At 38.8% G+C, this 57,439-nt stretch carries 60 protein-coding genes, 1 pseudogene and 1 riboswitch (2 of these 62 only partly in view); of the genes and pseudogenes, 10 read left to right on the top strand and 51 right to left on the bottom strand.

All coding sequences use genetic code 11. The features are described 5' to 3' along the window. From ACFX4G_RS07310 to ACFX4G_RS07140, 35 genes are all read right to left on the bottom strand, one after another. Positions 1 to 1,124 carry the 5' portion of an iron-containing alcohol dehydrogenase gene (locus tag ACFX4G_RS07310; protein WP_377573606.1) on the bottom strand. The gene continues 49 nt to the left of window position 1, outside the view, so the window shows 1,124 of its 1,173 coding nt (coding positions 1-1,124); its start codon is at positions 1,122 to 1,124; its stop codon lies beyond the left edge, outside the window. A gap of 190 nt (positions 1,125 to 1,314) precedes the next feature. Next, positions 1,315 to 1,776 carry a GNAT family N-acetyltransferase gene (locus tag ACFX4G_RS07305; protein WP_377573603.1) on the bottom strand — a complete coding sequence of 154 codons (462 nt, stop codon included), beginning with the start codon at positions 1,774 to 1,776 and terminating at the stop codon, positions 1,315 to 1,317. Between the two features lie 39 nt (positions 1,777 to 1,815). Continuing rightward, positions 1,816 to 2,073, bottom strand: coding sequence for a SunI/YnzG family protein (locus ACFX4G_RS07300; RefSeq protein WP_043982500.1), 258 nt, complete (start codon positions 2,071 to 2,073; stop codon positions 1,816 to 1,818). A 66-nt stretch (positions 2,074 to 2,139) separates the two neighbouring features. Further along, positions 2,140 to 2,886 (bottom strand): MBL fold metallo-hydrolase, encoded by a 747-nt coding sequence (locus ACFX4G_RS07295; RefSeq protein ID WP_043982499.1) that lies wholly within the window; start codon positions 2,884 to 2,886, stop codon positions 2,140 to 2,142. Between the two features lie 238 nt (positions 2,887 to 3,124). Further along, a complete protein-coding gene (locus tag ACFX4G_RS07290; RefSeq protein WP_377573600.1) occupies positions 3,125 to 4,606 on the bottom strand; it encodes an amino acid permease in 1,482 nt (493 codons plus the stop codon). A 101-nt stretch (positions 4,607 to 4,707) separates the two neighbouring features. Beyond that, positions 4,708 to 4,986 (bottom strand): YokU family protein, encoded by a 279-nt coding sequence (locus tag ACFX4G_RS07285; protein ID WP_013057076.1) that lies wholly within the window; start codon positions 4,984 to 4,986, stop codon positions 4,708 to 4,710. A gap of 2 nt (positions 4,987 to 4,988) precedes the next feature. Further along, entirely contained in the window at positions 4,989 to 6,398 is a 1,410-nt protein-coding gene (gene kamA, locus ACFX4G_RS07280; RefSeq protein WP_028408513.1) for a lysine 2,3-aminomutase, read from the bottom strand. Between the two features lie 42 nt (positions 6,399 to 6,440). After that, entirely contained in the window at positions 6,441 to 6,920 is a 480-nt protein-coding gene (locus ACFX4G_RS07275) for a GNAT family N-acetyltransferase (RefSeq protein WP_097823403.1), read from the bottom strand. Beyond that, positions 6,908 to 8,428, bottom strand: a complete 1,521-nt coding sequence (locus tag ACFX4G_RS07270) for a M81 family metallopeptidase (RefSeq protein WP_377573596.1) — start codon at positions 8,426 to 8,428, stop codon at positions 6,908 to 6,910. The genes ACFX4G_RS07275 and ACFX4G_RS07270 overlap by 13 nt, the downstream gene beginning before the upstream one ends. A 29-nt stretch (positions 8,429 to 8,457) precedes the next feature. Next, positions 8,458 to 9,918: an aldehyde dehydrogenase family protein gene (locus ACFX4G_RS07265; protein ID WP_377573593.1), complete on the bottom strand. Its 1,461-nt coding sequence runs from the start codon at positions 9,916 to 9,918 to the stop codon at positions 8,458 to 8,460. Positions 9,919 to 9,946: 28 nt separating this feature from the next. Next, positions 9,947 to 11,242 carry an aminotransferase class III-fold pyridoxal phosphate-dependent enzyme gene (locus ACFX4G_RS07260; protein WP_043982491.1) on the bottom strand — a complete coding sequence of 432 codons (1,296 nt, stop codon included), beginning with the start codon at positions 11,240 to 11,242 and terminating at the stop codon, positions 9,947 to 9,949. Continuing rightward, positions 11,226 to 12,611, bottom strand: a complete 1,386-nt coding sequence (locus ACFX4G_RS07255; protein WP_097823407.1) for an aminotransferase family protein — start codon at positions 12,609 to 12,611, stop codon at positions 11,226 to 11,228. The genes ACFX4G_RS07260 and ACFX4G_RS07255 overlap by 17 nt, the downstream gene beginning before the upstream one ends. Next, entirely contained in the window at positions 12,599 to 13,789 is a 1,191-nt protein-coding gene (locus ACFX4G_RS07250) for a thiolase family protein (RefSeq protein WP_097823408.1), read from the bottom strand. The genes ACFX4G_RS07255 and ACFX4G_RS07250 overlap by 13 nt, the downstream gene beginning before the upstream one ends. Next, positions 13,789 to 14,451, bottom strand: coding sequence for a 3-oxoacid CoA-transferase subunit B (locus tag ACFX4G_RS07245; RefSeq protein ID WP_097823409.1), 663 nt, complete (start codon positions 14,449 to 14,451; stop codon positions 13,789 to 13,791). The genes ACFX4G_RS07250 and ACFX4G_RS07245 overlap by 1 nt, the downstream gene beginning before the upstream one ends. Position 14,452: 1 nt before the next feature. After that, on the bottom strand, positions 14,453 to 15,109 hold the full coding sequence (locus ACFX4G_RS07240) for a CoA transferase subunit A (RefSeq protein ID WP_013057067.1): 657 nt from the start codon (positions 15,107 to 15,109) through the stop codon (positions 14,453 to 14,455). Between the two features lie 178 nt (positions 15,110 to 15,287). Further along, positions 15,288 to 15,617 carry a DUF3870 domain-containing protein gene (locus tag ACFX4G_RS07235; protein WP_013057066.1) on the bottom strand — a complete coding sequence of 110 codons (330 nt, stop codon included), beginning with the start codon at positions 15,615 to 15,617 and terminating at the stop codon, positions 15,288 to 15,290. A gap of 214 nt (positions 15,618 to 15,831) precedes the next feature. Continuing rightward, positions 15,832 to 16,080 carry a ferredoxin gene (locus tag ACFX4G_RS07230; protein WP_013057065.1) on the bottom strand — a complete coding sequence of 83 codons (249 nt, stop codon included), beginning with the start codon at positions 16,078 to 16,080 and terminating at the stop codon, positions 15,832 to 15,834. Between the two features lie 37 nt (positions 16,081 to 16,117). Beyond that, positions 16,118 to 17,002, bottom strand: a complete 885-nt coding sequence (pdxS, locus tag ACFX4G_RS07225) for a pyridoxal 5'-phosphate synthase lyase subunit PdxS (RefSeq protein ID WP_377573589.1) — start codon at positions 17,000 to 17,002, stop codon at positions 16,118 to 16,120. 193 nt (positions 17,003 to 17,195) lie between these two features. Next, complete coding sequence (locus ACFX4G_RS07220; RefSeq protein ID WP_377573586.1) at positions 17,196 to 18,179, bottom strand: quinone oxidoreductase family protein; 984 nt, start codon at positions 18,177 to 18,179, stop codon at positions 17,196 to 17,198. A gap of 14 nt (positions 18,180 to 18,193) precedes the next feature. Then, complete coding sequence (locus ACFX4G_RS07215) at positions 18,194 to 18,967, bottom strand: enoyl-CoA hydratase/isomerase family protein (protein WP_377573584.1); 774 nt, start codon at positions 18,965 to 18,967, stop codon at positions 18,194 to 18,196. Positions 18,968 to 18,996: 29 nt separating this feature from the next. Continuing rightward, positions 18,997 to 19,758: an SDR family NAD(P)-dependent oxidoreductase gene (locus ACFX4G_RS07210; protein ID WP_377573581.1), complete on the bottom strand. Its 762-nt coding sequence runs from the start codon at positions 19,756 to 19,758 to the stop codon at positions 18,997 to 18,999. Positions 19,759 to 19,769: 11 nt separating this feature from the next. Next, entirely contained in the window at positions 19,770 to 21,548 is a 1,779-nt protein-coding gene (locus ACFX4G_RS07205; protein WP_377573578.1) for an acyl-CoA dehydrogenase family protein, read from the bottom strand. Further along, positions 21,536 to 22,279: a 2-phosphosulfolactate phosphatase gene (locus ACFX4G_RS07200; RefSeq protein ID WP_043982480.1), complete on the bottom strand. Its 744-nt coding sequence runs from the start codon at positions 22,277 to 22,279 to the stop codon at positions 21,536 to 21,538. The genes ACFX4G_RS07205 and ACFX4G_RS07200 overlap by 13 nt, the downstream gene beginning before the upstream one ends. After that, positions 22,276 to 23,334: a phosphotransferase family protein gene (locus ACFX4G_RS07195; protein ID WP_377573575.1), complete on the bottom strand. Its 1,059-nt coding sequence runs from the start codon at positions 23,332 to 23,334 to the stop codon at positions 22,276 to 22,278. The genes ACFX4G_RS07200 and ACFX4G_RS07195 overlap by 4 nt, the downstream gene beginning before the upstream one ends. 25 nt (positions 23,335 to 23,359) lie before the next feature. Beyond that, positions 23,360 to 23,761 carry an acyl-CoA thioesterase gene (locus ACFX4G_RS07190; RefSeq protein WP_013083164.1) on the bottom strand — a complete coding sequence of 134 codons (402 nt, stop codon included), beginning with the start codon at positions 23,759 to 23,761 and terminating at the stop codon, positions 23,360 to 23,362. A 13-nt stretch (positions 23,762 to 23,774) separates the two neighbouring features. Further along, positions 23,775 to 24,557, bottom strand: coding sequence for an enoyl-CoA hydratase (locus tag ACFX4G_RS07185; protein WP_013083163.1), 783 nt, complete (start codon positions 24,555 to 24,557; stop codon positions 23,775 to 23,777). Further along, positions 24,557 to 25,438, bottom strand: a complete 882-nt coding sequence (locus tag ACFX4G_RS07180) for a 3-hydroxyacyl-CoA dehydrogenase family protein (RefSeq protein WP_097823416.1) — start codon at positions 25,436 to 25,438, stop codon at positions 24,557 to 24,559. Before ACFX4G_RS07180 ends, ACFX4G_RS07185 begins: the two co-directional genes overlap by 1 nt. 83 nt (positions 25,439 to 25,521) lie before the next feature. Continuing rightward, a complete protein-coding gene (locus ACFX4G_RS07175; protein ID WP_025751919.1) occupies positions 25,522 to 26,085 on the bottom strand; it encodes a TetR/AcrR family transcriptional regulator in 564 nt (187 codons plus the stop codon). 90 nt (positions 26,086 to 26,175) lie between these two features. Continuing rightward, positions 26,176 to 27,792 (bottom strand): long-chain-fatty-acid--CoA ligase, encoded by a 1,617-nt coding sequence (locus ACFX4G_RS07170; RefSeq protein WP_377573570.1) that lies wholly within the window; start codon positions 27,790 to 27,792, stop codon positions 26,176 to 26,178. Between the two features lie 19 nt (positions 27,793 to 27,811). After that, on the bottom strand, positions 27,812 to 28,585 hold the full coding sequence (locus tag ACFX4G_RS07165) for an SDR family oxidoreductase (protein WP_377573567.1): 774 nt from the start codon (positions 28,583 to 28,585) through the stop codon (positions 27,812 to 27,814). Further along, positions 28,563 to 29,807, bottom strand: coding sequence for an acyl-CoA dehydrogenase (locus tag ACFX4G_RS07160; protein ID WP_377573564.1), 1,245 nt, complete (start codon positions 29,805 to 29,807; stop codon positions 28,563 to 28,565). The genes ACFX4G_RS07165 and ACFX4G_RS07160 overlap by 23 nt, the downstream gene beginning before the upstream one ends. A 151-nt stretch (positions 29,808 to 29,958) precedes the next feature. Further along, positions 29,959 to 30,222, bottom strand: coding sequence for a DUF1292 domain-containing protein (locus ACFX4G_RS07155; protein ID WP_013057050.1), 264 nt, complete (start codon positions 30,220 to 30,222; stop codon positions 29,959 to 29,961). Positions 30,223 to 30,308: 86 nt separating this feature from the next. Then, positions 30,309 to 32,033, bottom strand: a complete 1,725-nt coding sequence (locus ACFX4G_RS07150) for a PAS domain-containing sensor histidine kinase (RefSeq protein ID WP_097823419.1) — start codon at positions 32,031 to 32,033, stop codon at positions 30,309 to 30,311. 161 nt (positions 32,034 to 32,194) lie between these two features. Further along, the gene (locus ACFX4G_RS07145) at positions 32,195 to 32,509 is read right to left on the bottom strand and encodes a YckD family protein (RefSeq protein ID WP_377573559.1); all 315 of its coding nucleotides are present in this window, start codon (positions 32,507 to 32,509) and stop codon (positions 32,195 to 32,197) included. Positions 32,510 to 32,582: 73 nt separating this feature from the next. Further along, on the bottom strand, positions 32,583 to 33,701 hold the full coding sequence (locus ACFX4G_RS07140) for an NAD(P)/FAD-dependent oxidoreductase (protein WP_097823420.1): 1,119 nt from the start codon (positions 33,699 to 33,701) through the stop codon (positions 32,583 to 32,585). 335 nt (positions 33,702 to 34,036) lie between these two features. On the opposite strand from ACFX4G_RS07140, the gene ACFX4G_RS07135 reads away from it, so the two are divergent. The 6 genes from ACFX4G_RS07135 to ACFX4G_RS07110 all read left to right on the top strand — a co-directional run bounded on the left by ACFX4G_RS07135 (position 34,037) and on the right by ACFX4G_RS07110 (position 39,244). Further along, positions 34,037 to 34,549 carry a CBO0543 family protein gene (locus tag ACFX4G_RS07135; protein ID WP_043982468.1) on the top strand — a complete coding sequence of 171 codons (513 nt, stop codon included), beginning with the start codon at positions 34,037 to 34,039 and terminating at the stop codon, positions 34,547 to 34,549. A gap of 66 nt (positions 34,550 to 34,615) precedes the next feature. Further along, a riboswitch (Lysine riboswitch) is annotated at positions 34,616 to 34,798 on the top strand. Between the two features lie 145 nt (positions 34,799 to 34,943). Next, the gene (gene lysA, locus ACFX4G_RS07130; protein ID WP_377573555.1) at positions 34,944 to 36,272 is read left to right on the top strand and encodes a diaminopimelate decarboxylase; all 1,329 of its coding nucleotides are present in this window, start codon (positions 34,944 to 34,946) and stop codon (positions 36,270 to 36,272) included. 52 nt (positions 36,273 to 36,324) lie between these two features. Next, positions 36,325 to 37,587: a dicarboxylate/amino acid:cation symporter gene (locus ACFX4G_RS07125; protein ID WP_377573552.1), complete on the top strand. Its 1,263-nt coding sequence runs from the start codon at positions 36,325 to 36,327 to the stop codon at positions 37,585 to 37,587. Positions 37,588 to 37,725: 138 nt separating this feature from the next. Further along, entirely contained in the window at positions 37,726 to 37,860 is a 135-nt protein-coding gene (locus ACFX4G_RS07120; protein WP_013057043.1) for a hypothetical protein, read from the top strand. 150 nt (positions 37,861 to 38,010) lie between these two features. Continuing rightward, positions 38,011 to 38,196, top strand: a complete 186-nt coding sequence (locus tag ACFX4G_RS07115) for a hypothetical protein (protein ID WP_377573549.1) — start codon at positions 38,011 to 38,013, stop codon at positions 38,194 to 38,196. Positions 38,197 to 38,332: 136 nt separating this feature from the next. Further along, the gene (locus ACFX4G_RS07110) at positions 38,333 to 39,244 is read left to right on the top strand and encodes a LysR family transcriptional regulator (RefSeq protein ID WP_097823422.1); all 912 of its coding nucleotides are present in this window, start codon (positions 38,333 to 38,335) and stop codon (positions 39,242 to 39,244) included. A gap of 187 nt (positions 39,245 to 39,431) precedes the next feature. Here the strand turns inward: ACFX4G_RS07110 and ACFX4G_RS07105 are convergent, their stop codons facing one another. The 8 genes from ACFX4G_RS07105 to ACFX4G_RS07070 form a co-directional block, all read right to left on the bottom strand. Beyond that, the gene (locus ACFX4G_RS07105; RefSeq protein WP_097823424.1) at positions 39,432 to 40,118 is read right to left on the bottom strand and encodes an O-methyltransferase; all 687 of its coding nucleotides are present in this window, start codon (positions 40,116 to 40,118) and stop codon (positions 39,432 to 39,434) included. Between the two features lie 178 nt (positions 40,119 to 40,296). Beyond that, positions 40,297 to 41,016, bottom strand: a complete 720-nt coding sequence (locus ACFX4G_RS07100; protein WP_043982459.1) for a pentapeptide repeat-containing protein — start codon at positions 41,014 to 41,016, stop codon at positions 40,297 to 40,299. A gap of 18 nt (positions 41,017 to 41,034) precedes the next feature. Continuing rightward, positions 41,035 to 41,364 (bottom strand): PadR family transcriptional regulator, encoded by a 330-nt coding sequence (locus ACFX4G_RS07095; protein WP_377573544.1) that lies wholly within the window; start codon positions 41,362 to 41,364, stop codon positions 41,035 to 41,037. Positions 41,365 to 41,520: 156 nt separating this feature from the next. Beyond that, positions 41,521 to 42,099, bottom strand: coding sequence for a GNAT family N-acetyltransferase (locus tag ACFX4G_RS07090; protein WP_377573541.1), 579 nt, complete (start codon positions 42,097 to 42,099; stop codon positions 41,521 to 41,523). Between the two features lie 181 nt (positions 42,100 to 42,280). Then, positions 42,281 to 42,754 (bottom strand): hypothetical protein, encoded by a 474-nt coding sequence (locus tag ACFX4G_RS07085; protein ID WP_013083145.1) that lies wholly within the window; start codon positions 42,752 to 42,754, stop codon positions 42,281 to 42,283. Positions 42,755 to 42,998: 244 nt separating this feature from the next. Continuing rightward, positions 42,999 to 44,459, bottom strand: coding sequence for an aminoacyl-histidine dipeptidase (locus ACFX4G_RS07080; RefSeq protein ID WP_377573538.1), 1,461 nt, complete (start codon positions 44,457 to 44,459; stop codon positions 42,999 to 43,001). 194 nt (positions 44,460 to 44,653) lie between these two features. After that, positions 44,654 to 45,430, bottom strand: a complete 777-nt coding sequence (locus ACFX4G_RS07075; RefSeq protein ID WP_013057034.1) for a 3-hydroxybutyrate dehydrogenase — start codon at positions 45,428 to 45,430, stop codon at positions 44,654 to 44,656. A gap of 19 nt (positions 45,431 to 45,449) precedes the next feature. Further along, positions 45,450 to 46,730 carry a GntP family permease gene (locus ACFX4G_RS07070; protein ID WP_377573535.1) on the bottom strand — a complete coding sequence of 427 codons (1,281 nt, stop codon included), beginning with the start codon at positions 46,728 to 46,730 and terminating at the stop codon, positions 45,450 to 45,452. A gap of 337 nt (positions 46,731 to 47,067) precedes the next feature. On the opposite strand from ACFX4G_RS07070, the gene ACFX4G_RS07065 reads away from it, so the two are divergent. Beyond that, on the top strand, positions 47,068 to 47,667 hold the full coding sequence (locus tag ACFX4G_RS07065; protein ID WP_014460120.1) for a DedA family protein: 600 nt from the start codon (positions 47,068 to 47,070) through the stop codon (positions 47,665 to 47,667). 36 nt (positions 47,668 to 47,703) lie between these two features. Here the strand turns inward: ACFX4G_RS07065 and ACFX4G_RS07060 are convergent, their stop codons facing one another. The 3 genes from ACFX4G_RS07060 to ACFX4G_RS07050 form a co-directional block, all read right to left on the bottom strand. Then, complete coding sequence (locus ACFX4G_RS07060) at positions 47,704 to 49,011, bottom strand: CitMHS family transporter (protein WP_377573532.1); 1,308 nt, start codon at positions 49,009 to 49,011, stop codon at positions 47,704 to 47,706. A 197-nt stretch (positions 49,012 to 49,208) separates the two neighbouring features. Further along, complete coding sequence (locus ACFX4G_RS07055; protein WP_377573529.1) at positions 49,209 to 49,916, bottom strand: response regulator; 708 nt, start codon at positions 49,914 to 49,916, stop codon at positions 49,209 to 49,211. Continuing rightward, a complete protein-coding gene (locus ACFX4G_RS07050) occupies positions 49,913 to 51,409 on the bottom strand; it encodes an ATP-binding protein (RefSeq protein WP_377573525.1) in 1,497 nt (498 codons plus the stop codon). The genes ACFX4G_RS07055 and ACFX4G_RS07050 overlap by 4 nt, the downstream gene beginning before the upstream one ends. 306 nt (positions 51,410 to 51,715) lie before the next feature. On the opposite strand from ACFX4G_RS07050, the gene ACFX4G_RS07045 reads away from it, so the two are divergent. The 3 genes from ACFX4G_RS07045 to ACFX4G_RS07035 all read left to right on the top strand — a co-directional run bounded on the left by ACFX4G_RS07045 (position 51,716) and on the right by ACFX4G_RS07035 (position 53,771). Further along, a complete protein-coding gene (locus ACFX4G_RS07045) occupies positions 51,716 to 52,486 on the top strand; it encodes an SDR family NAD(P)-dependent oxidoreductase (protein WP_097823431.1) in 771 nt (256 codons plus the stop codon). Positions 52,487 to 52,657: 171 nt separating this feature from the next. Next, a complete protein-coding gene (gene sspL, locus ACFX4G_RS07040) occupies positions 52,658 to 52,798 on the top strand; it encodes a small, acid-soluble spore protein L (protein ID WP_013057030.1) in 141 nt (46 codons plus the stop codon). 301 nt (positions 52,799 to 53,099) lie between these two features. Further along, entirely contained in the window at positions 53,100 to 53,771 is a 672-nt protein-coding gene (locus ACFX4G_RS07035; RefSeq protein ID WP_043982446.1) for an NAD(P)H-dependent oxidoreductase, read from the top strand. A gap of 29 nt (positions 53,772 to 53,800) precedes the next feature. Here ACFX4G_RS07035 and ACFX4G_RS07030 read toward each other — a convergent pair whose 3' ends face one another. The 5 genes and pseudogenes from ACFX4G_RS07030 to ACFX4G_RS07010 all read right to left on the bottom strand — a co-directional run. Then, positions 53,801 to 54,088, bottom strand: a complete 288-nt coding sequence (locus ACFX4G_RS07030; protein WP_043982444.1) for a hypothetical protein — start codon at positions 54,086 to 54,088, stop codon at positions 53,801 to 53,803. Positions 54,089 to 54,211: 123 nt separating this feature from the next. Then, entirely contained in the window at positions 54,212 to 54,430 is a 219-nt protein-coding gene (locus ACFX4G_RS07025) for a spore germination protein (protein WP_025752385.1), read from the bottom strand. Between the two features lie 164 nt (positions 54,431 to 54,594). Beyond that, a complete protein-coding gene (gene fsa / locus ACFX4G_RS07020) occupies positions 54,595 to 55,263 on the bottom strand; it encodes a fructose-6-phosphate aldolase (protein WP_377573520.1) in 669 nt (222 codons plus the stop codon). Positions 55,264 to 55,539: 276 nt separating this feature from the next. After that, the gene (locus tag ACFX4G_RS07015; protein ID WP_025752383.1) at positions 55,540 to 56,280 is read right to left on the bottom strand and encodes a metallophosphoesterase family protein; all 741 of its coding nucleotides are present in this window, start codon (positions 56,278 to 56,280) and stop codon (positions 55,540 to 55,542) included. 307 nt (positions 56,281 to 56,587) lie between these two features. Continuing rightward, positions 56,588 to 57,439 (bottom strand): annotated as a pseudogene (locus ACFX4G_RS07010) (M4 family metallopeptidase); its annotated part runs 747 nt beyond the window's last position; the annotation flags it as partial.

Raw genomic sequence — 57,439 nt, 5'->3', positions numbered from 1 at the left:
TTAAAGTTACCGAAACCTCCGTACGCCATTTCACGAGCAGCAATTCCAGCAATTTCGTCTAGTCTCTCTTCTCCGATATCGTAATCTGCTAAGCGAGAAGGTGCACCAAGGCTTGACCAAAAAGCGCTTAACTTATCGATTCCTTCTAATGCAATTTCTTTGTCGCTTTTACCTGCAGTTTCAATATCGAACATGCTTGTCATTACACGCTTCATACGAGTTACATCTTGATCTACAACGTGTCGCATCCAATTTGGGAATAGGATTGCTAAACCGCCTGCATGAGGAATGTCATATACCGCTGATACCGCGTGTTCAATTGTATGTGAAGCCCAATCGCCAAAGTAGCCCATTTGAAGTGTTCCGTTTAGCGCGATTGTTCCGGAATATAAAATCGTTTCGCGGTGCTCGTAGCTTTGCAGATCTTCTAGTAATTTTGGTGCTGTTTCAATTACTGTTTGTAATACAGAATAGCACATACGATCTTGTAAAGGCGTGTTTTTCACGTTATGGAAATATTGTTCAAACACATGACTCATCATGTCTACCATGCCGTAGATAGTTTGATCTCTAGGAACAGACATCGTGTTCACAGGATCTAATATAGAAAATACAGGATGCGTAACGGCGCTTCCCCAAACGTATTTTTCATTTGTTTCCCAATTCGTAATAACAGAATCAGGATTCATTTCAGAACCTGTTGCTGCCAATGTTAATACCGTTCCGAACGGCAGTGCTTTTGTAGCCGTTACTTTTTTGTTAATAATATCCCAGACGTCTCCTTCATACTCAGCTCCGGCAGCGATTGCTTTTGTGCAGTCAATAACGCTTCCTCCGCCGACTGCTAACATGAAGTCAATGTTTTCATTTCGGCAAATTTCAATTCCTTTTCGTACCGTAGATAGTCGAGGATTTGGCTCTACGCCCGCTAACTCATTTATGTTTACGTTTAACTCTTTTAACAGCGTAAGAACTTGATCGTATAAACCGTTTTTCTTAATGCTTCCTCCGCCGTAAACAAGCAAAATATTTTTTCCGTATTTCGGGAGCTCTTCTGATAATGCTTGAAGCTGATCTTTTCCGAAGATTAATTTTGTGGGATTATGATAAATGAAATTTTCCATACTATCTGTATACCTCCTAGTTGAATATAAAGTGAGTTGTCGCATTACGCGAACAAGAATGTAAGTATAAATGTAAAACAAAAATTTTTCAAGAGTTAAGTTCTCATATCGCGTACTTTATTTTATTGAGTAATTAAAATGAAGAAAATGGCTTCTTAGATATAAAAAAGAGAGCAAGTAAATGCTCTCTTTAAAGTTCTTTATAAGCCATTTTTCTATACGTAACAAATCCTTCTTTTTCGTAAAAGCTTTCGGCAATCGTATTATCATTCCAATAATCTAACTCAATTGTATTGATGTCGTTTGTACGAGCAATGCTATAAATTTCTTTCATTAAACTTGAACCAAACCCTTTGTTTTTGTAGGGTTCTGCGATGTTTATTTGATGAACATAAATTGACTTGTAAGTCTTTTTAAACACTGTCTCTGAATAATGCTTTATTTCCAGCCAAGCGAATCCCACATGCTGACCTTCGTCTTCTCCTAAAAGGAAGATAGATCTATCGTCTTTCATCACTTTCTTAAAAAATTCATGTATCTTCTGAAAATCATATGTTTGAAAGCGCTCGGGGTATAATTCTACATGCAGTTGATGAACAGACTGATTAAGCTTGGCAATTTTACCAGTATCGAAAGTACGGCTAATCTTCAATTTTTTCTCTCCTATATATCTCGTATTTAGTAATGATCGTTATGAATTTATTTCGTTTAATATAGCCGGTGCGTTTGAGGTAAATAACAGATAGTTTTTATTGGTCGTTTTTATAAAGATGCGGTCAGTCGTTCCGTACGGAGGGCCAATTCGAATGGCGTTTACTTCTTTGCCTCCGTACGTGTCATCTTCCGTTACTTCAAGAATGTCTTCTAACGGAATCGTAAAGTGTGAAAGCTGCCATTTTATAATGAGATTATCATTTATTTTTCGGACACTGATAGTTGGTGTAAACATTTTATACATCCCCTTTGGTTTCTATTTCCCCTTCCTTCTTCTAGCAAAAAACAAGTTCATTTCCCCTTAACTTTCTCCCTGTGCAATGTGTTCTTTTATCCTTAAAATTGCTTCTTTCGGACAGCCTTGAAAATAACCTCCATGGTAACAAATAACATGCTCAATGTCGTAGTGTAAGAATTTTTCGAGTGATTGAACTGCTTGGTCCATATTTAAGGTCGTTTGTTTAACAGGTCCCATTAATCGTCCATTTGCCAACACTAAAGCATCTCCAGCAACCAGTGTTTTTGATTTTCTTAAATAAAAACTTACATGCCCAGGCGTATGTCCAGGGGTAAAAATCGGTTCAATGCCTTCACAGTATGGGAGCATTTGACTCCCTTTTAATACTATATCTACGTCAACTTTTGGAGGGTTTTTATAAAAAGATTTTATTTCATCAGGTATAGCTGCTAGTTCTTCGTTACTCATTCGACTCGCATTCGTTTTAATAAGTGGAAGTTTCCCTTCAATATACGGCTTATCAAATTCATGAGCATATACGATGATATTTTCATTTGATTTTTTTCGTATATCAGTCGCACATCCTATGTGATCTAGATCTTGATGCGTTAGAAGAATTACTTTTAGCTGTTCAATAGATATATTCAATTCACTCAAGGCCTCTTTCAGTTGATCGGTTTGCCCAGGCATTCCTGTATCAATTAGAATAGCTTCATCGTTATTCCAAACTAACGTAGGATTTAATATTATATTTTGGTCAAAAGCTCTGGCAGTCAACTGTAGCATTTCAACACCTGCAGAAATTCTCATTACAAACCCCTTTTCTTATTAAAGTACAAAGATTTTCAACCTCCATAATCGCTTAGCATGCAGTGGTATTCTTGAATTTTATCAATAAACAAAATAAAAACCAGACTGGAAAAAAATCACTTTTTATGCTATGATATCTATAAAATAAAACTTATTATGATAGATTTTTATAAATAAAAAGGTGAACCTTGTTGTCCAAGGTTCACCTTTTTTACTTATCGTTAGCCGTATAGCTTTTTTATTTCTTATCGTCTCTTCGGATACATTCATGCAAAGGTACAACCTTGGTTTTCTTTGCTATTTTATATCCCCACCACGTCGCTAAAAAGAGAGGCAGACCGATGTATGAGACCGTCAAGCCGTACCAATCAATTTTGTCGGAAAGTACCGCTTGATAATTCTGTCCTAGAATAACGATGAGGCACATTCCAAATGCAAGAACAGGACCTAGAGGAAACCATTTTGCTTTATACGCCAGTTCATTTATATCCCGTCCTGAAGCAACATATGCTTTTCGGAAACGATAGTGGCTGATGGCAATACCAATCCACGCAATAAATCCGCTCATGCCTGAAGCGTTTAAAAGCCACATATACATTTGATCGCCAAAAATTGATGTTAAAAAGGCAAGACCGCCAATGATAGTGGTTAAAACAAGCGCGTTTACTGGAATTCCTCGACGATTAATTTTTCGAAGCGCTTTAGGCGCTTGCCCTTCATTTGCCATGGACCACAACATTCGCGTAGAAGCATATAAGCCAGAAGTTCCGGCTGATAAAACCGAGGTAAGAATAACAGCATTCATCACTGAAGCAGCTGCAGCAATTCCTGCTTTTTCAAAAACAAGCGTAAATGGACTAACAGCAATGTTATCCACATCTCCTCCTAGAAGAGATGGACTTGTGTAAGGAATGATGAGCCCAATTACAGCAATGGCTGCAATATAAAATAGAAGGATGCGCCAAAAGACTTGGCGAATGGCTTTTGGTATATTTTTTTGAGGGTTTTCACTTTCCCCAGCCGCAATGCCGACTAGCTCTGTACCTTGAAAAGAAAATCCCGCGATAAAGAAAATGCTTAGTACGGACAGAAATCCGCCGTTGACCGGCGCTTCTTCTAATGTAAAGTTTTTAAAACCGATATATTCACCGCCGAAAATGCCAAATATGGTCAGAAGGCCCACTCCGATAAACACAATGATGGTTACTACTTTTACGAGAGCAAACCAATATTCAGATTCTCCATAGCTTTTTACAGATAGGAAATTAAGTGAAAAAATTAAGCCTAAAAACAAAGCACTCCAGATAATACTTGGCACATCAGGGAACCAAAACTTCATAATAATAGCAGAAGCAGCTATTTCTACAGCGAGCGTAACAGCCCAGTTAAACCAATAGTTCCAGCCGAGCGCAAAGCCAAGAGCTGGGTCTACATAATGACTGGCGTACGTTGAAAAAGAACCTGATACCGGCATAAACGTGGCCATTTCTCCAAGACTAGTCATGAGAAAGTAAACCATAATTCCAATGGCCCCGTAAGCAATCAGCGCTCCTCCAGGTCCAGCAGTTTGGATGGATGATCCGGTAGCTAGAAATAAGCCTGTTCCGATTGACCCTCCAATGGCAATCATGGTCATATGGCGTGCTTTTAAATGGCGTTTTATATGCTTATCGTCCTGCTTTTTTTCTTCTTCATTACGATTTATATCGACCGCTTCCATACTTATCCCACCTTTATAAATGAACTATGCGCACATGTTTAACGTAAAGCGTATAAGAATATCCATCTCCCACAAAAAGCAGGAGATGGACCCTTCATTGCTTACTTTGAAAAATCAAAGTAGTTTCGTTTTAATAGACGAGGCAGGCTCATAAGCTGTTCGTACGTTACACTTTTTTCTAAGGCAGAGGTGTTGATTAAAAACAGTTGATCTTCAATGTGTCCAACCGTTTCATCTGTTTGATACGTAATGCCGCATTCTGAACATGTAATGGAAGGCGTCTCTTTAATTTCTATAGCTTTTGTGCCGTCAGGAAGCTCCCAATAAACTGTTGCATCCGTCTCTTTCGCTTCATAGGATTCGCACCATTGACATTTCAATATTATTCCTCCTTCGCTCCCGCCGTTTCGTATTTTTTCATTTGCGTTTCAAATTTTTTCTCTTTTAATTGATCGCGCTTTTCACGCTTGTCTTTTAAAGAGCTATGCTCTGGATTTTGGTCATACGTTTTCCGGCGGTCAAGACGGTTTAGACCTTCCGGTGTTAAGTTGAACTTTGTATCATCAATAATCGAAAGAACACCGTTGCTTTCAAATTTTTCAAATACTTCAGGATATACTTTTTTATAAAATTCTTCTGCGCTTCCACTTTGGTAATTTTGCGGCTCCGGATAAGATGTAATAACACCTTCAAAGTTTCGAAGCACCACTTTATTGGAGCTTTGAGAAATAATATAGTTTGGTTGCAGCGGAATTTTACCGCCTCCTCCAGGAGCATCCACGATAAACGTAGGAACTGCATAGCCGGACGTATGGCCGCGAAGTCCTTCCATAATTTCTAGCCCTTTACTGATCGGCGCACGGAAATGGCCGATTCCTTCTGATAAATCACATTGATAAATGTAATAAGGACGCACGCGAATTTTTACTAAATCATGCATAAGCTGCTTCATGATTGGCACGCTGTCGTTAATTCCGGCTAAAATAACCGCTTGGTTTCCAACTGGAACTCCTGCGTTCGAAAGCATTTCACAAGCACGCTTTGATTCTTCTGTAATTTCAATTGATGTGTTAAAATGCGTATTTAGCCAAACCGGATGATATTTCTTCAAGATATTGCACAGGTTTTCTGTAATGCGCTGCGGGAACACCACCGGTGCTCTTGTACCGATACGAATAATTTCTACGTGCGGAATATCGCGCAAATTTTTCAAAATATATTCTAAAATATTGTCATTGATTAATAGGCCGTCTCCTCCGGAAATTAATACATCACGGATTTGAGGGTTGGCTGCAATGTAATTAATAGCTGTATCCAGCTGTTTTTTTGGAACGCCCATGCCAATTTGTCCTGAAAAACGTCTTCTTGTACAGTAGCGGCAGTACATAGAGCATTGATTTGTAACTAAAAACAGCACGCGGTCGGGATAACGGTGCGTTAAGCCAGGAACCGGTGAATCTTCATCTTCGTGAAGCGGATCTTCTAAATCATACCTTGTTTTATGCAGTTCTTCTGAAATAGGAACGGACTGCATTCTGATTGGACATTTCGGATCGTTCTCATCCATTAACCATGCGTAATAAGGAGTGATATTTAACGGAATCGTTTTGGTTGCAATTTTAACGCCTTCTTCTTCTTGAGGTGTTAAATTGATCACTTTCTTTAAATCTTCCAATGTTTTAATCGTGTTTGTCAGCTGCCATACCCAGTCGTTCCACTGCTCGTCCGTTACATCTTTCCAAAGCTCGATTTCTTTCCAGTGTCTGCTTGCTTTATATAATGTATTTTTCATTTTATATTCCCTCCAAAGTTCATTTTTTGAATAGATGTTCTACTAAGAAATTGACCGCACCATATAATAGCGATCTTCTCCTTCGCCAAACTCTCCTGCTCGCGTTTCTTTAATGGTAAAGCCCATTTTTTTATACAGCTTCACAGCCCCTTCATTTTTTACATTTACAGTCAAACAAACGCTTTCGAAATTATCTTTTTGTAGAACCGAAAATATTTCTTCTAAAAACAGCTGTCCAATTCCGCTTCCTTGTTTATCAGAGCGGACGTAGAAACCAAAGATATAAGCTTTTGTGATATCTTTGTAATCTCGAAGCAGCTCGCAAATGGCAATTGGCCTTGCGTCATTTTCCTGGAAATATTGAATGAGCTTGCCGTAGCGGGCTAAAGGTACAAGCGTCTGTTCATCAACGGCTCCCATGCCCGGAAACGCATCTTTTTCCAGTTCAATCATCATCTTTTGCTGTTCAGGATTTAACGATTCTGGCACTTCGATATAGTACTGCTCTTTTAATGCATCCATTTTTCTTTCCTCCTTTTTTCACTTTCATATTTGACATCTTGCAGCGGCCAAATTGGTTTTGAAATGTGCTGATAATTAAAGGTCGTTAAGCGATTTGATGCTACGCCCGGAGCATCCACATAGATGATAGATCCTACAAGCGGTTCAAAAGCGGCTCTGAAATGATTTTTAGCTTTTAAACCAATGATTTTTTTCGTCGCTGGCTCGATACCGATATGGCGAAAAAGTTCAGGATCGTTTGCTGATACCGGCCTTCCAATCAACAAAATATCCAATTCTCCTACTCGAATATGAGCTGCACCTTTTACATTTACTTTCAAATGCTGATTAAACGGTCCCGAATTGTAAAATTCACCTTCTGATAAGCCAATGACCTTTGCTTCAACTTCAACGGGCTTTCCGAACTCAGGAGAAACTTTTCCTCCTAAGGAAAGAGAGACGTAATTCCCAACTCCTGCTTGCACGCATTGTTTAATAGATTCAGGGTCATAAAGACCTCCAAATAGTGTCCCCGGCATATCTAGCTTCAGCATGTATTCCAAAAGCTCTGTTGTATCGCCGCTTCCGCAGCTTAAAGGATTGTCCGCTATATCAGCGAGCACAATTGGCTGTTCGTTTGATCGTTTTAACGCTGTTTGCAGACCTTCTTCAACGGTAGGCAAATCCATGATAAAATCTTCTTTTATACTCCAAAACTGAGAAGCTAGTCTCTTTGCTGTTTTTTCTGCCGTTTCAGGATTCAAAGCTGTTACGAGCACGCTTGCTCCGGCAATTGGAATATCAGAATACGGAAAGCCCCCAAAAATGGAAACATTGTATACGTCTGCTTCTTGCTCGGCTTGCTTAGCAAGATCAATCATTTTTTTCATCGGCCCTTCTGCGGTTCGCATATTAATCGACGGCAAAAGCATAGGCAATTTTTTTAAAGATGCATAATAGATAGCGCTTTCTTTTACTTGTGTTAAAAGCGCTCGCGCAGCGTTCACTCCTTGTTCGTACATATCAACATGAGGATATGTTTTAAAACCAAAATGAAGCGGCGTGTACGTAAGCATATCTTCACTGATATTTGCGTGCATATCGAGCGTAGTAGCAATGGGAACGTTGCTTCCTATGCAGCTTCTTATCTGACTTAACAAATGAGCTTCAGGATCGAAAAGATGCTCTACTACCATTGCGCCGTGCAAAGCGATTAACAAACCATCTAGCGGCCCCGCATGAGTAAGTGAGTGCAACATTTGCTTTTCAATTATGTGATAAGCTTCAGAAGATACAATCCCAGATGGAACCGCAGCTGCACAAACAAGGGGAACGATTTCTATTTGCTTCTCTTGCTTTAATACATCTAAAAATCCCCCTACTTCTGTTTTGGTTCCTGAGTATGCTTTATATATTTCCGTTCCAACAAAATAGCCTTCTTGTACAAAGTGTTCTATTTCTGTTTTTAATGGACTAAAGCTGTGAGATTCATGATAAAAAAAGGCAATGCCAATGCGATATGAAGACATGTGCTCCTCCTTTTCGCTAAGGTGCGAGATTAATAGTTGGTGTAGACAGACTTCCATTCTGTCATCACATCAAATGCATGATGAGAAACTTCCCTGTGACCATTTCCAGACATTTTCATTCCTCCGAACGCTACCCCCATTTCAGCATTAGATGTTCCGTTATTGATATAGACTAATCCGCTAACAGCGTCTTTTGCCGCTCGGCTTGCATAGTGCAAGCTGCTTGTATAAATGGAAGTGGAAAGTCCATACATCGTTCCATTGTTGACGCTCATTGCTTCTTCATAGCCATCTACTTCAATAAAAGCAAGCACGGGGCCAAAAATCTCCTCTTGAGCAATTGTGTGGTTCGAACTGACGTTATCAATAATTGTAGGCATGTAATAACAAGTCCCTAACTCTTCTGATAAAACACGACCTCCAAGCGCAATATTTCCGCCTTCTTCCACCGCTTTTTGCACGTAATTTTCTACTAAACGGCACTGCTGTTCATTTACAAGCGGACCTATTACAACCCCTTCATCAAGACCATTTCCAATTTTCATTTCTTTTGTAAGAGCTATTACTTTTTTCAAAAGCTCTTCTTTTACTGAACGCTCCACAATCACTCTGCTAGCTGCGGTACAGCGCTGCCCTGTGGTCGTAAATGCTGATTTAACAATTCCTTCTGCTGCTTTATCCAAATCGGCATCCTTTAACACAATAACAGCGTTTTTTCCTCCTAGCTCTAAAGAAATTCGTTTTAAGGTTTTGCTGCTCATTTCTGCTAACTGCTGACCAACTTCCGTAGAACCTGTAAATGAGATGATTTTCACTTCAGAGTGCGTAGCAAGCTTTTGTCCAACGATTCTACCCGATCCTGTAAGCAAGTTAATTGTTCCTTTTGGAAGCCCCGCAGCGTGCAATACTTCCATAAAAATCTTCGCTGAAAGTGCCACTTCTGAAGCCGGCTTCCAGACAACGGTATTGCCAGCGATTAAAGCGGCAAACATTTTATAAGAAGCGAGAGAAACAGGAAAGTTCCAAGGTGTAATACATGCCACAACTCCAAGCGGTTCGCGAACCATTTTTATATCTCGGTCAGGAAAGCCAGCGGGCACTATTTCGCCAAACAAACGTCTTCCTTCTCCTGCCATATACTGAGCTGTTGCAATGACGACACCAACTTCCCCTATAGATTCTATCAGCGGTTTTCCCATCTCTTTTGTCATCACTTGAGCGAGCTCTTCTTTTCTGTCTTCAAAAAGCTCAGCTGCTTTTGTTAAAAATGCTGCACGTTCAGGAATAGATGTATTTTTCCAGTGGCTGTAGGCTGTACTAGCCGCTTTCACTGCATCATCAACTTGACTAGCCGTAGCGGCTGCGCACGTTCCAACGAGCTCTTGTGTTGCAGGGTTTATACTTTCAAAATAGGTTTGCTCCTCTTCACTTACCCACTCGCCGTTAATATATAAATTTCCTTGTAACAGTTCGGTTTTAGTCTGACTCATATTGTTACCCTCCTTTTCATTTAAAAAGCTAGTTAATTGAAACTGCTTCTGTGATGGCTTCTTCTAGTAAAGACAGCCCTTGATCCAGCACGTCTTTATCAATATTTAGCGGCAGCATTAAACGAATGGTTTGCCCTTTGACTCCACAGTTCATAATTAGCAGTCTTTTTTCCAGCGCTTTTGATTTAATAACAGGGACATAAGCAGCTGCTGTTTCAACATGAAATTCAATACCAATCATCATACCAATTCCTCTAACCTCTTTAATAGCTGGTAAATGTCCGATAGAATGCTGAAGGCGTTTAACAATATCAGCGCCTACTTTTTCACTGCGCTCTACAAGCTTTTCTTCTTCAATTATTGAAATATTAGCTAAAGCCGCTGCGCACGATACTGGATTTCCGCCAAAAGTAGAACCATGTCCAGCTGTTGGCCATTTCTCATGCAGTTCTCGGCTTGCTACAATGGCTCCTAAAGGCATACCGCCGGAAAGAGCTTTTGCTAAAACTAAAATATCTGGTGTGACTCCAGCATGTTCTGCGGCAAACATTTTTCCAGTGCGCCCAAATCCCGTTTGCACTTCATCAAAAACAAGCAGAATGCCATAATCATTCGCTATGTCTCTTAGTGCGCGTAAAAAGCTAGAAGGAGCAGGGTAATAGCCTCCTTCGCCCATGACTGGCTCAATTACAATCGCTGCTACGCGTGAAGGATCCACTCGCAGTTCAAACAGCTTTTGCAGTTGATTTAAGCAATATGCTTCTGCATCTTCCTCGTCAACATTAGGAAGCTGACTTGGATACGGATAAGGAACGTGATACACTTCTCCTAAAATCGGCTCGTAGTAGCTGCGATATTTTGAGCTTGAAGCCGTAATAGCTGTAGCTCCTAGTGTACGGCCGTGAAAAGAACCTTCAAAAGCAATGATCGCTGGTCTGCCAGTGGCCGCTTTTGCTAATTTGAGCGCACCATCAATGGCTTCTGCGCCTGAATTTGAAAAAAACACGGTGTCTAAGTTTCCAGGCGTAATGTGCGCAAGTTTTTCTGCCAAATTCACTGCTGTTTCGTAATAGCCGTAGTTTAAGCCTAGGTGAAGCAGCTGATCTGCTTGTTTTTTTATCGCTTCTACCATCTTTTCATGCGTATGACCCACTGCATTGACAGCTACTCCTGATACAAAATCAATATATTCATTGCCATCGGCTGTCCAAAATTTCGCACCGTGCGCTTTTTCAATAACAAGCTCTGTTACTCTTGTCATCACCGGTGATAAATGTTTTTTTCCTTTGATTTGAAGCTCTTCTGTTTTATTTTGCACTTTCATATGACTCATCCTTTCTTATGTGCTGATAAAAAATAGAAAACGCATGATCTAGCAATCTCACTATTTCATCAACTTCTGATTTCGTTATATTTAAAGGAGGACTGATAATGATATGTTCTCCTTTATGTCCGTCTATAGATCCGGATCCTGGATAAAAGACGCCTCCAAGCTCCATACAAATTTCATTGAGCTTTTCGCTGGCTGCTTCACGTGGCTCGAAAAATATCTGTTGATTGGCGTCTTTCATTAGTTCTAATCCAATTAAAAGTCCGCGGCCGCGAATATCTGAAATATAAGGATGCTTGCGCTGCAGCGCTACTAAACATTCCATTAAATACGCGCCTTGAGTTTCAACGTTTTGAAGGATATTCATTTCTTCATACATATCCAAAGCAGCAAGGCCTGCCGCTATTGAAACAGGATGTCCACTGTACGTATAGCCATGAAGAAATTTCCCGCTGCTATTTTCTAACAGACCTTGAATCAGACGGTCATGGACAATCATTCCTCCTAAAGGAGCGTACCCAGCTGAAACTCCTTTACCAAACGTTAGGATATCCGGTTCGATTCCGAATTGTTCCACTGCAAAATCAGTTCCCGTTCTCCCGAAGCCTGTCATCACTTCATCAACAATCAAAAGAATGTCATAACGGCTGCAAAGCTCACGTACTTTTTTGAAATAGTCAAGCGGAGGTACAACAGCTCCTTGCTGACTTCCTACGATGGGCTCTGCGATAAAAGCTGAAATATTTTCTGGGCCAAGCTCTAAAATGGTGCGTTCAATATCGGTGATACAGCTCCAGTTTTGATTTGCCATGCAGTCTTCTTGATTGCGATTATACGGACAGCGATGACAATACGGCGAATAGACGTGCGCAAAATGTAAAAGGTTGGGTGTATAAGGATATCGTCTTTTTACATCTCCTCCAGCTGATAGTGCCCCTATCGTGTTTCCGTGGTAAGACTGCCACCTTCCGATTACGATGTGTTTTTGCATCTTTCCGGCATCTCTGTGATATTGCCTTGCTAATTTTAATGCACTTTCATTTGCTTCTGATCCTCCTGATGTAAAATAGACTTTGTTTAAGTGAAGCGGCGCCATTTTACCAATTTTTTCTGCAAGTTTATGCAAAACATTCGTTTCAAAACGTAATGTATGAACAAACGCCGCTTTTTTTGCCTGCTCCGCCATCGCCTCGGCTATTTGCGCAATGCCATGCCCTAAGTTTGCCGCCACGGCGCCGGAGCAGCCGTCTACATACTTTTTTCCTTGTTCATCTATTAAGTAGCTTCCTTCACCATGCGTAATCATTGGATACTTTTTTGTTAAATCTCTATGAAAAACATAATCTCTTTTTATTTCGTCCATCTTTCCACCACCATCGCCATTCCTAATCCTCCTGCAACGCAAATAGTAGCCAGGCCGTATCGTCTTTTTTGCTTGTGGAGTTCATGACACAGAGTTGTTATAATTCTTGCCCCGGAGCAGCCTAAAGGGTGTCCAAGCGCAATCGCTCCTCCGTTTACATTCACTTTTTCTGATGTGATGTCCCATTCTCTTAAGCAAGCAATACTTTGAGCGGCAAATGCTTCGTTTAATTCAATCAAGTCCATATCAGCTAAGCTTAAACCGACTTTATTTAAAGCAATTTGCGAAGCAGAAACGGGGCCAATTCCCATTTCCTTTGGAGAGACGCCCGCTGCGGCAAACGACACAATCTTTGCCATAGGCGTTAATCCAAGCTGCTCAGCTTTTTCTTCCGACATCAACAGCATCATTGAAGCGCCATCGTTTCTGCCGGATGAATTGCCGGCTGTCACCGTTCCATTCTTTTGAAAAACAGGCTTAAGCGCACCAAGCTTTTCTTTGCTAGTAAGACGAGGAAATTCATCTGTTGCAAAATGCCTCATACCTTTTTTTCCTTCTTTTACAGGTACCGGGATAATTTCTTCTTCAAACAAATCCAGTTCTATAGCCCGCCTAGCTTTTTCCTGACTATAAAAAGCAAACTCATCTTGTTCCGTGCGGCTAATACTATATTTTTCAGCGAGCCACTCGGCCGTCTGTCCCATCGTAAACGTTCCGTATAACGTTTCAGGCTGTGATTTTGGCTGACTTTCTGTATTAGAGTCATAGAGTGTTAAATCACCAACGTGAAAACCAAAACGAGTGCCTACCGTATAGTGCGGTGCTTGAGACATGCTTTCAACTCCTCCGGCTAATACCACTTCGGCTTGACCTGATAAAATGGACATAGCTCCATTCATTACAGCCTGCATGCCTGAACCGCACTGGCGGTGCACGGTATAAGCTGGAATACGTTCAGAGAATTGAGCTTTCAGCCCGGCTACTCTCGCTATATTAGGAGCATGAGCGCTTTGTTTCGTCTGTCCGACAATGATTTCATCAACAATCTCTGAAGTATATCCCGCTGAAGACAAATTGTTTTTCATCACAAGAGAGACTAGTTCTTCTGGAAGCGTATCTGCAAGCGAACCGCCAAACTTTCCAATAGGGGTTCGAAATGCATTTACAATCACTGCCATTATGCTGTCACCTCATTGTTTTTATTAAATAATTTAGAAACGCGAAAAGAAGCCTGCGTTTTTTGTTGTACTGTCTCTAAAGAAACACCGGGAGCTGTTTCAAGAAGTTCAAGACCATGGTTCGTTACCGAAAAGACAGCTAATTCTGTAATAATCATATCGACTCGTCGCTCTGAAGTAAGAGGATAAGTTAACTCCTCAACTAGCTTTGACTCTCCTTGGCTGTTCGTATGAAGAGTCGTAACAATAACTTTTTTTGAGCCTTCTAATAAATCCATTGCTCCTCCTACGCCAAGAACACTTTTCCCAGGAACAGCCCAGTTCGCAATTCGGCCTGCTTCATCTACTTGAAGCACTCCAAGAATCGATACATTCACATGGCCTCCCCGTATCATGGCAAAGGAATCAGCGCTGTTAAAAAATGAGGCACCTTCCAAAACTGTGACGGGCAGCTTTCCAGCATTCACAAGTTCTGGATCTATATAATCTTCTTCAGGAGTAGGGCCAACGCCGAGAATCCCGTTTTCTGAATGTAAAAACACATGAACATCGGGTGAGATATAATTAGCAACTAAAGTAGGAATGCCTATTCCTAGGTTCACTACATCTCCGTGACAAAGCTCTTTTGCAGCACGCGCGGCAATATATTGTTTGACGTTCATCTTAATTTTCTCCTTTCACTACGATATAAGTAACGTATAAATGAGGAGTTACAATTTCTTCAGGAGAAATCTGCCCAACTTCAACAACTTCTTCTACTTCTGCAATCACGATATCAGCAGCCGTTGCCATCATTGGATTAAAGTTTCTCGCTGATTTGCTGTAAATAAGATTTCCGAGTCGATCTGCTTTTTTAGCTTTTATTAGAGCTACATCTGCGTGCAGCGATTCTTGCAAAACATATTTCTTTCCTTTTAATACTCGTTCTTCTTTTCCTTCCGCAAGCTGAGTCCCTACGCTCACAGGCGTATAAAATCCTCCGATGCCTGCTCCTCCTGCCCTAATAGCCTCGGACATTGTTCCTTGCGGGATGAGCTCCACTTGGAGTTCTTGTTGTTGATAAGCGTGTACAACTTCAGGGTTGGAAGTAAAATAAGAACCTATGGCTTTTTTTACTTGTTTTTTTTGAACCAATACACCTAATCCTTTTCCAGGTTCACCGAGGTTATTACTAATAATCTCTAAATCTTTAAGGTTTGATTTGGCGATCGCTTCAATCAGACTAAGCGGGCTTCCAACAAGACCAAATCCACCTACCATAATGCGTGCGCCATCTGTTATTTTTTCTATTGCTTCTTCGCGCGTGATGATTTTGTTCATTTTGTTTCCTCCTTTTCTTTTTATATTTCACAGCGCTTTACACGAAAAAAACCAAGCAGGACACAATGACTCCCCAAAGAAACAAGGATGTCCCCACTCTTTGTAAAGTGTGTGTGTCTGCTTGGTTTTAATAAGACCATGAAAAGAGGTTGTCTTCTCACTTTATTCTAACCAAACGCTATGTAATTTTTTGATTCACATTATCCCAGTAACGTTGGATTGCAGCCTGAAGCGCTACGATAATCGCCTGTTGAGATGGAGCAAAATAATAATTTTGAATACGTTCAATAAGAGGTTCAATTCCATCTGCAAGGCAGTAACCAATAAGCAGCTTCCGGAAAAAATTTTGCGTCAGCTCCGTAATAAACGTAAACTCAGCATTTACAATTTTATGCTCTGTCAGATCCACTTCTAGTACAATTCCCGCATGCTTATACATTTCATACATGGAAGTTCCCTGTGGAGCTTTTGCATATCCTGTCACAATGACTGTATTCAGTATTTGCATGCCCCTTAATCTCCTTTTAAAAACTATTTAATTACTCCGCACTTTTACACTAATAATTCTGAAAGATCAAATGAGATTAACTCATATGCTTTTAGCTATGTAAGTGCTTTCATTTTTAAAAAGATATGTTCTTACACAACTAATATTTCGCCTTTTCTAGACAAAATCCTTCTTTTCTTTTAAAAAAACTTTCTATTTTTTTATTTATTCGGCTTTATTGAAATTTATTCGAGTCTCCATCAAACTTTTCATCTGCTATACGGATGGACTCTGTTGGACAGCCTTCAAACGCATCTATTAAATCGTCTTCCAGCTCTTGGGGCACTTCAACCGTGCCTTGATTATCATCAAGTATAACGAACGCAATTCCTTCATCATCATAATCATAAATATCAGGTGCCGCAGCTCCACATGCGCCGCACGCAATACACGTTTCTTTATCGACTATCGTATATTTCCCCATGATCATTCTCCTAACTAAGTTTAAAAGTTATTACTCATTACCAGCCGCGTTCTTGCATACGATTTTCTGGTAATAATGATGAAATTTCAATTCCTTTCATTGCACTTCCTAATCCTTTTGATAAGCTTGCAATCAGTTCATAGTCTTGATAATGAGTAGTTGCTTCCACGATTGCTCGCGCAAATTTTTCAGGGTTGTCTGATTTGAAAATTCCTGATCCAACGAACACACCGTCTGCTCCAAGCTGCATCATTAACGCTGCATCCGCGGGTGTTGCTACGCCGCCTGCTGCAAAGTTTACAACCGGTAAACGGTCTTCATGTTTAATTTGTAGTAATAGCTCATAAGGCGCACCTAATAGTTTTGCTTCTGTCATTAACTCGTCTTCATCCATGCCTACAACTTTACGTACTTGAGCGTTTACTTGGCGCATATGACGCACTGCTTCGACGATGTTTCCTGTTCCTGGTTCGCCTTTTGTACGAAGCATCGAAGCACCTTCACCAATTCGTCTTGCTGCTTCCCCTAAATCACGGCATCCGCATACAAATGGAACCGTAAATGTACTTTTGTTAAGGTGATATTCCTCATCAGCTGGAGTGAGTACTTCACTTTCGTCAATGTAGTCTACACCCATTGCTTCTAGCACGCGTGCTTCAACAATATGGCCAATACGAGCTTTCGCCATAACTGGAATGGATACAGCGTTCATCACTTCTTCAACAATTGTTGGATCCGCCATACGAGACACGCCGCCTGCTGCACGGATATCAGCTGGAACACGCTCTAATGCCATAACGGCAACAGCGCCTGCTGCCTCTGCAATTTTTGCCTGTTCTGCATTGATCACGTCCATGATAACGCCGCCTTTTTGCATTTCTGCCATTCCCCGCTTCACGCGGTCCGTTCCATTTCTCACCATATTCAATTCCTCCTTTATATGTTCAAACACTTATTATGCAACTTCCATGCCAGTGTTAAAATATAGAAGAAATTAGTAAAAAACATTAATTTTTATGCCAAATTATTAAGCAGTTTTTAAAAAATTGGCAGGTGAAAGCCAATTTTTTAAACCAAAACAGCTCCCATCCCTATTAGAGACGGAAGCTGTTTTGTTAAGGAACTAACACTAATTTTCCGGTCGTTTTTCTTCCTTGAAGCAGACGATGTACATCTGCCGCTTCATCAAGTGAAAATGTGCCGCCCAGCATTAATTTTAACTGACCGGCATTTACGTAGTTTAATAGCTCATGCAGGCTTTGCTGATAAAGTGTTGGTTTTGCCATCATTTGAGGTAAGAAAAAGCCTAGAACCGATTGGTTTTTTTCCATCAGGCGGGCGGGGTTAAATTTTACAGGTTTTCCGCTAGCCATTCCGTAAAAAACGAGGCGCCCAAATGGTGCAAGACATTGAAGAGATTCATAGAATATATGCCCTCCTACCATTTCTAAAATAATATCGACTCCTTTTCCTTCTGTCACTTCTAAAATTTGTTTTTCCCAGCCTGTTTCTGTATAGTTAATTGCTTCGTCAGCTCCGAGATTTTTTGCAAGCTCAAGCTTTTCTTTGGAGCTCGCTGTAGCAATAACTTTTCCAGCTCCAAAAATTTTGGCAAGCTGAACAGCTAAGGTTCCAACACCGCCTGCTGCCGCATGAACGATGACGGTTTCTCCTTTTTCAAGGCGACCCATTGTTTTTAAAATATGATAAGCTGTGAGTCCTTGAAGAGGCAAAGCAACCGCTTGTGTTAAATCCACATTCTCCGGCAACGGAATAAGGCCTCTTGAATCTGCCAGCGTGTACTCAGCGTATCCTGTTGCTCGGTTAGATCCCAGCAGCGTCACGACTTTTGTACCTACTTTTATCCCTTTTACATCCTCGCCTACTTCAACCACTTCTCCCGCAACTTCAGAGCCAGGGATAAAAGGCAGCGGTGTTTCGACTACGTATGCTCCTTCACGCCGTGCAGCGTCGGCGTAATTAACGCCGATTGCCGCAACTTTAATGAGCACATCTTTCTTTTTTGGTACAGGGCGTGCAATATCGATAACTTGAAGAACATCAGGTCCTCCGTACTGCGTAAATTGAATGGCTTTCATCTTATATCCCCCTCTTATTTCCCATGAAATAGTGGCTTTCTTTTTTCTTTAAACGCAGATATTCCTTCTTGATGATCTCTTGTTTCTACCATAAGCACTTGCGTTAGCCTTTCTTGTTCAAGGACTTGTTCTAATGTTAAATGAAAGGAGTCGTTGACAATTTTTTTCATTTTCCCATACGCTTTGGTTGGTCCTTGTGATAAGCGACTTGCAAAGGATGTGACCTCATCTTTCAGCTGATTTAACGGTACTACACGGTTTAAAAAACCAGCTTTGTAAGCCGTGTCGGCATCCATAGGCTCTCCTAAAAATAATAGTTCCTTCGCTCTATGGGGACCAACGACCTTTGTAAGAAAGTAAAGGCCTCCTCCGTCTGAAATCAATCCAACTTGAGAAAAGCTTAATACGAATCGACTTTCTTCTGACGCAATGATAAAGTCAGAAGCGAGAGCTAAATTAAAAGCCGCTCCTGCTGCAAATCCATGAACTGCTGAAATAATTGGCTTCTCTAGATTTTGCATCGCTAAAATACATTCATTTAAACGGCCGATATGTTCATAAACATCAGATCCGGATGCTTGGCCCATCGTTTTTACATCGCCTCCGGCAGAAAACGAGCGCCCTGCTCCATTTAATATAACTACTTTAATAGACTCATCGCTTTGCGCCTGTTTTATTTCAGATGTTAACTTTTCAATCATTTCCTCACTGAATGCATTTAAACGATCCGGCCGATTTAACGTTAAAGATAAAATAGTCCCCTGCTTTTCTACTACTAAATCACTCATACTTCCGATTCCCTCCTCTTTACTTTGCATTAAACGATAAGCCACCCGCCATCTACTAATAAATCACTTCCTGTCATATAAGAGGCCTCTTTAGACGCTGCAAAAGCAATAACGTTTGCAATTTCATCTGGTTTACCTACACGTTTTAAAGCCGTATTGTTTTCGATTGCCTTAGTGAAGTGCTCATTTTCAAGTCCAGGCTGCGTTAAAGGTGTTTCTACGAATCCAGGAGACACAGAGTTTACTCTGACTCCGTGAGGTGCTAACTCAAACGCCATTGCTTTTGTAAAGTTAATTAAAGCAGCTTTAGCAGCGCTGTAGTGAGGAATTTGTGCCCCGGCTTTATGTCCTGAAAGAGAAGCGATGTTAACAATAGATCGATTTCCTCCTATTTCTTCAGTTAAAAAAGGAATCAAATGTTTTGTGACAAGAAATACGCTTGTTAAGTTGACGTCCTGCACGTGTTTCCACTGTTCAAGCGTTGTTTCTTTGATTGTTGAATTAACTGATCCGCCTGCGTTATTAATTAATAAATGAATTTGCCCGTACTTTTCTTTTATGAACTTAGCGAGCTCTTTGACATCTTCTTCTTTTGTTACATCAGCTGAGAAAATATCCGTGCATTTTCGTTCACAGAGTCTCTCAATAGACGATGCAGCCTGTACTAGCTTTTCTTTCGTTCGCCCGACAAGAATGACGCGAGCTCCTTCTTTCGCCATTCTCTGAGCGGTCGCTTCTCCAATGCCGCTTCCAGCTCCTGTAATAACAGCTATTTGCCCTTCAAAACGCATAATATTCCTCCTTATACAACATATCGCCCGCTGTCGATAAATTCACGGGTGATGTCTCGATTGCGCGTGAACTCTCCTTCACTTTGCAAATCATTCATCCATTTTCCAAGAATTGTGCGGTACTGTCGGTGTTTTTCACCCGTTAACATCCCGTTTATTAATTGTCGAGCCTGCTTTTCAATTTCAAAGAGCGTTTCACTAACAACTGTTGCTGACAGCTTGCTTTTTAACTTTTCTTTTTCTTCTCCATTTTTGTTCACGGCTTTTTCCGCGCGCAGCACAGATGACTCCATAGCGAATAGTCCAATAGCAATTTCTGCGAGCTTCATCAGCGTTTCTTGTTCTTGTGCTAGATTGGCTTTAAACGTTTGGAATGCTGTTCCTAACAAAGCAAGAAATAAATGTCTTGTGGTAATAACCGCCTGCTTTTCTCTTGCTAGAAGTTCATTTGAAGATATTTCCCACTGACCGCTCATCAATTCACTAACAGCATCTTCTACTTGTTTGCTCAGCTCTATTTCTCCTTTGTCTGCTTTTTTTAGAAGCTGAGTTGGAAGCAAAAGGCGATTGATTTCATTTGTACCTTCAAAAATACGATTGATGCGTGAGTCACGATATACTTGTTCTATTTTATATTCTTGAATAAACCCCGCGCCGCCATGAAGCTGCAGCGATTCATCGGCAATTAAATCAAGAGTTTCCGACCCGTACACTTTACAAACTGAACATTCCATTGCAAATTCAGCCAGCTGTTTAGCTACTAACTTATGATTTTCACTTTCATATAAGCCACCAAGCGCCTCTTCTAGTAAACCGGCTGTACGGTACTGAATAGATTCAGATGCAAAAATACGAGCCGCCATTTTTGCTATTTTTTCTTTTGAAGCATTAAATTCCGCAATAGCTGTTTTAAACTGCTTTCGTTCTTTTGTATAAGCTAAAGCAAGTTCAAACGCATATTTCGCTGCGCCCATACATGCAGAACCTAAGTTAAAACGTCCGAGGTTTAAGACGTTCAACGCAATCAAGTGACCTTTTCCTACTTGTCCAAGTACGTTTTCTACGGGTACTAAACAATCTTCATAAATAACTGGACGAGTAGACGATCCTTTGATTCCCATTTTCTTTTCTTCTGGCCCGAGAGACAGTCCTTCAAAACCTTTTTCTACAATAAAAGCGGTAAAATGTTCACCTTCTACTTTTGCATACGTGATGAACGTATCTGAAAAGGCTGCGTTGGTAATGTACTGCTTCGTTCCATTTAATACATAATGCGTTTTTTCAGGATTTAATACGGCTTTTGTTTGGGCTGCAAGAGCATCAGAACCTGCTTCTGGCTCTGTCAAACAGTAGGCCCCAATATATTCGCCGCTTGCCAATTTAGGCAAGTATTTTTCTTTTTGCTTCTTGGTGCCAAAATACGTAATAGGAAGTGTCGCAATGCATGTATGATTAGAATGAGCGACTCCATATCCGCTTGCCCGGCCAATGATTTCACCTACAAGTCCTTTGCTTACTTTATCAAGACCTAGTCCTCCATATTCTTCTGGAATACTGTGAGCAAGAAGTCCAAGCTCGCCTGCTTTATGCATCAGTTCTACTACTTTATTAAAATCCTGCTGCTCAATGTCATTATGGTAAGGGTCTACTTCTTTTTCAATAAACTGCTTTGCTGTCTGAGCAACCATACGGTGCTCATCCGTTAAGTCTTCGGGTGTATAAACGTGATGCGTAGATGTTTTTTTCAGTAAAAATGATCCGCCTTTTGCTTCTGTTTTCATTTCAGACATATCGTTTCCTCCCCATTTACTAGCTTTTTTTTCACTACCTTAGGAACTACGGGATAGACGTTTTTCCGGCTTACAAAGCCAATTTCGTCTAGAAATCCATACTGAGTGAGCATTTCTCCTATGGCTGAGCACTTCAATATTTCAACAGGTGAATGCTCATAAGCCTCATACAAAAGCAGTGCGGCTTTTGCAGCATCCGTCAAATGAAATGTTTTTAGTTGCAGCAGACAGCTTACAAAATACCCCGCTCCATACAAATCTTCTAGACAGAAGCGATCGGATGAACCTGAACAAACCAATAAAACAGTTTCATCTTGACCTTGCTGACAAACAGCACTGGCAACCGCTTCTCCGTTTAAAAGCGAAGCTGTATATACATGGTTTGCTTTTTCAGCGTTATGAATGGCTACGGTTCCGTTAGTCGTGGACAAAATAACCGTTTTATTTTGAACATGCTCCTTTAACGTGCTGGGATTCGGATCAAAAAAGCCTTCAATCGTTTTCCCTCTATATTCGCCTACAAGCGCAATATCATCAGGCTTGTACGTTTTTGCTTTTTCACGCGCTTCTTCTTCGTTTTTTACTGGAATAACTTCTATTGCTCCTTGCTGTAAAGCAGCCGCAATTGTTGACGTAGCCAATAAGACGTCAAATATAACAACCGTTTTTCCTTCTAGCTTTTTGGCAAGAAGCTCTTCTTTTTTGAGTATTACGTGAATTTTTCCTTTCATATATGTCCTCGTTCTGTGTGCAGAGCATGAATAATTAGTGTTTTTACATAATCTCCAAATTGTGAAAACCGTTTATCATTTGTTTGGCCTTTTTTATAACGGTAATAAATTTGCTGACAAATGACAGCAAGCTTGAAGTACGCAAATTTTAGGTAAAAGTCAATGTGTGAAACATCCCGTCCGCTTTTTTTAGCGTATGCTTCTACAAAATCTCGACGGGAATAAAAGCTTTTTTGCACAGTAACAGGTGGATTTCCGAGTCCTCTTTTCAAAAGTTCAGGATCGCTGTCTTCCATCCAGTAGCTCAGCGCCACTCCCAAATCAGCAAGCGGGTCTCCAACGGTTGTCATTTCCCAGTCAAATAATCCTACAATTTTATTTCCATCCGGTGAAAATAACGTATTGTTAAGCTTGTAATCATAGTGAATAATGGTCGAATGCTGTGTAGTCGGGATGTATGTGGTCAACCATTTTTTTAGAGCTTCTACTTCCGGTATGTCACTTGTTTTTGATTTTTCATAACGATGAATCCAGCCGTGTACCTGACGTTCTAAAAATCCTTCGGGCTTGCTGATTTTTTCAAGAAGCGTGCCTTTATAAGGAATATCATGAAGTTTAACAAGGACATCCACCATTTGTTCTGAAATACAACGGCAAAGTTCGTCAGTTCCTTTCATGTCTTCTGGAAACGCTGTGTCGATGAGAACACCGTGCTTTCTCTCCATTAAAAAAAAGGATTTCCCAACCACCGTCTCATCTTCACAAAACACATACGGTCTAGGAGCGAGAGGGAAAGACTTCGATAAAACAGATAAAATCTTGTATTCTCTTTTCATGTCATGCGCTTTTGGCGCAACTGGCCCAAAGGGAGGGCGTCTCAACACCGCCTCCCACTCTCCGACTGAAAGAGCGTAGGTTAAATTGGACGCACCTGATCCAAATTGCTTGATTAAAAGAGGCTCTTTAGGTAAATCAGGAATCGAAACACGGAGAAACTGATGCAGTTTTTCCGTGTTTAATTCCTCTCCTTTTCGTACAGGAATGATTTGTGACATTCTTTTACCACCTGCTTTTTTATAGTTAAACAGCTACTTTATAATTCATCAAAAACTGCTTAATGTCCGCTGGAATAGACACGCTTTTTTGTGCATCAAAATCAAAGTACACGATGACAGCTTCTCCTTTAGCAATCAGGGATCCCGTCTTGCTGTCGGTAATTTCATGACCAATTGTAAAGCTTTTATTGCCGACATTAGATACAAAGGTTTTAATCATTAGCACTTGATTAAAATAACCTTGCGCAACAAAATCACATTTAGTAGACGCTAAAATATACTCCCACTTTTTTGTATGCATGGATGCTCCCATTTCTTCAAAAAAAGCAATACGGGCCTCTTCTAAATAAATGAAATAGCTCGTATTGTTAATGTGACCGAGTGCGTCTGTTTCGCAAAAGCGCACTTTGACCTGTGTTTCATACATGATCTCTCCTCCTTTACTTATGTGAAAAAACAGCGGGACGCTTTTCAATAAATGCTGATACTCCTTCTTTAATATCTTCTGTTTGAAAGACTTCTTCAAACAGCTCTGCCTCAAGTTCAAGACCTTCAGATAATGTACGATTCATTCCTTCGTTTACCGCTGTCTTAATTCGAGAAAGTGACGGAAGAGAGTGACGGTTAAATTTCTTAGCCAGCTCTTTTGCTTTTTCGAGCCCTTTTCCTTTAGGCGTTATATGATTGGCAAAGCCTGCATGAAGCGCTTCTTCTGCAGAAACAGGACTGCCGGCAAACATCCACTCTTTAGCTTTAGAAACGCCGATTACGCGTGGAAGACGCTGAGTTCCGCCGCCTCCAGGAAACAATCCGAGCTTCACTTCCGGAAGACCTATTTGAGCATGTTCTTCGGCAATGCGTATATCAGCGGTTAGTGAAAGTTCGCATCCTCCTCCAAACGTTAAACCATTTAACACGACAATTGTTGGTTTTTCAATGTTTTCAAGTTTTTGCAAAACACGATGGGTTTTCATAAACTCTTCTTTAATGCCGCTTTGCCCCATTAACTGAGGAAACTCTTTAATATCAGCTCCAGCCATAAACGCCCGGTCGCCCGCTCCTGTTAAAATGATTGTAATGACATCAGGATCTTTACTAAGCTCTTCATACGTTTCTTCAAGCTGCTGCACAACAGTCTGGCTCATTACATTTAAAGGCGGGTTATCAATGGTTACAATTGCCGTTTTCTCCTCTTTTTCAACACGTACAAATTTTTTCATCATTACTTCACTCCTTGTGTGTGGTATGTGTAAAAACCTTTTCCTGTTTTACGTCCAAGCTCGCCTTTTTGAACTTTTTCTTCAATACACGCAGCTGGCTTGTCCTCTGGATCCCCCGTTTCGCTATAGCGCTGCTGCATCACAAAATATCCGACGTCAATTCCCGAGAGATCCATCAATTCAAAAGGACCGATCGGGTGATTGAGCGCTTTTTTGCAAATCGTATCAATGTCTTCAAAATCTGCGTATCCATTTTCATAAAGGAAAACGGCTTCTTTTTGCAACGCTCCTAAAATTCGATTAGCAATAAAACCTGAGATTTCTTTTTTCAGAAGGACTGCTGTGCGATTAATTTGCTTGCAAACGTCCATTGTCGTTTGAGCTGTTTTTTCACTTGTCTTTTCACTCATCACAACTTCTACGCAGTCCATTACAAGGGGAGGGAAAAAGAAATGCATGTTAACGATTTGCTCTGGACGGTTTGTTGCACTTGCAATAAGCGAGTTAACAATTGTTGAACTATTCGATGCTAAAATGGCGTGACTTGGTGCGTACTCATCTATTTCTTTAAAGACACTTTGTTTTACATCTAACTTTTCTACCACAGCTTCAATTACAAAATCAGCATTTGAAACCGCTTCCTTTAATGTGTTTGTAAAAGACAATCTTCGGAATGCGGCTTCCTTAGCCTCAGAAGAGATTTTTCCTTTATGAACCCACTTGCCTATAATTGCTTCCAGCTTGTCTTTTGCATCAATGAGTGATTGTTCATTCATATCTTGAATAATTGTTTCATATCCTCCGAGTGCACAAAGCATACCGATTTGATGTCCCATTTGTCCTGCTCCAATAACAGCAATACGCTGTATATCTTTACTATTCATGTTATAGCCTCCTTTTAATATAAAAGGAGAGAAAGAGCTTGTACTTTCCCGCCTTTTACGAGCACTGTCTAGCCCAGCAGCTACTATGACTCAATACCTTTCATCAGCATCTTATAAAAAATAGCCGCAACTTCTCGATCTGTCTTTTCACCATCTGGCTGAAACCAAAAATAGCTCCAATTTGTCATTCCTAATATGCCTAGCGTCACGATATCTGAAGGCAAATCTGAACGGAACTGCCCTGCTTCCATGCCTTTTTCAATAATTTCCTGTACGTTTTCTTTAAAACGATCGCGCTTTGGAATGATTTGTTCTAAGTGTTCTTCACTCAAATGACGCATCTCTCGAAAAAACACTTTAGCTCGAAGACCTTCTTTCTCAATATCATGAACAAGTTTAAAAATAATGCTGTGAAGCTTTTCCGGATAAGATGTTGTCTTATCTGCAAGAATCGTCTCTTGGTTTTCTATTAATCTTTCAATATATTGAAGGTGAATATCCATTAAAAGCTCTTGTTTGCTTTTAAAATAATAATAAAACGTTCCTTTTGTGACGTTTAATTCATTTACAATATCTTGAATCGACGTTTCTTTGAAACCTTTTTGAGCAAAAAGCTGAATGCTTCGTTCCATCATCAAATCTTTCATCGTCAAACCCTCTCTGTCTTTTCTCATTTTCACAAATTATACCATGGCTTAGAGGGAGCTTTTGAAAAAGTTTGTTTATGTTCAGCTTATTTACGTCGTTTCTTTCACCACTTCTTCTCGTAGTGCCCGTCGCAAAATTTTTCCTACATTGGTCTTAGGAAGCTCAGCGCGAAACTCAAAGATTCGCGGGATTTTGTAAGCTGCAAGGTGCTGTCGACAATAAGAAGTGAGCTCTTCTTCGGAAAGAGATTTCCCTTCTTTCACTACCAAAATCGCTTTAATGGTTTCTCCTCTGTAAGGATGCGGCACACCAATTACAACGGCTTCTTTAATGTGGCTGTGTTCGTATAAAACTTCTTCAATATCTCGAGGGTACACATTAAAACCACTCGCAATAATCATATCTTTTTTGCGATCAACAATGGATAAATACCCGTCTTCATCTATCTGTCCAATATCTCCTGTGTACAGCCAGCCGTTTCTAAGCGCGTGAGCCGTCTCTTCAGGTTGATTCCAATAGCCCTTCATAACTTGAGGGCCTTTAATTACTATTTCTCCAAGCTCTCCTCTTGGCAGTTCTTTTGTTCCTGTAGCCACATCAACAATTTTATAAGCAGTTTGCGGAACGCCAAGTCCGACTGTACCTGGCTTTCTCTCACAAAACGGCAGGTTGCAGTGCGTCACAGGAGATGCTTCTGATAACCCGTACCCTTCTAACACTTTAGCGCCCGTTTTTCGTTCGAACTCTTTCATCAGCTCAACAGGCATCGGCGCACTGCCGCTGTTGCAGATGCGAATACTTTCGATGTTGTATTCTTCTGCCTGAGGATGATTGGTAATAGCAACATACATAGTTGGCACACCGGGAAAAATACTAGGCTGCTCTTTTTTTATTGTATTTAGTACTTCTTCCAAATCAAACCGCGGCAATAGCAATATTTCATTTCCGCAAAGAATTGATAAATGCATACAGGAAGTCATGCCAAATACGTGAAACAATGGAATAACGGTTAAGCATTTTTCTTTTCCTAATTCAATATCATGCTTAAATATTTCGTATGATTGAACTGCGTTTGTGTAAATGTTTGTATGTGTAAGCATCGCACCTTTAGATGGTCCGGTCGTTCCTCCCGTATACTGAAGAACAGCAATATCGTGTGATGGATGGATAACCGGCTGGTTAAATTCATATTTTATGGTTAAAAAATCTAGGAAGGAAAGGTCTGGTGATGCAGGAACAAAAGGTTTTTGCAAGCTGACGGTTATCGCTTCTTCTATATCAACGCGGTTTCTTATTTCTTGAAGTCTCGTATAAAAATCATCGAGTATAATGATTTTTTTTGCCCCGGAATCGTTTAAAATATGCTCTAGCTCTTGTTCGACAAGCATAGGATTGACCTGAGTAACAATGCCGCCCGCTGCTACAATGCCAAAATAGCTTATTATATATTGCGGACAGTTTGGCAGCATAATCGCTACACGATCTCCTTTTTTAACCCTTTTTTTCTGCAGTGCTCCTGCAAATACCCGAACTGAGTGATACAGCTCCTGGTACGTTAACGTATGCTGATACATGCGCGTTGCTGTGTGAGCAGGATAACGTTCGGCTGTTTCTTTCAGCATATCAAATAGTGAAATATCTTCGATGTGAATGTCATGAGTGTAGGCTTCTGGATAAGGTGTAAACCATTTTTTAACGTCTTCCATCAAGTTACTCCTTTCTTATTCACATAGCATGAACTCCACCGTCTACTGTCAGAACATCTCCCGTAATATAATTAGACGCTGCAGAAGCAAGAAAAACAGCTGCCCCTTTCAAATCAGCTTCGGAGCCAAAGCGTTTTAAAGGAGTTTGACTTAGAAAATAATCTTTGCCTTGTTCCATAATCGCACCTGACATTTTAGTAGGGAAAAATCCAGGCGCAATCGCATTAACTTGAATATTATGCTGTCCCCATTTGACGGCTAAATCTTTCGTAAACGTAATGACCGCTCCTTTACTCGTGTTGTACCCGATTGTATCCATGTACTGAGGATCTGTTCCTCCAAGACCGGCAATTGAAGCAATGTTAATAATCTTGCCAGCTTTTTGTTTAATCATTTCTTTTCCAGCTTCTTGGGCCATTAAAAACGTTCCTGTAACATTAATATTCATCACTTTTTGCCATGCTTCAAGAGGCATTTCTTCAACCGGAGCACCCCACGTAGCTCCGCTGTTATTAATTAAGATATCAATACGTCCAAATGTTTCAATTGTTTGGTGCACGACATTTTTAATATCTTCAGGCTGACTGATGTCGCAAGTTAAGGCGAGCGTTTTTACATCGAGGCGGGCCAATCGATCGGCCACTTGTTGACATGCTTCTTTTTTTCTCGAACATACAACAATATTTGCCCCTGCCTCTGCAAGCCCTTCTGCCATTTGTTCTCCTAATCCTCTGCCTCCGCCGGTAATAATAGCTGTTTTCCCAGTTAAATCAAACAAGTCCTTTATGTGCATAGGTTGCCTCCTTTTCTTGATAGGGTTTTAGCTCAAGTCTTGCAAGCTGTGCTTTGTGCACTTCGTCTGGACCATCAGCGAGGCGAAGAGTGCGAGCATTTGCCCAAAGTGCCGCAAGCGGCGTGTCTTCTGAAACACCTGCTGCTCCAAATGCTTGAATAGCGCGATCAATGACTTTTAAAGCCATAGCAGGAGCCATTACTTTAATCATAGCAATTTCTTTCCGCGCTTTTTTATTTCCAACTGTGTCCATCATATAAGCAGCTTTTAATGTTAATAAGCGAGCTTGCTCAATTTCAATACGCGATTCTGCCACCCATTCTTGAATAACCCCTTGCTGAGAAAGCAACTTATTAAACGTAGAACGGTTTTGAATACGCTTACATAACTCTTCAAGCGCTCTTTCCGCTGCTCCTATTAAACGCATGCAGTGATGAATACGTCCAGGCCCCAATCTGCCTTGAGCAATAGCAAACCCTTTTCCTTCGCCTAAAAGCATATTAGACGCTGGCACACGCACATTGTCATAATGAATTTCAGCATGTCCATGAGGAGCGTGATCGTATCCAAAGACTGGCAGCATTCGTTCAATTTTAACTCCTGGCGTATTTAAAGGAACTAGAATCATAGACTGCTGTTCATATTTAGATGCGTTAAAATCGCTTTTTCCCATGACAATAGCAATTTTGCAGCGAGGATCTCCCGCACCTGAAGACCACCATTTTCTTCCGTTGATCACATATTCATCGCCTTCTCTTACAATACTGCACTGAATGTTTGTGGCATCAGAAGAACCTACATCCGGTTCTGTCATAGAAAAGCAGGAGCGAATGTCTCCATTTAACAGCGGCTTTAGCCATTTTTCTTTTTGTTCGGACGTTCCGTATCGAACCAGCACTTCCATATTGCCGGTGTCAGGAGCTCCGCAGTTAAAAGCTTCTGGTCCAATAATAGAACGGCCCATAATTTCGCAAAGAGGGGCATATTCGACATTTGTTAGACCCGCTCCGTATTCGCTTTCTGGCAAAAATAAGTTCCATAATCCAGCTTGCTTTGCTTTTTCTTTTAACTCTTCCATGATCGGAGGAACAGCTGACCATCTAGATGGCTGTTCATTCAGCTGTTGTTCGTATAGCCGTTCATTTGGGTAAACATGCTCTTCCATAAAAGAGCTCAATTCTTCTTGCAGCTTCACTACTTTGTCAGAGTAAGAAAAATACACGGTAGTCCCTCGCTTTCATTTACTTACTAACCGGTTGGTATGTTACATATTCATCATAAATGAAGGGAAATAATTCAGCAAGGTATTTTTAGAAAAATTCTAAATATTATATTATTTAAAAATAAAAAAAGAGAGGTTTTAACCTCTCTTTTTACGCGGATGTCATTTCCTCAAATACGGCTGATACCTTTTCAAATTCATCGTCATCTTCAATTGAAGACCATTCACCATCATCTTCAATTTTCAAAAAGAAAACATCAATTTCTTCTTCTGTTTCAATTAAAACTTCTTCAACAAACGCAACAGCAATATAATCGTGCCCTTCAATCGTCATTTTTCCAAGCACTTCAATATCTTGCTCTTGATCATTTTCGTCTAAAATTGTAAAAATCTCTCCCGTTTCAATGCGTTCCATCTTATTCCCTCCTATTTTAACCTCATTATTCGTTCACTAACATGTATTCCCCTTTAGAAAAGGTTTCATGCTTATAAAAGTAGAATCTATTTTTTAAAAGGCAAAAGAATGTCTACGGTAGTTCCTTTTCCAAGTTCACTTACAAAGTTAATTTCTCCTCTATGTTCTCGAATGATCTTATAGCACACCATCAGTCCAAGCCCCGTTCCTTTCTCTTTGGTACTATAAAAAGGTTTTCCTAAATGCTGCATTCTTTCCTGCGTGATGCCTGGCCCCTCGTCGCTAAACCGGATAACAAGGTTCTCCTGATTAAATCTTTTTAGTTGAATCGTTACGGTTCCTCCACTTGGCATAGATTCGACTGCATTTTTAAATATATTGCTAAACACCTGTTTCAACTGATTTTCTTCGCATAATACGAGAGGAAGATGAAGATCAATTTCTTTTTTTACGTGAATTTTCTCTGTAATCCCCTGCACCTCAGCTAGCTTTAAAGTATTCTCTAAAATATCTTGGACATGTTTGTCTTTGTAGGTTTTCGCCTGAGGCTTTGCAAGACTCAAGAACTCATCGGTAATCAATTCAATTCTATCTAACTCATGATTTATCATTTCTACATAGTAAGGCTGACCGCTCGTTTCTCTTAATAACTGCATAAATCCTTTTACCGCCGTCAGAGGGTTTCGAATTTCGTGAGCTATACCAGCCGCTAACTGTCCGACTAAGGAAAGCTGAGCGGATTCACCCAGCAATTTTTCAGTTTTTTTACGTTCTGTAATATCACGAAACAAAACTTGAATGGCCTGCTTTCCCATATAGGGAATAGGAAAGGCAATGGTTTCGGCATCAATCGTATGACCGTCTTTATGAATAAACTTTTCTTCCTGTAGGTCTACAGATTTATTTTCTGTTTTCATTCGATAAATTCGCTGTTTTACCACATCATAGTAATCAGGGTGAACAAACTGATAAACACAAGCTCCTAATACGTCTTGAGGACTTTTGTATCCTAGCGCTTTGGCTCCTGAAGGGTTGATGTAATCAATTTTCCCTTCACTATGAACGATAATCGCTTCCGGCGATAACTCAATCAAGCTTCGGTAACGTTCTTCGCTTTCTTTTAAAGCCGTTTCAGCCTGCTTGCGTGATGTTATATCTCGATAGACAAAAGCAATGCATAGCGGCCAATCATTCATATTTTCAACGCGGAAGAGTGTGACGCTTACATTAATTAAATGACCGTCTTTATGCTGTCTGACCGTCTCAAATTCCGTTTTCGATTCACCTGATTGAATGGTCTTATGAAGTTCGCACACTGGCTCCTTTAAAAACGAAGGTATAATCGGAAGAGGCTTTTGATGAATTTCTTCAAACGTCCAGCCAAATGTATTCTCAAACGCAGGGTTCACTTGAAGCGTTTTCCCTTCTAAGTCAACGACAGCAACAGCATCTGCGTTATGATAAATAAAAGGCTGAACCTGTTCTTTTTTCTCCTGATAACTAGTTATATTCACGCAATGTCCCATAATTTCAGGCTTTTCTGTGTAAGATAAAGGGGTTAAGTTTACTACATAGCGTTTATCATTTATTTGAAGCTCGTACATAAGCTTTTTCTTTTTGTTTAGTGCTTCGAAAAAATGCTCATACGAGACCCATTCTTCTAGAGGTATTTTTTGGTCATGAACGCTTTCACCTTGATACATACTGTAAACAAGATGGTCATCTTTTTGTTTGTAAGCAAATATGATTCCTAGCGCCTCAGCTGAATGATTTTCTGCATGTAATCGGACTATTTTTTTATTTTTGTTCATCGTTCATATTTACCTACCCCTCACTAACATCTTTCCTACTCGTTCTCATTCTCTTAATTTTACATGAGGATTTTAGAATTTACTAGATAAAGAAGCGGATATTTTCCATTCATTCACATAAAAAAAACGCCTGTAAAGGCGCTTTTTTATGTGAATAGGAATTACTTTGAATGATGCATTTTATGACAGTGTCGCTTTGGCACAAAACCATTTTGCTCCATATGCTGATAGCGATTTTCCATATGTGAAGAAATGTTTTGACTCTCCGTTTTGCTTAGCACGCCGTACTCCACATATTTTGAAAGTATTTCTTTCTTTTTTGCTAGCATTTCTTTGTACAGCACGGACAGTTCCTGCTTTTGCTCAGACGTCAACTGCACGTCTTTTATTTCTGGCTGAGGATTGTTTTCCGCTAATACAGGCGTCGCGCTCATAAATAAAAAAGCTGCTGCTGCACTTATCATAATCTTTCGCAAACAATCTACTTCCTTTCATCATATAGTAGTTATAGTTTGCGAACTTCTATTTGTTTTCATTCATTCTGTTTGCTTAAGACTCGATAGCTCCTCCTACATCATAGTCGCTAAGATCAATTTCCATTTCCATTTCAAGTGCTAATTTAGCAAGCTCTGAACCAAGATAAGGACCCGACGTTAAGCCTGAAGCTCCGAGACCATTCGCTACTAGTATTCCTTCGTAAGCCGGAAGAGCTCCAATGACTGGCAAGAATCCTGGAGTAAATGGTCGAAACCCTACCCTTGTTTCTAAGACTGTGCTTTCTGTTAAGCCGGGAGCAATTGATAAGGCCTTTGAAAAAATCTCATGCATCCCCCCAGCAGTTACTCTCAAATCATAGCCCTTGTCGTTTTCATGTGTTGCTCCAATGACAATTTGACCTTGTTCAAATGAAAGAATATATTGGTCGCTTGGAGGCATCACAACGGGCCAGTCTTTTGTATCTACATCAGGGAGATGCAAGTGGACAATTTGCGCTTTTTGAAAGCTTGCTAAAAATTTCACTCCAAGAGGCTCTAGTAATTGATTTGCCCACGCTCCTGCCGTTACGATTGTTGTACTTGCTAGAAGGGTTTGTCCATTTACGGAAACGCCCGTTACTTGATTATTTTCATAAAGTAGTTCTGCGTTTCCTTCTATTATTTTTGCACCGTTTTTCTTCGCTGCATTCACAAGTGCGTTTCGAAGAGCTCTTCCGTTAACGCGAGCGGCTCCACTAATATGAACTGAACTGTATTCTTCCGAAAGAACCGGAAACAAAGCCTGTGTTTCTTTAGCGGATAAACGTGTAATCTCGCCTATTTCAGGAGCTTCTTCCCGACGCTTATATGCTCTTTCTTCCATTTTTTTAAGCTTTTGCTCATCAGTATGTAAGCTAATTGCTCCTACTCGCTTATATCCCGTATCCGTTTCTCCATCTTCTTCTAATTGCTGAATTAATGTTTGATAGTACTTAGCGCCGCCTTTTGCTAAGCGGTACCATGCTTTATTTCGACGCTGCGAAAGCCATGGACAAACAATTCCTGCTGCTGCATCAGTAGCTTGACCTGCATCCTTGCGATCTATCAATGTCACATCTGCTCCTGCTTTTGCTAAATGATATGCTGTAGAAGCTCCAAGTACCCCAGCTCCAACTACGATGTATGTTTTCATACCAAAACACCCTTTTCTTTCTTCTAATATTCTCATGCTATATGTACGCAACTTTAGCATAGCAAAAAAAGAAGTCACATACTAGGCGAAGCTATCTTGAGCTTATTTTTGAGTCTTGCTGACTTTGACATATAGCTCCTTTCATTGTAAACAAAAGCGCAATAAGTTCTTTTACGGGAATTATGGTGAGATGAAGCAAACCACAAATAGTGATCACCCATATTTAACACTGCGCTTACCGCTTTTTTATTATAGTTTCTGAATAAAAAAAGGAAAGAATAAAACCACTATAATATGTAAATAAAAAGAAATAACCATTATTTTAAGGAGAGCGTATGCAATCTTCATTTGTATTATTTTTCATCATTCTTGGTTTACTATTTGGCAAGTGGCGAAGGTATCAAGAATACTATCCTACTTTGCTGTTTTGGGTCACAGGGAATTTGCTTTATGAAGTGCTGCTGTTTCATCACCGCGTATGGGTATTTCACCCTGTAGGTATTGATCACCTTTTTCTACCCGATCACCTAATGGTTTCCCTTGGAATAACTTTAATTATTTATCCGTTTGTTATACCGGTTTTTTTAGGAAGGCTGCCGTTGCATGTAAGCGGCAGGCTGTGGTGGATTCTTTTGTGGGCGCTTTTATTTACTGTGATTGAGTTCATTGCTTATGTTAATCACAGTATCACTCATCATTATGGATGGTCGCTGCTGTGTTCTTTTCTCTTCAACATTGCCACGTTCTCACTTTTAGTCATTCATCAGAAGACAGCACTGGTCGCTTGGATTCTATCTGGAAGCTTCATAGCTTTCTTATTTATTTTTTTTGATATTCCTATGCCTTAACTTTTCATTGACTAGACGGAGGAAAAGGAAATATAATAGGAATTACATTTAAATATAATTTTCCTCTCTGAGAATAGAGGTGCATGAAATCAAGAGTCACTTATTGGAGACTAATGGAGTCTGTGAAGATAAGTAAAAGGGATTTCGTGCCGAAGTATATAAACATCCATTGTGTTCATATACTGGTTCAGTATTGAATAAATGCTGAGCTGTCACAAACCATTTGGTTTGTGGAGAGCTATTGAAGAGATGTTGATGCCTAGAATGTAATAATACTTTATTATTATGAAACCAAGACGCGTGAACATCACTTCACGGGTCTTTTTTGTGTTTTTCTACTGACCATCAAAGTTCAAAGTTATAGTTGAATGATTTAAATGGAGGGATACGGATTATGTACTTACATGGAACGAGTAAAATTAACAGCAGCAATCATTTAGAAATTGGGCAGTGCGATACGGTCGAACTGAAAAAACAATACGGCACTCCCCTATACATCTACGATCAAGAATTAATTGAAACGAAATGCAAGGCCTTCCATTCAGCCTTTCGAAGAAGCGGATTTTCATATCAAATCGCCTATGCAGGGAAAGCATTTCTTTGTATGGAAATGGCTAGCCTTTTAACGAAGCTTGATATGTCACTAGATGTGGTCTCAGGAGGCGAATTATTTACAGCGCTTGAAGCTGGATATCCAGCTGAACGCATTCATTTTCACGGCAATAATAAAACGATTGAAGAAATGGAAATGGCTCTTGATGCGAATATTGGCTGTTTTGTTGTTGATAACTTTACCGAACTTGAAGTTTTGCATGCCTTAGCAGCTGAGCGCAAACAGAAAGCATCTATTCTTCTGCGTGTTACTCCAGGAATTGAAGCCCATACACATGAATATATTATGACCGGACAGGAAGACTCCAAGTTTGGATTTGGTCTTTCCAATGACCAAGCCATGAAAGCGGTAAGTTCTACGTTAGAAAAGCCTTACTACGATCTTTTAGGCATTCATTGTCATATTGGTTCGCAAATTTTTGAAGTAGATGGTTTTTCTCGCGCCATTGATATTTTAACTGATTTCTTATTCAGCATTCGTGATAAAATGGAATTTGAAGTAAAAGTTTTAAACGTAGGTGGTGGTTTTGGTATTCGTTATACCGAAAGCGACTCTCCTCTTCCAGTTGAGTATTATGTAGATGCACTGACAGAAAAGCTAAGCCGCACGTTAACTGAACAGAATTATACCCTTCCAGAAGTCTGGATTGAGCCTGGAAGAAGCATCGTAGGAGAAGCAGGTACAACGCTTTATACAATTGGATCAACGAAGGAGATTCCAGGTGTACGAAAATACGTAGGAATTGACGGCGGTATGACCGATAATATCCGTCCTGCTCTTTACGATGCAAAACATGAAGCTGTCTTGGCTAATAGAGTGACGGATAAAAAAGATGAAACAGTATCAATTGCGGGTAAATGCTGTGAATCAGGAGATATGCTTATTTGGGATATTGATTTACCGCGCGTTAATCAAGGAGATTTATTAGCAGTGTCCTCTACAGGTGCCTACAACTATTCAATGGCTAGCAATTACAACCGTATTCCGCGCCCTGCTGTTGTATTTGTAAAAAATGGAGAAGCTCGTCTTGCTGTAGAGCGAGAAACATACGAAGATTTGGTGCGTAAAGATGTAAAGCCAGTCGTTACTACGTATGCAATGAGCAAATAATAGCTGTTCTTGCGTAGTAAAAAAGCTATTATTGTTTGGAGGAAATCTAACTATGGTTTTAAGTGTATTTAAAACGTACAGATCATCGCTTATTCTGCTTCTCGCTATTTTACTTGGCGGGATAGCAGGATATGCTATTGGCCCCGATGTGGCAGTCGTGAAGCCTTTTGGTGATTTGTTTCTCAATTTAATGTTCATGATTATCGTTCCCCTTGTCTTTTTTAGTGTGGCTTCGGCGATCGCAAACATGAACGAAATGAAGCGTCTTGGTAAAATTATGCTAGGAATTGCCGTTGTGTTTGTCGCCACTGCTGCTGTTTCAGCCGTTTTAGGCTTTTTAGGCGCATCACTTTACAATCCGCTACATAATGTAGATACTTCTGCCATTAAAGAATTGATGGGTGACAGTGAAAATACAGCTGAAAAAATGACGCTTTTAACTCAGCTTGTTAGTACATTTACTGTACCTGATTTTGTTCAGTTATTTTCGAAAGATCACATTTTACAATTAATTGTCTTTGCCGTTATTTTCGGTATTGCTACAACGATGGCTGGCGAAAAAGGACAGCCTATGGCGAAATTTCTGACTTCGGGTCAAGAAGTATCGATGAAGGTTGTTAAAATTGTGATGTACTATGCCCCAATTGGTTTAGGATGCTATTTCGCTACTGTAGTAGGAGAACTTGGACCAAAGATCTTACAAGGGTACGCTAGAGCATTTATTCTTTATTTATTAATTGCAATCGTTTACTATTTCGGTTTCTTTACGCTATATGCATGGATTGCTGGCGGTAAAGCAGGAATTAAGCTGTTTTGGAAAAATGCAGCTGCTCCTTCTATCACCGCTATTGCTACCTGTTCTTCTGCTGCATCTATTCCAGTCAATTTAGATGCAACAAAGAAAATGGGTGTGCCGCTGGATATTGCTGAAACAGTGATTCCACTAGGAGCAAACACGCATAAAGATGGTTCTGTTATCGGTGGTATTCTAAAGATTGTTTTCTTATTCAGTTTGTTTGGCAAAGATATGACGTCTGCTACGAGTATTTTGAGCATTTTAGGCGTAGCCTTTTTAGTTGGAGCCGTAATGGGAGCAATCCCTGGAGGCGGTATGATTGGCGAAATGTTAATCATTACAATTTACGGATTTTCGCCAGAAGTTCTGCCCATTATTGCGGTCATTTCCACAATTATTGACGCCCCTGCTACGCTTTTAAACAGTACGGGAAATACAGTAACAGCGATGCTTGTTACAAGGTTTACAGAAGGAAAAGACTGGATTAACAAAATTATCACCACCGATAAAGTCGCTTAGTAAAAAAGCAAAGGGAACAGTCTTAGTGACTCTCCCTTTGCTTTTTTCGTGTGCAGTAATATCGATAGCGGTGTATAAAGTCTGTACATACGCACATTCTAAAGGTATGTTTCTTAACCGGACTGGAGGTGTCGTCTAATGAGTAACGCTGCAGGAGGTTCAAAGAAAAATCAACCGAATGATGCGAATCACGTAAGCGCAGAAACAAAAGCTCATCAAAAACGTCTTACTGAGCAAAACAAACAAGAGCATCAAGCTGAAGAACGAAAATAAAATGACGTTAAAGAGCGCAGCGCCTGCGTTCTTTAACGTCATTTTATTTTTAGAGAGAACTTCATAACCCTGCTCGTTATGGGGCTATCGTACAACCTCCTTTCGAACTTTTACATATTCTATTAATAGGTTTGTAAAAGGAGGAATAACATGGTGTTTTCTTGGCTAGAGATTACAGCCGCAGCCTTTGGATTTTCAGTTATTTTGATAAGTTTTGCATTTTTACCTGAACGCACATACAAAAGTCTTTATATCCCTCATCAGCTAGTAGCAAAATCTATTTTTCTCTATAAAAAGATTATTCGTTTTATAAATCAATTTCGACAGAAACTTTAGCTCATTTCCTTTCCCTGTTTTTATTCATTGGATATATCCTCCCCCTTTTTAGTCAGCGCATTTACAGTAAATAATTTAGTGGTTAAAATAAAGAGTAAAGAAAAAGGATAAGCAGTTTGCAGAAATGGAGTTTCACATGGAAATCAGAGACTTAGAATACTTTATAGAGGTAGCGAATCATAAAAATTTTACAAAGGCAGCGCTGCAAGTTCACTTATCACAAACGGCTTTAAGTAAAGCCGTCAAAAAAGTAGAAAATGAACTAGGATTTGAGCTTCTTGATCGTTCAACAAGAGAATTAAAGCTAACCGATGCAGGAGAAGTCGTGTATCATCAGGCAACTAAAGCTCTGTCGGTGTTAAAAGACATGCCTCACTTGTTGGGAGATTTAATGAACTTGCAAACAGGGCAAATCAAGATGGGAGTCCCTCCGCTCATCGGGACCTTGTTTTTCCCGAAGATTGCAAAAGCATTTAATGAACAATACCCTAAAGTATCTCTAGAGCTTATTGAATTTGGAGCAAAAAAAATTGAGGCACTTGTGGAAGAGGCTGGTGTAGATATGGGGATTGTTATGCTTCCTCTTACAAGCGGTCATGATGAGCATTTTCACGTATACCCGTTCGTTAAGGAGAGATTTCTTTTATACGCACATAGAAACCATCCTTTAGCAAAACGTTCTTCCGTCTGGATGAAAGAATTGGAGCATGAAAAATTCATTATGTTCAGTGAAGAATTTACGCTGCACGACCGGTTAATTCAAGATGCTTTAAAATCAGGCTTTGTGCCTTCTATAGCGTATAAAAGTTCTCAATGGGATTTAATTATTGAATTAACAGCGGCAGAACTAGGTATTGCTATTTTACCCGAATCGCTTTATGCCAAAGTGAAAGATCCCAATATTACTACCGTACCTATTGCAGATCCTGAAATGATGTGGGAACTTGGAATTATTCTGTTAAAAGAACGCTACAGTTCATTCGCTGTACGAGAATTGATTAATTTTTTAACCGAAAAACAAATGACAGATAAATTGGGGCTCCTTTAAAAAAGAGTCTGGAACAAAAGTATGTTAGTTGAAGGACAATCCGAACGAGTTTGGTCGAGAATCCAGCTCGTTCGGATTTTTTTAGGATGATGATGAACGCAGGTTTCATGTATGTATTTGCTTCTAGCTGTTGATTGGATAGATTTAGTTATGTCTCCGTTTCTTTTTAGGTGTAATACAAGTTTTATCATTCAACAACCCCTACAATGAATCCATCATAGCCTTTGCTTCCAACAGTTTGTATAGCCGTGGCGCTTATTCGTTTTTCTTGAGCCAGAGCATTCATAAATTGGCGAATTCCCTTTACATTTTCATCTTCACTTTCTGAGTTCACCACATGCCCTTGACGAACAACATTATCACAAATAATCGTACTTCCTCTTTTCGATAATTCTAGAGCCCACTTTAAGTAATTTGGGTTATTCGGTTTGTCAGCATCAATAAAGATAAGATCAAACGGCTCTGTTCCCTTATCCTTTAATACAGCTAATGTATCAAGCCCGGGGCCGACAATGACTTCTACTAAGTGGCTTACTCCCGCTCTTTTTAAATTAGCTCTTGCTACTTCTGCATGCTGAGCGCTTAATTCGAGCGTAATCAGCTGTCCGTCTTTCGGAAGAGCTCTGGCTAGCCAAATCGTGCTGTACCCTCCAAGAGTACCAATTTCCAAAATGCGTTTAGCTCCTTTTAATGAAGCTAACAAATGCAGAAACTTTCCTTGATTAGGCGATACGTCGATGGCAGGTAATCCAGCCTCTTGATTTGCCTTCAATACCTCATCAAGAACAGGGTCAGGTTGTATAAGCTTATCATTCATATAAAGATCCACTTCATTCCAAATTTCATATATAGACATTTCCATACTCCTCCACATAAGTGATAAAAGCTTTATTATTCAAAGATACGAATATGTTTTTCTCATATCCACCTTGTTGCCGTAATCGTTCGTATTATGAATGTGTTCTAGCTTTCTAATAAACTATCCTGCTCGCTCTTAAAAAGAATTGTTATATGTCCATAAAAAAAGACCTTCAGAGAGGTCTTTTTTATCTTTAAATAATCGTAACTTTACTAAGATCTATTTTGGCACTTTTTAAAAAGTTATATGTCAATTTATCCATTTTTGCACCTTCAAAATCAGATTTCTTTAAATCTGATCCTCGGAACTGTACATTTAGCAAAGTTGCGTGGCGAAATGAGGCTTTTTTTAATGATGTTCCTTCAAAGATTGTTCCGTTAAATGTTTCTTCGTCAAATACAATGTCTGTTAAATTACATTGCTTAAAGTACGTGTTGTCATAGATACAGTCTTTAAAACTGGCCTGTTTAAAATTTGCCCATTTAAATTGTACGCCTGTTAAATTAACGTGATGAAATATTGCTTTCGTTAAATTGCTGCTTTTAAACATGCTGTCCGTAAGATCTGCGTAGCTAAAATCAGATTCATTCAAATTACTGGCATTAAATTTCCCTTTATACACCGATACAGAACGAAAATCAGATTTTGTAAGCTCGGTCTTTGAAAAATCCATAGGGACGGTTTGCTTTAATTCCTTTGTTTCTACATTCATTGATTGAATCAGTTCTGTGATATCACCGATAGAATTGATTGTCATATAATAAGCCTGTTCTTCATTATGCCCGTCTTTTTTGTAATCTGTAAATTTTTCCTGCAAGTTCTGTGATAGTTCTTCTTCTAGATCTTGAACATTTTCTACATCCTGATAAGGAGCCAAAATGTTATGCACATGATTTTTTATTTTTTCGTTCATTTATAACATCATCCTTTCTCACAACAATAAATCAATAATTTTTTTCGCTTGCTCCCAATTTTCTTTATTTTGTTTATATACGCTTTTTCCTTGTTCTGTAATTTTATAATATTTTCTGCGACCGCCTTGTACAGCATCTCCCCAGTAAGAAAGAATATGGCCGTCTTTTTCAAGGCGCTTCAAGCTTGAATACATTGTGGCTTCTTTTAATTCATACTGCTCTTTAGAGTAGGTATAAATAAGCTTACTAATTTTATACCCATACTTATCACCGCTGAGAAGTAATTTTAAAATCATTGTATCTGTATGTCCCCGAAGTAAATCTGAAGACATTTTTGCATATACCAAAGTATCACCTCTTTATGTATAATTTAAATCATATTACTATGACAGTCAAGGTATTATATTTAATAAAATACACTAATATATAATTGAACATATGTAAACAGCTTAACAGGAGAAAATAGCCGGTAGAAACGTACCGGCTATTTTCTAGGAGACATCTTATTCTTCGTTATAGCTGAGCTTAAATACTATCGGCGTACTTTCTGCTGATATTTTCCAAACCATGTGGTGATACCCCTTGCTCCAGTAATCTTTTACTAAATAATCAGGGATTCCAAATATGTTTTTCCATACTTCCTGAGCATTTTTGTATCCGCTGTCCAAACAAATTTTTTTAATTTCTCTGCTTTGAAGTGTAAGCAGCATAGTATGTAAAAGCAGTGTTCCTACACCTTTTCTTTGGTACTTTGGATGAACAAAAACTGTGCCGATTTCAATCCATCCTTGCAGCTCTCCTTTTGTACACGTCGTAATTAATTCACTAGCAGGACCATATTCAATACAGCCAATAATCTTATTGGTGCACGTATCTATTCCGAGCCAAAAGAATCGATGTTTTCCACCGCTATCAAGGTCACTTTTTAAATATTGTTCTTTACTTTCAATTTCTATTTGTATATTGTTCACCATTTCAGATAGACCCTCTTTATGAAAGGTATCTGTGATTACTTCATTAAAAAGCTCGTGGAGTTCTGCGCGGTCTTCTATTTTTGGTCTTCTTATTTCAATATGATGCAATGTTCATTCCTCCTTGTTATTTCACGGCAGAATATGAAGCTTTACCATTATTATTTATTATTTATCAATCTATGTTGATAATCCTTTTCTCTTTCTACTGTTTTTCCAATAAAAAAGCACGAGAAACTTTGAGTTCTCGTACTTTTTTATAATACGGATTCTGCTTTTCTATTGGGAACTGTTAATACTGATTCACAAAGCTCTGGATTTTACATACGAATTCAGAGAGATTCTCTTTTATCTCTTTATCCTCTGTTTTCTCTACTTGCTCCTGTATGGCATCAATCATTAAACGTGCTCTTTTAGGATCTATAGAGGCCGGTTGGCTGCTGTTGTTTGATAGACTTTTCAAAATTTGATTAGTCATTTTGTTTTTATCGTGAATATAAAATAATATTTGAGGAACTTGATTAATTAACAAATTTACGTATCTGCGAAACTCCTCTATCTCATATAATTCTCTTGAATTACCTTTAAAGCCATCAACGGAAAGCATAAGACTCTGGTAGCCTTTATCACTGCGTTGATTAAGTGCTTTAATCACTTTCAAAAACCGATCGAACTTTAGATAACGTATTTCGTCTTTCCTTAATTCTAAAAATTCAATTTCTCCTTTTTCCAAAAAGGGATCTTTGATAAGACTATTGTCATTCATATACATTCTCTCCCTACTAATTTATTAGTTGCAGAGCTTGTTTTGAATTCATTTGTCTATCGTTTTAGTAATTGTTTACCTCTTTTAGGCCCGTTTTAAAACCTTTATTTGTAAAACGCTTACATAAATGTTCTCAATTGCCTGACGTGTTGACGGAATTCTGCTTATTATCTGCTAAATGACGAATGAAAAAGAGCTCCTTTACAGAAGCTCTTTTTTTAAAATTATAGGGATGCTGATAACTTTATATCTTATTTGCTTCTTTTAATACCGCTAATAAGTATTCCCATGTCTTAATAGTAGACGGAATGCTCAGGTGTTCATCAGGTGTATGAACGTCGTACATATCGGGACCGAGCGAAATGGCGTCTAATCCAGAGATTTTTCCCAGGAAAATACCGCATTCAATTCCAGCATGGATGGCGATGATCTCCGCCTCTTCCCCATACTTTTCTTTGTAAACCGTTTTACATAATTCACGAATTTTTGAATCTGCATTGTACGCCCATTCAGGGTAATTGCCTTTTGTTTCAACTCTTCCTCCGACTACTTGAGCAAGTATGTGCACTTGACTTACTATTTTTTCTTTTAAGCTTTTTACTGAGCTGCGGATTTCATTTTGAAAAACAATCTCAGACTCTGTCGTCGTAATCACACCTAAGTTGGTAGAAGATTCTACTAATCCTTCGATATTCATACTCATGCTTTGAACGCCGTTTGGTGTTAGCATAATAGCTTGTACAATTCGTTCTGTCGTTTCTTTTGTAAAACATTTCTCATCGGAAGAAGATTTGTTTATTTTTACATATACGCTCGGATCAGCCGCTTGTAATTCATTTTTTACTATTTCGTTCCACTCACGAATCTTATTCTCTAACTTTCCTACCTCAGAAGGCTCAACTGATAGAATTGCTTCTGATTCACGGGGAATCGCATTTGATTTTAATCCTCCACTAATGCTGCTTAAAGAATAGGGAAGTTCATGTTGTAAATCATATAAAACTCTTCCTAGCAGTTTATTAGCATTTCCTCTTTCTTTATCAATTTCCATTCCAGAATGTCCGCCGCGCAGTCCACCAATGCTTAAGCTATATGTTTCTGAGTTATCGGAAGGCGATTCCCAGTCTACGGGAATACAAAGCACGTTTTTTACCCCGCCTGCGCTGCTGACAAGCAGCTTTCCGTCCTCTTCTGTATCAAGGTTAATAAAGATTTTCCCTTCAAAATGAGCTGGATTTACAGCAATGGCTCCGCCCATAGTTGTTTCTTCTTCAGTAGTAATGACTACTTCAAGAGACGGGTGAGCTATATCATGAGCATCTAGTAAAGCCAGTGCATATGCAACGGCAATCCCGTTGTCAGCTCCTAGCGTAGTACCATTTGCATAAAGCATATCTTCCACAATTCGCAGTTGAAGCGGATCTTTTTCGAAATCATGCACAGTTCCTTTATTTAACTCGCATACCATGTCCATATGTCCTTGCAAAATGATGGCTGGAGCATCTTCATATCCTTTAGCTGCCGGCTTTTTAATAATTACATTTAAAGCCTCGTCTTGTATAACTTCAAGGCTTCTTTCTTTTGCAAAAGAAACTAAATAGTCACTAATTTTCTTTTCATTTCCAGATTCTCTAGGAATAGCTGAAATTTCGTTAAAAAAATAAAAAACCGGATGTTTAATTAATTCATTTACTGTTTGCACCATATGTATCATCCTTTCTGAACTGCAGGCTTTTTTATCATACTATTTATCTTTACAGGAGAAATAGTATAAGGCTTATTTTATGTATAGCCTAGTTATATTTTAACGTTGATTAGCTCGATAGAATAGGTATAACATAAAAAAGCATAAAGGAGCTCATTAGACTCCTTTATGCTTTTAATGACTTATTCTATTTTTTATTGAGCTGTATATCCGCCGTCCATTACTACCGCTTGACCAGTTACACCTTTTGCTTTATCACTCGCTAAGAAAATAGCGTAGTCAGCAATTTCGCTCACGTCTAGTAATCTTTTTTGAGGGACTAAAGGATAAATAACTTCTTCAAGCACGCTCTCTAATGGTACATTTCTTGTTTTAGCTAAACCATCTAACTGACCTCTCACTAGTGGTGTATCCACATAGCCAGGACAAAGTGCATTCACCGTAATACCGTGTGCTGCGCCTTCAAGAGCAGCTACTTTTGTTAGCCCAATTACACCGTGTTTAGCACTGTTATAAGCTGCTTTGCCCGCAAAACCGATTAAACCGTTGATAGAAGAAACGTTAATAATACGTCCGAACCCTTGTTTTTTCATAATCGGAAACGCGTGCTTAATCGCCATAAATGGAGCTGTTAGCATAATTTTAATCATTAACTCATATTTTTCGGTTGGAAACTCTTCGATTGGAGAAACATGCTGCAAGCCAGCGTTATTAATGAACGTATGAACCGCTCCAAAATGTGCGTTTGCTGTTTCAATTAAATGTTTGATTTCTTCTTCTTTTGTTACATCGGCTTTGACACCAAGCGCTTCAAATCCAGCTTCACGAAGATTTTGTGCAGCAGCTTCTACAGCAGCTTGATCAATGTCGGATAATACAATTTTCCCGCCGTTTTCTGCGAATCGTTTACCTATTTCAAACCCAATTCCTCTTGCTGCTCCTGTGATTACAATTACTTGATTTTCAACCATGTGTATTCTCCTCCTGTTTTTAAATAATACCGGCTGCCGCTAATGCGACTCCTGCAAATAAAGCGATTGTCGGGATGATAAATGCAACAACAAATACGTCTTTATACGTTTCTTTATGCCGAAGACCAGTTACGGCTAATAGCGTTAACAACGCACCGTTATGCGGTAAAATAGATGAACCTGACGCAACGCTTGCAATACGGTGAAGAGCATCGGCACTTAAATTCGTCGTTTGAGACAAGTTATACCACGTATCTCCTAATGCTTGAAGCGCAATACCCATACCGCCGGATGCTGAACCCGTTATCATCGCTAGCACTTGAACGCTTAATGCTTCTGAAACGAGTGGATTGCTCGAAATGTTTAGCAACACATGCGTGACATCTTTAAACTCTGGAACTGCTGTAATAACCGAGCCAAAACCTACTGCTGCACTCGTGTTAATAACAGCCATCACGGATCCTTTTGCTCCTTCATTTATAGAAGAAATAAACGTTTTATAGTGTTTAAAATTAATAAGTAAAATAGAAAAAATACCAATTAATAATGAAACGATAGGCTCCCATTTTAAAACGTTTAACGTCACGACAACGACAATCAGCGGTAAAATAGCTAATATTACATTCATCGAGTCCTGCTCTTCACTCGCTGCGACTGATGATTCATTAAGCTCGGTAAATCCTTGATTTTTAGCTTTTAATTTTTTATCACGATAAGCTAACCATAAATATCCTCCCACTGCCATAATAAGACCTGAGACAATTCCAATAATCGAACCGGACATTGCATTCGTTTTAAATGTAGCAGTCGGAATCAGATTTTGGATTTGAGGCGTACCTGGAATCGCTGTCATTGTAAACGTAAATGCTCCGAGTGCAATGGTTGCTGGCAGTAAATTTCGCGATACGTTAGCTTCTCGAAATAGCGCGATTGCTAAAGGATAAATCGCAAAGACAACAACGAATAGACTCACTCCGCCGTATGTCAAAATGGCTGAAGCAATTAGCACCCCTAAAATGGCTCTTTTACTTCCAAATAATTTAGCAATACGCTGCGCCAACGATTTGGCTGCGCCTGTATCTTCCATTAGCTTTCCAAAGACGGCTCCTAATAAAAAGATGGGGAACCATTTTGCGGCGAAATCTACAAACCCTCCCATATACACATCTGTATAAGTAGGCAGTACTTTTAAACCGCTAAAATAAGCAACGAACGTAGCAACAACAGGTGCCACCCAGATAATAGACCATCCTAGATAAGCAAAAAACATCAACAATAACAATCCTACAATAATAACCACACGGTAACCTCCTTTCCTTTTAATATCTATACATAATGGATTGTTTCACAACACAACAAGTTTACACCCGCTATTTTTATAAGTAAAATGAATAAAAGGAATCAAAACTATGAATAAAAGTCGTAGTTTATTTAAAAATTCACCCTCAATTATTTTTTTCCTATAGTTTCACTTCTGAGTAGAAGCTATAAAATACACTTCCTTCCTTTTTCCTTGTACAAGCTAATTTTTTTCTGTCACATCCCGCTTTCTTCCTTTATTTTCTTTTCTTTTATAAGTTTTTCCGAACATATAGATGGGTATTTGAATGTTATGACACAGAAAAAGAGGCGATCTTATGCTACATTTCATAACAGACTTACTGAAACAATTTGGAATTTGGGGACTTTTAAGCGGACTGGCCATTGAGGCTTCCTCCCTGCCGTTTCCTGGTTCTCTTCTCACCCTTACCTACGGATACTTATTAAACATGCACATAGTGAAATTATTATTAATCGCTCTTGCAGGAAGCGCCGTTTATACAGCTTTTAGCTTTATACCGTATGGGATAGGCTATAAATTAGAGGATAAGGTAAAGAAAAAATTATCAAAAAAGAAAAAAGCATTTGAGAAATCACAAAAATGGTTTAAAAAATGCGGATTATGGAGTATTGCGATTGCTCGTCCTTTAGGGCTCGGAAACTACATTTCCTATCTTTCAGGGCTATCTAAAGTGAAACCTATGCCGTTTGCTCTGCTCACATTTCTTGGTATCTTTCCTTTGAATATTGCCATGCTTTGGTTAGGGCAAATCGGAAACTTTAAGTCCATTCAATCTTTTATTTCAGATGCACAAACCTATATTTTAATTGCAGCGGTAGTGGCTGTATGCGGATTTTTAATTTATAAGTTCTATTTTAAAAAAAGCAGCTGCAGCGAACAGTCTAGTTCAACGTAAGAGTATAAAAAAAGACCCTTCGGGGTCTTTTTTTTATCAAATAGAAATAACGCCTAAAATTAATGCAGCTATTGTCATCACTGCCGTAGTTCCTAGCGCCCACTTAATTAAAAAGCGTTGCAAATCACTAAATTCAATTCCTACCATTCCAATTAATAAGTGAGCTGCTGCTACCAAGGGACTTATCACGTGAACAGGTTGTCCTAAGATAGCAGCTCTTCCAATTTCAACTGCGCTAATGCCATAACTTTCGGCAGCTTGAGCAATAATTGGCAATACGCCAAAATAAAAGGCATTATTAGACATAAAAAATGTAAAAGGAGCACTTAAAAATGCTACTACAACTGGCAAAAAAGGACCCATTGCATCTGGGATTATTCCTACAAGTGTATTTGCCATAGCATCAATCATCTTTGTTCCAGACATAATTCCTGTAAAAATACCTGCTGCAATAACAATTGAAACGACGGCTACCGCATTATTTGCATGAGATGAAATTCGCTGCTGTTGATCTTTGATGTTTGGATAATTTATTAATAATGCAATAGCAAACGCTACCATGAACAAAAGCATTAGCGACATAAAGTCCATAATTAAGCACACCATAAGACTAACGGTAAGGAGAAAATTAAACCATACTAACTTAGGACGTCGATAGTCTAAATGTTGCGCTGTTCCCTCTAATTCATCTGCATGTGCGATTTCATTTGCAAAATGTTTAATATTGATAACTCCTAACCTTTTTCTTTCCCTTCTTCCAAGGACAACAGAAACAAATAGCACCCATAGAAGTCCAAAACCCATTACAGGTATTAAAGGCAAAAACAACTGAGACGAATCTAAATTTAATGAACTCATAGCCATAGCAGAAGCACCTCCCCACGGAGTCATATTCATAACTCCCATAGATAGCATCGCAACTCCTGCTAAGATAAGCAGATTCATTTCTAGGCGTTTATATAATGGAAGCAAAGAAGAGACCGTTATCATATAGGTAGTAGTTCCATCGCCATCTAAAGCAACCATCATTGAAAGCACAGCAGTTCCGACGACGATTTTTAGAGGATCTCCTTTTACAATCTTTAAAATGAAGGAAACGAGAGGGTCAAACAATCCTGAATCAATCATTAATCCAAAATATAAAATAGCAAATAAAATCATAATAGCTGTAGGAGCAATATCTTTTACACCCTCTAGCATCATAGGTCCCATTCCGCTAGCAAAACCGCCTATTAAACCAAATATAATTGGAATAATGATAAGAGCAACCATTGGGGTAAGTCGCTTTGACATAATTAAATACATGAATACTGCAACCATTAAAAATCCTAATAAAGAAAGCATCGATATTCTTCCTCCTTCTTGATAACGTTTTCACTTTTGTTTGCTACACGTTATTAAAAAGGTATCACTTGTTAAAGCAGGTTCATAGATAACCACCATAAGTTTAATATCTTTTATAAAAGTAATTCTTTTCATTTTTTTCATGCATCATTTCTACATAAAAACGAGATAGCGGTTCTTTGTCCGCTATCTCGTTTTTATGCAAAATTAGTTACTCGGTATTTTCGCTCAGGCCTCCCTACACTTCCATACACTATTTCCACCTGCATTTCTTTACAAGATACTAAATACTCTAAATACCTTCTCATTGTTGAATAACTGATACCTACTAGTTGAGCAAACTCATCTACATTCAAGCTCTGCTGAACTTCGCGAACTTTATCTCTTACTAAACGAAGAGTATGTTTATCAATCCCCTTAGGAAGTTCTTTTACTGCAGCTGCTGATTGAGTGTGGCGGTTATGACGCGTTCTAAATAAATGGTCTATTTTATCTTGGTTAATCATTTTATTTTCGGTTAATTCTATTCTCGTAGACTGATAATGTTTTAAAGTAGATAAAAATTTATCAATAATTACAGGTTTCACCAAATAACCAAATGCTCCTCCTCTTATTGCTTCCCCTACTGTTTCAACATCATTGGCTGCCGTTATTAAAATAATATCGATTCCTCGATACTTCTTTCTGATTTCCCACAGCAGCTCCACTCCGTTGATATCTGGTAAAAAGACGTCTAATAAAATTAATTGCGGCGTAAATATTGTTAATAGTTCTAAAGCCTGTTCTCCAGATCCTGCTGTCGCAACAACAGTGAAATGCTCTAGTTTCTTAGTAAACTGTTCATAAATTTGTGCAGCTGTAGAATCATCTTCTATAATCATGACATTAATTTGATTTTCAGTCATATCGATTCTTCCTTTTCATTATTTAATAGCTTTGGGATAACTAATGTGAATCTTGCTCCTTGTAACATACTTTTGCTTATGTATAGTTCACCTTTAAGTAGCTCTACAGATCTTTTAACAATAGTCAATCCAATTCCGTGATTTTCACCTTTTTTCGTTGTGTAACCATCTATAAAAATCATATTTTCTACTTCTTTTGATATCCCTGGCCCATTATCTTCAACTTCAAAAATCAGGTCATTTCCTACATCTGTAAAAGATACCACCACGTTCCCTTTATGTTCTCGCACAGCCTCGAGCGCATTATCGATTAAATTCCCCAAGATAGAAACAACGTTTTTTGCGTCTTCGATATCTAAAGTACTTGTTAAGTTACTATCTTGGTCAATTTCTAAAGTAACGTCTAATTCTTTCGAACGATTGATCTTTCCAAGTAAGCATGCCGCAATCAAAGGATCCTTTACAGAAGACATTAAAAAAGAAATAATATCTTGGCGTTCCTTTACCTCTGATGAAATCATTTGCATGACATGCTCATACTTCTTTAACTTTAACAATCCATAAATCACGTTCAGCTTATTTAAAAATTCATGATTTTGAGCACGTAAATTATCAGAAAACATTTTAATTTTAGAAATTTCTTCTGTCAATTCTTCAATTTGAGATAAAGTTCTTATAGTAAGGACGATACCCTGCACTTCTTTTTTTCTTACAATAGGAGATAAATCTAAAATATACTGCTGACCATCTAATACAAGGGACTGGTTAGAATACACCCGCTGCTTTTCTATCGCTTGATCAATTAGCTGTCCTAAACGGGAGTTCTTTATCTCTCCTCCTATTTGAAGATGACCAAATAGTTCTCTGGCCCTTCTGTTCATCGACGTTACATATTTTTCAACATTTACAGTAACAGTAGCATCTTGAATAGATTCAAGGGTAGCCTCTTTTTCTTTAAAAAGAAAGGAAATCTCCTCCGGTTCCAGTCCAAATATTAGTCTTTTTACCCGCCTTGCAATGAAAAAAGCTCCAAATGCTCCAATAAGAAAAGGAATACAGGACAATTTAATGATTTTTATTCTATAATCATTAATCTGTTTTTCTATATTGCTTACGAGAAACCCTACTGACGAAACGCCTATTACGTTTCCTCGGCTATCCCATATGGGGGTCTTGGCTTTAATTGCAAATCCTGAAATTCCTTTTCCTTTATAAATAATGGATTGATGCTCCTTTAAAGAAGCTTCGTTGCTTGTTTTGGTATGTTTTCCAATATAACTACTATTGGGATGAGAATAGCGGATTCCTTTATCATTAGCAATGGTGACGTAATCTGCCCCAGTGGTTTTTCTTATTTTTTCTGCAACAGGTTGGATGTGCTCAGAAGGATTTTTATTCTTAAAAGCTTTTACAATCATTTCGTCTTCAGAAGCTAATTTTGCTACTGTCATAGCTTGCTTACCTACATATTTTTCAACAATTTCATCTATCATTGCAGAAAATAAAATGCATACAAGGACGGTACTCACAAGAATAACTACCGTAATAAGCAATGTAATTTGGGCAAGTAAACTAGGTCTTCTATTCACATTAAGAGAACGCATACATTCCTCCTTTTAATGAAATGAAATTTCGGCTGTTGTTTCAAGTGTAGCATAAAAGAAAAAAAGTTTAGCACCCAACTTCAAATGTTTATAAATAGACGTCTAAAGGGAAAAATAAATCGAATAAACGCTTGACTTAAAGTATACTTTAACAATTATAATCAATTGGAAAACATCGAAAATGGAGGAATCAACATGAAATATACAGTAATCACTGGCGCAAGTTCAGGAATTGGATATGAAACAGCTTTAGCTTTTGCAGCACGTGGAAAAAATCTTATATTGGCTGCACGTAGAGAGGACAAGCTAGAAGAGTTAAAAAGAAAAATTGAAGAACTGAACCAAGATGTAAATGTTATTGTCCAGTCGGTTGATTTATCCGTGGCAGAAAATGCTCATACGTTTTATGAGTCACTCAAAGAGTATGAATTAGAAACTTGGATTAACAATGCTGGATTCGGAAACTTTGCTTCTGTCGGTGAACAAAAATTAACTAAAATTGAAACAATGCTTCATTTAAATATCGAAGCCTTAACCATTCTTTCTTCTCTATTTGTAAGAGATTATGAAAACGTTGAAGGTACACAGCTTATTAATGTCTCTTCTGGAGGCGGCTACACCATTGTGGCTGATGCGGTAACTTATTGCGCAACAAAATTCTACGTAAGTGCATTTACAGAAGGTCTTTCTCAAGAATTAAAAGGAAGAGGAGCAAAAATGCAGGCTAAAGTTCTAGCTCCGGCGGCTACTGAAACAGAATTTGCACAGCGTTCGATGGATATGAGTGATTTTGAATACGAAGGACGAGTACCTAAGTTTCATACGTCAAAAGAAATGGCTGCTTTTATGCTGGACCTTTATGATAGCAATAAAACGGTAGGACTTGTAGATGGAGTAACTTACGAATTTCACTTAAAAGATCCTATCTATCCATATGCAGACAGAGCAACAAGCTCAGATTCTTAAACAAAAAACACCCTTCCAAAGGTGTTTTTTTATGTCCGTTTAAATGAGTAACTATCTTGTTTATGTAATGAAGATGCTTAAAGATAATCTTTTCCTATTTATCTTTCCACGCTTTACTTCCTAATTTTTGTGTTGCTTTTTGTACATACTAACCGAACGGAGGTGACAAAAATGGGTACAAAAAAATCTGCTAACCGCGGTCAAGTAGCTCCTGGAGTTAACCCTCAAGGACACGGAAAAGATGTTGAATTTTCAACAGAACCGAAAAGTGAACTTGAAAACAAAGCGAAAAAGTCAAATACAAAAATTTAATTAACAAGGAGAAGATCACTCTTCTCCTCTCTTCCTCTTAATTACTTTTTCGAAAACGAAACTCCCCAGATTGTTGACTCCTTTCTGCTTCTTATGAAACTGCATCAATAGTATAAAAAAGTATACTATACAACAAAAATGTGCGTACTTGTTAGAATGATTTATATGAATTATGATAAATCTGCAAACGGATTTTATGACAAATTGTATGTTAACTGGCTGTTAATTGTAAGCTATACAGGGTATAGATTACTCTGAACAGTTCATCACTAAATATTTTTCACAGAAAGGTTGTTTACACATGAACCATACAGATAAAAAACAAGAAATTTTAGACGCATTTAACTTTCGTCATGCTACAAAAGAGTTTGATCCAACGAAGAAAATTTCCGATGAAGATTTCCAATTCATTTTAGAAACAGGGCGCTTATCTCCAAGCTCAGTAGGTTATGAGCCATGGAAGTTTTTAGTCGTTGAAAATAAAGATTTAAAAGAAAAATTAAAAGCTGTTTCTTGGGGAGCACAAGGTCAAATTCCTACAGCAAGTCATTTTGTTATTATTCTTTCTCGTACAGACGCAAGATATGACTCTGAATATGTGTTGAATCTTCAAAAAAACGTAAAAGAAATGCCGGATGATGTATTAGAGACATTAATGCCTCGTTATAAAGATTTCCAAGAAAATGATTTTCATTTGTTCGAAAGCAAGCGAGCACTATTTGATTGGGCTAGCAAACAATCTTATATTGCACTAGCTAATATGATGACATCAGCTGCTCAAATTGGTATTGATTCTTGTCCGATTGAAGGATTTAACTATGACCAAGTACACGAAATTCTAAAAGAAGAAGGATTACTAGAAGACGGTAAGTTTGATATTTCCGTTATGGTTGCGTTCGGCTACCGAATTCATGAACCTAAACGCGGAAAAACGAGAAGAAGTATGGATCAAGTTGTACAGTGGGTAAAATAAGAAACGAAAAACGAAGGGGTGACATTGCGTCACTCCTTCGTTTTTATATTTTTATATGCTGTTATAAAGGCAGAAGGATCGGTTTGTATGGTATAAGCGAACATCCCTTGATTTGTATGTAAGTATAAAAAGCCGCTGTCTTTTGAAACGCATTTGTAAGAGATGTCAAATACGTCATTAATGTGAAAGCAATCGTTTTGTGTTTCAATACTATCAGCGTATAAACACATGTCTTTTGAATGCTGAATTGTCACCTTTTGTGTTCGTTTTATTTTTCTTTCAACGTATGTATAAGGAATCATAGAAATAATGCTCATTGCACCCCTCAACTCCCTTCCTCATGAATGTATGTTTTTCTTTTAAAAGCCAAAACACCTTGTTAATCAAACTCTATCACTTACCAAAAAGCAATTCCAGAAAGAGTATTTCTGGAATTGCTTTTAAGATTGCTGCTCTTTATTTTCTTCACCTTTGCAAAAGTCGATATTACTGTTTGTCATAGAGGCAATAGCAGGAGAGCCGTTTCCAAACGAAAAACAAGCTCCTACCGATTTTGTATTTGCCGTGTGACTATTTTGTACAACACAGCCTACGCTTACGTTCGAGTTGTCTTTTAACCCGTTAGTCACGATATTTTCAATGTTAATAATACAGCCCATTTTAACACCTCTTTCGTTTCTATTAACGTATGTCATCTCTGTATATATGTATAGGATGTTCGCCTATTATTGATAAGTTGTTTGCTGCAAAATAGAAAAAAAGAATCTTCGTATACCCTTTAAGCAGAGAAGACACTAAAGTGATGTCTTCTCCTTCAGTGAATTTAACTTTTTACAGCTTTTTCCCAGTCTGATGCAAATTTTTCAATTCCTTGCTCTGTTAACGGGTGTTTTACTAATTGTTCAATTACGGCATACGGAATTGTAGCAATATGAGCCCCAGCAATAGCTACTCGTGTGACGTGATCTGGGTGTCTGACTGACGCTGCTATAATTTGTGAGTCAATGTGTTGAATTCGAAATAGCTCTGCAATTCGAGATACCAGATAAACACCGTCTTCTGAAATATCGTCTAAGCGTCCTAAAAATGGCGATACGTATGTGGCACCGGCACGAGCTGCTAGAAGCGCTTGATTCACTGTAAAAATTAACGTTACGTTTGTTTTTACGCCTTTTTTAGCTAGATAACGGGTTGCTTCCAATCCAGCAATGGTCATAGGAAGTTTAATCGTTATATTTTTGTCTCCTCCATTAATTTTTATCAGCTCTTCTGCTTGAGCAATCATGTCATCTGCTGTTACTGTGTCGGGCGTGACTTCTGCTGAAACGGATTCTACTTCCGGGACGGTTTTTAAAATTTCTTCGATGCGATCTTCAAACTTTACGCCTTCTTTAGCTACTAGCGAAGGGTTTGTGGTAACACCTGATAATACTCCAATTTTATATGCTTTTTTAATATCTTCCAGGTTAGCTGTATCAATAAAAAATTTCATCCTATATTCCTCCACTCGTTATGGTAAAAACAGCTTTTCAGGGGCGTTTTTGCATGACTTTATGTTCAAATGGAATTGCCCTCTTCATATTGTCTTCATAAAATAAAATTTATTTCCTTTCAAATGCTGTATGTTTTTCTCCAAGTTTTCCCTTCCTTAAATTCATCGGAATAACTTTTATTTGCATGTATCATACTAATGGTGTTGAAAAACCCCTCATATACTCCACTAAAAAACCTTCAGCATTTATGCTGAAGGTTGAAATACATTCTATTCTTAATTTTTTAGTCCTCTATAGCGAGCTGTTTTTAATTCTTGAACGTAGGGTTCAAAATCCGGCATCTCTACAGCTCTCGCCAATTCGATAGCCTTTTCAATATCGTATGGAATACGTACAAATTGAATAGAAAATGCTGAAGGACTTTCGTCTTGATCCTTTCCTTCTAAGATAAGATAAGAAGCTTGTGGTAAATCAAGCGGGTTTCCTACACTTCCTACATTGCATAGCGTTTTCCCTTTAATATGTTGAATAAATGCATTATGTACATCTCCGTAACAGATAACATCTGGCTCTCTTGATCCTTTTATATTTTTCGTATATTCCGTATTAGCAAATAGACTAAGGCGCTTTTCAAGTGAATCCCAGGGTTGAATTCGATCATAAAGACTTCTAGGTGAAGCGTGAAACATTCTAATTAATTTTCCGCTCATCATAAACTCAACGGAAAAAGGAAGTTCCTTTAAGTATGCCTCTTGGGCTGAACTTAACTTCTTCTGATGCCATTTCAACGCTTCGAATTCCGCAGGCTTTGTAATGAAGTCATCCCAGTTTCCCATTACTGTTACTTCGCACTTTTCTTTTATGATATCAATCGCTTTACTTGAATCCGGGCCTTTTCCTACTAAATCACCTAGACAAATGATGCGATGGATATCTCGCTGTTGTATGTCAGCTAAAACTGCTTCTAATGCAGGAAGATTTCCATGGATATCTGAAATAACAGCAATTTTGTCCATTGATTCCTCCACTCCTTTTTCATATGTATGTATTCAATTCTTTTCTTTATTATAACATTTTATAATAAGACCGTTTACTAAAACGTGTTCTCTTCATTTAACAAACAACGGTATAATTCGAATGGACATAAAAGGGAGGAATAAGAAGTGGATTTTTATAGATCAAGAAGAAATCTGTTTTCCTTATTTATTAACATAAAATAAAGGAGTACTGTAATATATTTATACGAGTACTCTTTTATTGGTAGTAAGGTAGTATAGAGAGTCGTAAGATACCTCATTTATCTTGCGACTTTTGGTTTATAACTTATTGAACACCAACTGCGTCAAATGACTTGCCTACTGAAATTACTTCTTGAGAGCCTGAACCGTATAAATCAGCAGCAGCTTGTACTAAACCTGCACGCGCTTGGCTAAACGTTGTAGACTGAGTGAAGTATAGCGTATTAGCACGGTAATAAATTTTCCCTAGCTTATCGCCGCCGATGCCTGTTACAGTAACCCCGTAATGCGTTCCTCCGTTAGCTAGCAAGTAGGCAGCTTTGTTGATAATACCGCTGTTTGTATGAACTCCGCCGTTGTCACTAGAACCTGTATAGCGCTTTGAATAATGATCCGGATCTCCATATTTCGCTGGGTTGCTCATTGAACGAAGCGCATCACCGCTTGTACCAGGCGTATAAATATCTTCTCCAATTTCCCAATCTGGATTACGGTTGTCATAGTATTCTACCAATGTTCCGAAAATATCGGAAATTGCTTCGTTTAATGCACCTGATTCATATTGATAGATTAAATTAGAACTTCTTTCTGTGACCGCATGCGTCAATTCATGTCCAATAACATCTAATCCTCCTGATAGCGGAACAAAAGTAGTTCCATCTCCATCTCCGTATACCATTTGGGAGCCATTCCAAAACGCATTATTGTACCCGCTACTATAATGAACAGTCGATTTTAGCGGAGCTCCTGCATTGTCATAGGAGTTGCGGTTAAATTTGTTTTTATAATAATCATATGTCACGCCTGCATAATAGTGAGCATCTACTGCAGCTGCATCGCGGGTTGCATTATACGTATTATCCGTGTCTGCCCATAGTGTACCTGGCAGAGATGTACGATTTTTTGCATCATACGTATAGATTGTCGCCCCTCTTGT

This window comes from Priestia sp. YIM B13486, from assembly GCF_042787865.1.
GTDB lineage: Bacteria > Bacillota > Bacilli > Bacillales > Bacillaceae_H > Priestia > Priestia megaterium.
Note: the sequence above shows the minus strand (reverse complement) of the source record. Positions and strands in the feature narration are given on the sequence as shown.

Excerpts from the sequence above, each read along its gene's own strand:
- ACFX4G_RS07300 (WP_043982500.1), bottom strand. The coding sequence starts at position 2,073 with ATGTTTACACCAACTATCAGTGTCCGAAAAATAAATGATAATCTCATT.
- ACFX4G_RS07295 (WP_043982499.1), bottom strand. The coding sequence starts at position 2,886 with ATGAGAATTTCTGCAGGTGTTGAAATGCTACAGTTGACTGCCAGAGCT.
- ACFX4G_RS07290 (WP_377573600.1), bottom strand. The coding sequence starts at position 4,606 with ATGGAAGCGGTCGATATAAATCGTAATGAAGAAGAAAAAAAGCAGGAC.
- kamA (WP_028408513.1), bottom strand. The coding sequence starts at position 6,398 with ATGAAAAATACATTATATAAAGCAAGCAGACACTGGAAAGAAATCGAG.
- ACFX4G_RS07275 (WP_097823403.1), bottom strand. The coding sequence starts at position 6,920 with ATGGATGCATTAAAAGAGCAGTACTATATCGAAGTGCCAGAATCGTTA.
- ACFX4G_RS07270 (WP_377573596.1), bottom strand. The coding sequence starts at position 8,428 with ATGTCTTCATATCGCATTGGCATTGCCTTTTTTTATCATGAATCTCAC.
- ACFX4G_RS07265 (WP_377573593.1), bottom strand. The coding sequence starts at position 9,918 with ATGAGTCAGACTAAAACCGAACTGTTACAAGGAAATTTATATATTAAC.
- ACFX4G_RS07260 (WP_043982491.1), bottom strand. The coding sequence starts at position 11,242 with ATGAAAGTGCAAAATAAAACAGAAGAGCTTCAAATCAAAGGAAAAAAA.
- ACFX4G_RS07255 (WP_097823407.1), bottom strand. The coding sequence starts at position 12,611 with ATGGACGAAATAAAAAGAGATTATGTTTTTCATAGAGATTTAACAAAA.
- ACFX4G_RS07250 (WP_097823408.1), bottom strand. The coding sequence starts at position 13,789 with ATGGCAGTGATTGTAAATGCATTTCGAACCCCTATTGGAAAGTTTGGC.
- ACFX4G_RS07245 (WP_097823409.1), bottom strand. The coding sequence starts at position 14,451 with ATGAACGTCAAACAATATATTGCCGCGCGTGCTGCAAAAGAGCTTTGT.
- ACFX4G_RS07240 (WP_013057067.1), bottom strand. The coding sequence starts at position 15,109 with ATGAACAAAATCATCACGCGCGAAGAAGCAATAGAAAAAATAACAGAT.
- ACFX4G_RS07235 (WP_013057066.1), bottom strand. The coding sequence starts at position 15,617 with ATGCAAATACTGAATACAGTCATTGTGACAGGATATGCAAAAGCTCCA.
- ACFX4G_RS07230 (WP_013057065.1), bottom strand. The coding sequence starts at position 16,080 with ATGGGGAAATATACGATAGTCGATAAAGAAACGTGTATTGCGTGCGGC.
- pdxS (WP_377573589.1), bottom strand. The coding sequence starts at position 17,002 with ATGGTGAGAAATGGAACGGACCGCGTGAAGCGGGGAATGGCAGAAATG.
- ACFX4G_RS07220 (WP_377573586.1), bottom strand. The coding sequence starts at position 18,179 with ATGAAAGCCATTCAATTTACGCAGTACGGAGGACCTGATGTTCTTCAA.
- ACFX4G_RS07215 (WP_377573584.1), bottom strand. The coding sequence starts at position 18,967 with ATGAGTGATTTAGTAGTAGAAAAGCAGGGGACTATTTTATCTTTAACG.
- ACFX4G_RS07210 (WP_377573581.1), bottom strand. The coding sequence starts at position 19,758 with ATGCGTTTTGAAGGGCAAATAGCTGTTATTACAGGAGCTGGAAGCGGC.
- ACFX4G_RS07205 (WP_377573578.1), bottom strand. The coding sequence starts at position 21,548 with ATGTCTGAAATGAAAACAGAAGCAAAAGGCGGATCATTTTTACTGAAA.
- ACFX4G_RS07200 (WP_043982480.1), bottom strand. The coding sequence starts at position 22,279 with ATGAAAGGAAAAATTCACGTAATACTCAAAAAAGAAGAGCTTCTTGCC.
- ACFX4G_RS07195 (WP_377573575.1), bottom strand. The coding sequence starts at position 23,334 with ATGTCACAAATCATTCCTGTACGAAAAGGAGAGGAATTAAACACGGAA.
- ACFX4G_RS07190 (WP_013083164.1), bottom strand. The coding sequence starts at position 23,761 with ATGTATGAAACACAGGTCAAAGTGCGCTTTTGCGAAACAGACGCACTC.
- ACFX4G_RS07185 (WP_013083163.1), bottom strand. The coding sequence starts at position 24,557 with ATGATGAAAAAATTTGTACGTGTTGAAAAAGAGGAGAAAACGGCAATT.
- ACFX4G_RS07180 (WP_097823416.1), bottom strand. The coding sequence starts at position 25,438 with ATGAATAGTAAAGATATACAGCGTATTGCTGTTATTGGAGCAGGACAA.
- ACFX4G_RS07175 (WP_025751919.1), bottom strand. The coding sequence starts at position 26,085 with ATGAAAGATTTGATGATGGAACGAAGCATTCAGCTTTTTGCTCAAAAA.
- ACFX4G_RS07170 (WP_377573570.1), bottom strand. The coding sequence starts at position 27,792 with ATGGAAGACGTTAAAAAATGGTTTACACCTTATCCAGAAGCCTACACT.
- ACFX4G_RS07165 (WP_377573567.1), bottom strand. The coding sequence starts at position 28,585 with ATGCACATAAAGGACTTGTTTGATTTAACTGGGAAAACAGCTATTATT.
- ACFX4G_RS07155 (WP_013057050.1), bottom strand. The coding sequence starts at position 30,222 with ATGGAACGCATTGAAACGGGAGAGATTTTTACAATTTTAGACGAAAAT.
- ACFX4G_RS07150 (WP_097823419.1), bottom strand. The coding sequence starts at position 32,033 with ATGAACAAAAATAAAAAAATAGTCCGATTACATGCAGAAAATCATTCA.
- ACFX4G_RS07140 (WP_097823420.1), bottom strand. The coding sequence starts at position 33,701 with ATGAAAACATACATCGTAGTTGGAGCTGGGGTACTTGGAGCTTCTACA.
- ACFX4G_RS07135 (WP_043982468.1), top strand. The coding sequence starts at position 34,037 with ATGCAATCTTCATTTGTATTATTTTTCATCATTCTTGGTTTACTATTT.
- lysA (WP_377573555.1), top strand. The coding sequence starts at position 34,944 with ATGTACTTACATGGAACGAGTAAAATTAACAGCAGCAATCATTTAGAA.
- ACFX4G_RS07125 (WP_377573552.1), top strand. The coding sequence starts at position 36,325 with ATGGTTTTAAGTGTATTTAAAACGTACAGATCATCGCTTATTCTGCTT.
- ACFX4G_RS07120 (WP_013057043.1), top strand. The coding sequence starts at position 37,726 with ATGAGTAACGCTGCAGGAGGTTCAAAGAAAAATCAACCGAATGATGCG.
- ACFX4G_RS07115 (WP_377573549.1), top strand. The coding sequence starts at position 38,011 with ATGGTGTTTTCTTGGCTAGAGATTACAGCCGCAGCCTTTGGATTTTCA.
- ACFX4G_RS07110 (WP_097823422.1), top strand. The coding sequence starts at position 38,333 with ATGGAAATCAGAGACTTAGAATACTTTATAGAGGTAGCGAATCATAAA.
- ACFX4G_RS07105 (WP_097823424.1), bottom strand. The coding sequence starts at position 40,118 with ATGTGGAGGAGTATGGAAATGTCTATATATGAAATTTGGAATGAAGTG.
- ACFX4G_RS07100 (WP_043982459.1), bottom strand. The coding sequence starts at position 41,016 with ATGAACGAAAAAATAAAAAATCATGTGCATAACATTTTGGCTCCTTAT.
- ACFX4G_RS07085 (WP_013083145.1), bottom strand. The coding sequence starts at position 42,754 with ATGAATGACAATAGTCTTATCAAAGATCCCTTTTTGGAAAAAGGAGAA.
- ACFX4G_RS07080 (WP_377573538.1), bottom strand. The coding sequence starts at position 44,459 with ATGGTGCAAACAGTAAATGAATTAATTAAACATCCGGTTTTTTATTTT.
- ACFX4G_RS07075 (WP_013057034.1), bottom strand. The coding sequence starts at position 45,430 with ATGGTTGAAAATCAAGTAATTGTAATCACAGGAGCAGCAAGAGGAATT.
- ACFX4G_RS07065 (WP_014460120.1), top strand. The coding sequence starts at position 47,068 with ATGCTACATTTCATAACAGACTTACTGAAACAATTTGGAATTTGGGGA.
- ACFX4G_RS07060 (WP_377573532.1), bottom strand. The coding sequence starts at position 49,011 with ATGCTTTCTTTATTAGGATTTTTAATGGTTGCAGTATTCATGTATTTA.
- ACFX4G_RS07055 (WP_377573529.1), bottom strand. The coding sequence starts at position 49,916 with ATGACTGAAAATCAAATTAATGTCATGATTATAGAAGATGATTCTACA.
- ACFX4G_RS07050 (WP_377573525.1), bottom strand. The coding sequence starts at position 51,409 with ATGATAGATGAAATTGTTGAAAAATATGTAGGTAAGCAAGCTATGACA.
- ACFX4G_RS07045 (WP_097823431.1), top strand. The coding sequence starts at position 51,716 with ATGAAATATACAGTAATCACTGGCGCAAGTTCAGGAATTGGATATGAA.
- sspL (WP_013057030.1), top strand. The coding sequence starts at position 52,658 with ATGGGTACAAAAAAATCTGCTAACCGCGGTCAAGTAGCTCCTGGAGTT.
- ACFX4G_RS07035 (WP_043982446.1), top strand. The coding sequence starts at position 53,100 with ATGAACCATACAGATAAAAAACAAGAAATTTTAGACGCATTTAACTTT.
- ACFX4G_RS07030 (WP_043982444.1), bottom strand. The coding sequence starts at position 54,088 with ATGAGCATTATTTCTATGATTCCTTATACATACGTTGAAAGAAAAATA.
- ACFX4G_RS07025 (WP_025752385.1), bottom strand. The coding sequence starts at position 54,430 with ATGGGCTGTATTATTAACATTGAAAATATCGTGACTAACGGGTTAAAA.
- fsa (WP_377573520.1), bottom strand. The coding sequence starts at position 55,263 with ATGAAATTTTTTATTGATACAGCTAACCTGGAAGATATTAAAAAAGCA.
- ACFX4G_RS07015 (WP_025752383.1), bottom strand. The coding sequence starts at position 56,280 with ATGGACAAAATTGCTGTTATTTCAGATATCCATGGAAATCTTCCTGCA.